Source organism: Jiella sp. M17.18, assembly GCF_041027365.1.
Lineage (GTDB): Bacteria > Pseudomonadota > Alphaproteobacteria > Rhizobiales > Rhizobiaceae > VKMB-3413.
This window is the reverse complement of sequence record NZ_JBFTEH010000008.1, coordinates 112,923-169,273: the sequence shown is the minus strand read 5'-3', so window position 1 is coordinate 169,273 and position 56,351 is coordinate 112,923. Positions and strand designations below refer to the sequence as shown.

General features: G+C 67.9%; 51 protein-coding genes (1 of these 51 only partly in view). 27 read left to right on the top strand and 24 right to left on the bottom strand.

Annotated features, from left to right (window positions below):
* Positions 1-1,047 carry the 3' portion of an acyl-CoA dehydrogenase gene (locus tag AB5S17_RS16055; RefSeq protein WP_369241144.1) on the top strand. The gene continues 174 nt to the left of window position 1, outside the view, so 1,047 of the gene's 1,221 nt are visible here — the last part of the coding sequence; the start codon falls outside the window, past its left edge; it ends in the stop codon at positions 1,045-1,047.
* Positions 1,048-1,170: 123 nt separating this feature from the next.
* Here AB5S17_RS16055 and kynU read toward each other — a convergent pair whose 3' ends face one another.
* Positions 1,171-2,436, bottom strand: coding sequence for a kynureninase (gene kynU / locus AB5S17_RS16050; RefSeq protein ID WP_369241142.1), 1,266 nt, complete (start codon positions 2,434-2,436; stop codon positions 1,171-1,173).
* Positions 2,437-2,999: 563 nt separating this feature from the next.
* On the opposite strand from kynU, the gene AB5S17_RS16045 reads away from it, so the two are divergent.
* Genes AB5S17_RS16045 through AB5S17_RS16025 form a run of 5 tightly spaced genes read left to right on the top strand, consistent with a single transcriptional unit; the run spans position 3,000 to position 8,211 of the window.
* A complete protein-coding gene (locus tag AB5S17_RS16045) occupies positions 3,000-4,154 on the top strand; it encodes an ABC transporter substrate-binding protein (RefSeq protein ID WP_369241140.1) in 1,155 nt (384 codons plus the stop codon).
* 41 nt (positions 4,155-4,195) lie between these two features.
* Positions 4,196-5,239 carry a branched-chain amino acid ABC transporter permease gene (locus AB5S17_RS16040; RefSeq protein ID WP_369241138.1) on the top strand — a complete coding sequence of 348 codons (1,044 nt, stop codon included), beginning with the start codon at positions 4,196-4,198 and terminating at the stop codon, positions 5,237-5,239.
* Positions 5,236-7,005, top strand: a complete 1,770-nt coding sequence (locus tag AB5S17_RS16035; protein WP_369241136.1) for an ATP-binding cassette domain-containing protein — start codon at positions 5,236-5,238, stop codon at positions 7,003-7,005. The genes AB5S17_RS16040 and AB5S17_RS16035 overlap by 4 nt, the downstream gene beginning before the upstream one ends.
* A complete protein-coding gene (locus tag AB5S17_RS16030; RefSeq protein ID WP_369241335.1) occupies positions 7,002-7,745 on the top strand; it encodes an ABC transporter ATP-binding protein in 744 nt (247 codons plus the stop codon). Before AB5S17_RS16035 ends, AB5S17_RS16030 begins: the two co-directional genes overlap by 4 nt.
* 37 nt (positions 7,746-7,782) lie before the next feature.
* The gene (locus AB5S17_RS16025) at positions 7,783-8,211 is read left to right on the top strand and encodes an organic hydroperoxide resistance protein (RefSeq protein WP_369241134.1); all 429 of its coding nucleotides are present in this window, start codon (positions 7,783-7,785) and stop codon (positions 8,209-8,211) included.
* 35 nt (positions 8,212-8,246) lie between these two features.
* Here AB5S17_RS16025 and AB5S17_RS16020 read toward each other — a convergent pair whose 3' ends face one another.
* The 14 genes from AB5S17_RS16020 to AB5S17_RS15955 all read right to left on the bottom strand — a co-directional run bounded on the left by AB5S17_RS16020 (position 8,247) and on the right by AB5S17_RS15955 (position 23,322).
* Positions 8,247-8,651 (bottom strand): DUF2335 domain-containing protein, encoded by a 405-nt coding sequence (locus tag AB5S17_RS16020; RefSeq protein WP_369241132.1) that lies wholly within the window; start codon positions 8,649-8,651, stop codon positions 8,247-8,249.
* On the bottom strand, positions 8,632-8,976 hold the full coding sequence (locus AB5S17_RS16015; protein ID WP_369241130.1) for a hypothetical protein: 345 nt from the start codon (positions 8,974-8,976) through the stop codon (positions 8,632-8,634). Before AB5S17_RS16015 ends, AB5S17_RS16020 begins: the two co-directional genes overlap by 20 nt.
* A gap of 66 nt (positions 8,977-9,042) precedes the next feature.
* Positions 9,043-10,599, bottom strand: coding sequence for an ATP-dependent acyl-CoA ligase (locus AB5S17_RS16010; RefSeq protein ID WP_369241128.1), 1,557 nt, complete (start codon positions 10,597-10,599; stop codon positions 9,043-9,045).
* On the bottom strand, positions 10,592-11,038 hold the full coding sequence (locus AB5S17_RS16005) for an acyl-CoA thioesterase (RefSeq protein ID WP_369241126.1): 447 nt from the start codon (positions 11,036-11,038) through the stop codon (positions 10,592-10,594). Before AB5S17_RS16005 ends, AB5S17_RS16010 begins: the two co-directional genes overlap by 8 nt.
* Positions 11,039-11,051: 13 nt before the next feature.
* Positions 11,052-13,430, bottom strand: a complete 2,379-nt coding sequence (locus tag AB5S17_RS16000) for a bifunctional salicylyl-CoA 5-hydroxylase/oxidoreductase (protein ID WP_369241124.1) — start codon at positions 13,428-13,430, stop codon at positions 11,052-11,054.
* A 200-nt stretch (positions 13,431-13,630) separates the two neighbouring features.
* Positions 13,631-14,362 (bottom strand): SDR family NAD(P)-dependent oxidoreductase, encoded by a 732-nt coding sequence (locus AB5S17_RS15995; protein WP_369241122.1) that lies wholly within the window; start codon positions 14,360-14,362, stop codon positions 13,631-13,633.
* On the bottom strand, positions 14,359-15,183 hold the full coding sequence (locus AB5S17_RS15990; protein ID WP_369241120.1) for a cyclase family protein: 825 nt from the start codon (positions 15,181-15,183) through the stop codon (positions 14,359-14,361). The genes AB5S17_RS15995 and AB5S17_RS15990 overlap by 4 nt, the downstream gene beginning before the upstream one ends.
* On the bottom strand, positions 15,180-16,421 hold the full coding sequence (locus AB5S17_RS15985) for an SDR family NAD(P)-dependent oxidoreductase (protein ID WP_369241118.1): 1,242 nt from the start codon (positions 16,419-16,421) through the stop codon (positions 15,180-15,182). The genes AB5S17_RS15990 and AB5S17_RS15985 overlap by 4 nt, the downstream gene beginning before the upstream one ends.
* Positions 16,418-17,617, bottom strand: a complete 1,200-nt coding sequence (locus AB5S17_RS15980; protein ID WP_369241116.1) for a thiolase family protein — start codon at positions 17,615-17,617, stop codon at positions 16,418-16,420. The genes AB5S17_RS15985 and AB5S17_RS15980 overlap by 4 nt, the downstream gene beginning before the upstream one ends.
* 1 nt (position 17,618) lies before the next feature.
* Positions 17,619-19,256: an AMP-binding protein gene (locus AB5S17_RS15975; RefSeq protein ID WP_369241114.1), complete on the bottom strand. Its 1,638-nt coding sequence runs from the start codon at positions 19,254-19,256 to the stop codon at positions 17,619-17,621.
* Between the two features lie 10 nt (positions 19,257-19,266).
* Positions 19,267-19,749 carry an aromatic-ring-hydroxylating dioxygenase subunit beta gene (locus tag AB5S17_RS15970; RefSeq protein ID WP_369241112.1) on the bottom strand — a complete coding sequence of 161 codons (483 nt, stop codon included), beginning with the start codon at positions 19,747-19,749 and terminating at the stop codon, positions 19,267-19,269.
* The gene (locus AB5S17_RS15965; RefSeq protein ID WP_369241109.1) at positions 19,749-21,101 is read right to left on the bottom strand and encodes an aromatic ring-hydroxylating dioxygenase subunit alpha; all 1,353 of its coding nucleotides are present in this window, start codon (positions 21,099-21,101) and stop codon (positions 19,749-19,751) included. Before AB5S17_RS15965 ends, AB5S17_RS15970 begins: the two co-directional genes overlap by 1 nt.
* 125 nt (positions 21,102-21,226) lie before the next feature.
* The gene (locus AB5S17_RS15960) at positions 21,227-22,243 is read right to left on the bottom strand and encodes a 3-hydroxybutyryl-CoA dehydrogenase (RefSeq protein ID WP_369241107.1); all 1,017 of its coding nucleotides are present in this window, start codon (positions 22,241-22,243) and stop codon (positions 21,227-21,229) included.
* Positions 22,243-23,322 (bottom strand): NAD/NADP octopine/nopaline dehydrogenase family protein, encoded by a 1,080-nt coding sequence (locus AB5S17_RS15955; protein WP_369241105.1) that lies wholly within the window; start codon positions 23,320-23,322, stop codon positions 22,243-22,245. Before AB5S17_RS15955 ends, AB5S17_RS15960 begins: the two co-directional genes overlap by 1 nt.
* A gap of 458 nt (positions 23,323-23,780) precedes the next feature.
* Between AB5S17_RS15955 and AB5S17_RS15950 the strand changes: the two genes are divergently transcribed.
* The 12 genes from AB5S17_RS15950 to AB5S17_RS15895 all read left to right on the top strand — a co-directional run bounded on the left by AB5S17_RS15950 (position 23,781) and on the right by AB5S17_RS15895 (position 34,753).
* Positions 23,781-24,206: a hypothetical protein gene (locus tag AB5S17_RS15950; RefSeq protein WP_369241103.1), complete on the top strand. Its 426-nt coding sequence runs from the start codon at positions 23,781-23,783 to the stop codon at positions 24,204-24,206.
* On the top strand, positions 24,203-24,988 hold the full coding sequence (locus tag AB5S17_RS15945) for an aspartate/glutamate racemase family protein (RefSeq protein ID WP_369241101.1): 786 nt from the start codon (positions 24,203-24,205) through the stop codon (positions 24,986-24,988). The genes AB5S17_RS15950 and AB5S17_RS15945 overlap by 4 nt, the downstream gene beginning before the upstream one ends.
* 260 nt (positions 24,989-25,248) lie before the next feature.
* Positions 25,249-26,784: an ABC transporter substrate-binding protein gene (locus AB5S17_RS15940; RefSeq protein ID WP_369241099.1), complete on the top strand. Its 1,536-nt coding sequence runs from the start codon at positions 25,249-25,251 to the stop codon at positions 26,782-26,784.
* Positions 26,785-26,818: 34 nt separating this feature from the next.
* Positions 26,819-27,838 carry an ABC transporter permease gene (locus tag AB5S17_RS15935; protein ID WP_369241097.1) on the top strand — a complete coding sequence of 340 codons (1,020 nt, stop codon included), beginning with the start codon at positions 26,819-26,821 and terminating at the stop codon, positions 27,836-27,838.
* A gap of 25 nt (positions 27,839-27,863) precedes the next feature.
* Positions 27,864-28,751 (top strand): ABC transporter permease, encoded by an 888-nt coding sequence (locus tag AB5S17_RS15930; protein ID WP_369241333.1) that lies wholly within the window; start codon positions 27,864-27,866, stop codon positions 28,749-28,751.
* Positions 28,751-29,638 (top strand): ABC transporter ATP-binding protein, encoded by an 888-nt coding sequence (locus tag AB5S17_RS15925; protein ID WP_369241331.1) that lies wholly within the window; start codon positions 28,751-28,753, stop codon positions 29,636-29,638. Before AB5S17_RS15930 ends, AB5S17_RS15925 begins: the two co-directional genes overlap by 1 nt.
* Positions 29,639-29,711: 73 nt before the next feature.
* Positions 29,712-30,518, top strand: coding sequence for an ATP-binding cassette domain-containing protein (locus AB5S17_RS15920; RefSeq protein ID WP_369241329.1), 807 nt, complete (start codon positions 29,712-29,714; stop codon positions 30,516-30,518).
* Between the two features lie 69 nt (positions 30,519-30,587).
* On the top strand, positions 30,588-31,571 hold the full coding sequence (gene dctP, locus AB5S17_RS15915; protein WP_369241095.1) for a TRAP transporter substrate-binding protein DctP: 984 nt from the start codon (positions 30,588-30,590) through the stop codon (positions 31,569-31,571).
* A gap of 69 nt (positions 31,572-31,640) precedes the next feature.
* Positions 31,641-32,153, top strand: coding sequence for a TRAP transporter small permease (locus AB5S17_RS15910; RefSeq protein ID WP_369241093.1), 513 nt, complete (start codon positions 31,641-31,643; stop codon positions 32,151-32,153).
* A 3-nt stretch (positions 32,154-32,156) separates the two neighbouring features.
* Positions 32,157-33,467 carry a TRAP transporter large permease subunit gene (locus tag AB5S17_RS15905; protein WP_369241091.1) on the top strand — a complete coding sequence of 437 codons (1,311 nt, stop codon included), beginning with the start codon at positions 32,157-32,159 and terminating at the stop codon, positions 33,465-33,467.
* Positions 33,468-33,477: 10 nt separating this feature from the next.
* Positions 33,478-34,176, top strand: a complete 699-nt coding sequence (locus tag AB5S17_RS15900) for an EthD family reductase (protein ID WP_369241089.1) — start codon at positions 33,478-33,480, stop codon at positions 34,174-34,176.
* Positions 34,177-34,309: 133 nt separating this feature from the next.
* Positions 34,310-34,753 (top strand): hypothetical protein, encoded by a 444-nt coding sequence (locus tag AB5S17_RS15895; protein ID WP_369241087.1) that lies wholly within the window; start codon positions 34,310-34,312, stop codon positions 34,751-34,753.
* A gap of 59 nt (positions 34,754-34,812) precedes the next feature.
* On the opposite strand, the gene AB5S17_RS15890 is transcribed toward AB5S17_RS15895, so the two are convergent.
* Together AB5S17_RS15890 and AB5S17_RS15885 are read right to left on the bottom strand one after the other, a co-directional pair.
* Positions 34,813-35,742 carry an NADP-dependent oxidoreductase gene (locus tag AB5S17_RS15890; RefSeq protein ID WP_369241085.1) on the bottom strand — a complete coding sequence of 310 codons (930 nt, stop codon included), beginning with the start codon at positions 35,740-35,742 and terminating at the stop codon, positions 34,813-34,815.
* Between the two features lie 149 nt (positions 35,743-35,891).
* Positions 35,892-36,653: an HpcH/HpaI aldolase/citrate lyase family protein gene (locus tag AB5S17_RS15885; protein WP_369241083.1), complete on the bottom strand. Its 762-nt coding sequence runs from the start codon at positions 36,651-36,653 to the stop codon at positions 35,892-35,894.
* Between the two features lie 167 nt (positions 36,654-36,820).
* Here AB5S17_RS15885 and AB5S17_RS15880 point away from each other — a divergent pair, with 167 nt between their 5' ends.
* Both AB5S17_RS15880 and AB5S17_RS15875 read left to right on the top strand, forming a co-directional pair.
* Entirely contained in the window at positions 36,821-37,912 is a 1,092-nt protein-coding gene (locus AB5S17_RS15880) for an LLM class flavin-dependent oxidoreductase (protein WP_369241081.1), read from the top strand.
* 302 nt (positions 37,913-38,214) lie between these two features.
* Positions 38,215-38,736: a flavin reductase family protein gene (locus AB5S17_RS15875; RefSeq protein WP_369241079.1), complete on the top strand. Its 522-nt coding sequence runs from the start codon at positions 38,215-38,217 to the stop codon at positions 38,734-38,736.
* Between the two features lie 111 nt (positions 38,737-38,847).
* On the opposite strand, the gene AB5S17_RS15870 is transcribed toward AB5S17_RS15875, so the two are convergent.
* Positions 38,848-40,293, bottom strand: coding sequence for an ATP-binding protein (locus tag AB5S17_RS15870; RefSeq protein ID WP_369241077.1), 1,446 nt, complete (start codon positions 40,291-40,293; stop codon positions 38,848-38,850).
* Entirely contained in the window at positions 40,290-41,018 is a 729-nt protein-coding gene (locus tag AB5S17_RS15865; protein ID WP_369241075.1) for a response regulator, read from the bottom strand. The genes AB5S17_RS15870 and AB5S17_RS15865 overlap by 4 nt, the downstream gene beginning before the upstream one ends.
* A gap of 228 nt (positions 41,019-41,246) precedes the next feature.
* Here AB5S17_RS15865 and AB5S17_RS15860 point away from each other — a divergent pair, with 228 nt between their 5' ends.
* Complete coding sequence (locus AB5S17_RS15860; protein WP_369241073.1) at positions 41,247-41,519, top strand: hypothetical protein; 273 nt, start codon at positions 41,247-41,249, stop codon at positions 41,517-41,519.
* 38 nt (positions 41,520-41,557) lie between these two features.
* Complete coding sequence (locus tag AB5S17_RS15855; RefSeq protein WP_369241071.1) at positions 41,558-41,812, top strand: hypothetical protein; 255 nt, start codon at positions 41,558-41,560, stop codon at positions 41,810-41,812.
* Positions 41,813-41,954: 142 nt separating this feature from the next.
* Here AB5S17_RS15855 and AB5S17_RS15850 read toward each other — a convergent pair whose 3' ends face one another.
* From AB5S17_RS15850 to AB5S17_RS15840, 3 genes are all read right to left on the bottom strand, one after another.
* A complete protein-coding gene (locus tag AB5S17_RS15850; RefSeq protein WP_369241069.1) occupies positions 41,955-42,668 on the bottom strand; it encodes a helix-turn-helix domain-containing protein in 714 nt (237 codons plus the stop codon).
* Between the two features lie 167 nt (positions 42,669-42,835).
* Entirely contained in the window at positions 42,836-44,815 is a 1,980-nt protein-coding gene (locus tag AB5S17_RS15845) for a CHASE2 domain-containing protein (protein ID WP_369241067.1), read from the bottom strand.
* Complete coding sequence (locus tag AB5S17_RS15840; RefSeq protein ID WP_369241065.1) at positions 44,815-48,405, bottom strand: FecR domain-containing protein; 3,591 nt, start codon at positions 48,403-48,405, stop codon at positions 44,815-44,817. The genes AB5S17_RS15845 and AB5S17_RS15840 overlap by 1 nt, the downstream gene beginning before the upstream one ends.
* Positions 48,406-48,613: 208 nt before the next feature.
* Between AB5S17_RS15840 and AB5S17_RS15835 the strand changes: the two genes are divergently transcribed.
* The gene (locus AB5S17_RS15835) at positions 48,614-49,096 is read left to right on the top strand and encodes a Pycsar system effector family protein (protein WP_369241063.1); all 483 of its coding nucleotides are present in this window, start codon (positions 48,614-48,616) and stop codon (positions 49,094-49,096) included.
* Positions 49,097-49,191: 95 nt separating this feature from the next.
* On the opposite strand, the gene AB5S17_RS15830 is transcribed toward AB5S17_RS15835, so the two are convergent.
* Positions 49,192-49,581: a DoxX family protein gene (locus AB5S17_RS15830; RefSeq protein WP_369241061.1), complete on the bottom strand. Its 390-nt coding sequence runs from the start codon at positions 49,579-49,581 to the stop codon at positions 49,192-49,194.
* Positions 49,582-49,782: 201 nt separating this feature from the next.
* Between AB5S17_RS15830 and gpt the strand changes: the two genes are divergently transcribed.
* Complete coding sequence (gene gpt, locus AB5S17_RS15825; protein WP_369241059.1) at positions 49,783-50,280, top strand: xanthine phosphoribosyltransferase; 498 nt, start codon at positions 49,783-49,785, stop codon at positions 50,278-50,280.
* Positions 50,281-50,360: 80 nt separating this feature from the next.
* Here the strand turns inward: gpt and AB5S17_RS15820 are convergent, their stop codons facing one another.
* Positions 50,361-51,881, bottom strand: coding sequence for an NAD(P)H-hydrate dehydratase (locus AB5S17_RS15820; protein ID WP_369241057.1), 1,521 nt, complete (start codon positions 51,879-51,881; stop codon positions 50,361-50,363).
* Positions 51,882-52,168: 287 nt separating this feature from the next.
* Between AB5S17_RS15820 and AB5S17_RS15815 the strand changes: the two genes are divergently transcribed.
* The 3 genes from AB5S17_RS15815 to parE all read left to right on the top strand — a co-directional run bounded on the left by AB5S17_RS15815 (position 52,169) and on the right by parE (position 56,271).
* Entirely contained in the window at positions 52,169-52,507 is a 339-nt protein-coding gene (locus AB5S17_RS15815) for a P-II family nitrogen regulator (RefSeq protein ID WP_369241055.1), read from the top strand.
* Positions 52,508-52,559: 52 nt separating this feature from the next.
* Positions 52,560-53,969 (top strand): type I glutamate--ammonia ligase, encoded by a 1,410-nt coding sequence (gene glnA, locus AB5S17_RS15810; RefSeq protein WP_369241053.1) that lies wholly within the window; start codon positions 52,560-52,562, stop codon positions 53,967-53,969.
* A gap of 277 nt (positions 53,970-54,246) precedes the next feature.
* Positions 54,247-56,271 carry a DNA topoisomerase IV subunit B gene (gene parE / locus AB5S17_RS15805; RefSeq protein WP_369241051.1) on the top strand — a complete coding sequence of 675 codons (2,025 nt, stop codon included), beginning with the start codon at positions 54,247-54,249 and terminating at the stop codon, positions 56,269-56,271.
* The last annotated feature ends 80 nt before the right edge of the window (positions 56,272-56,351 follow it).

The window sequence follows — 56,351 nt, the reverse complement described above, 5'->3', positions numbered from 1 at the left end:
AACGAGACGACCGACCGCGGCATCTTCAACGAGATGGGCGAGCTCGGCCTCCTCGGCATCACCGTTCCCGAGCAATACGGCTGCGCCGGCGCCTCCTATGTCAGCTACGGGCTCGTCGCCCGAGCGGTCGAGGCGGTCGATTCCGGCTATCGCTCGATGATGAGCGTCCAGTCCTCCCTCGTGATGTACCCGATCTACGCCTATGGCGACGAGGCCCAGCGCCGGAAGTACCTGCCGAAGCTCGCGACCGGCGAATGGGTTGGCTGCTTCGGCCTGACCGAGCCCGACGCCGGCTCCGACCCCGCGGGCATGAAGACGAAGGCCGAGAAGATCGACGGCGGCTATCGCCTCTCCGGCGCCAAGATGTGGATCTCCAACTCCCCGATCGCCGACGTCTTCGTGGTCTGGGCGAAGTCGGCCGCGCATGACGGCAAGATCCGCGGCTTCATCCTCGAAAAGGGCATGAAGGGCCTGTCAGCCCCGAAGATCGAGGGCAAGCTGTCGCTCCGCGCCTCGATCACCGGCGAGATCGTCATGGACGGCGTGGAGGTGCCGGAGGAGAACCTCCTGCCCAACGTCTCCGGCCTTCGGGGGCCCTTCGGCTGCCTCAACCGCGCCCGCTACGGCATTTCCTGGGGCGTGATGGGCGCCGCCGAGGACTGCTGGAAGCGCGCCCGCTCCTACACGCTGGAGCGCACCCAGTTCGGCCGCCCGCTGGCCGCAACACAGCTCGTCCAGAAGAAGCTCGCCGACATGCAGACCGAGATCGCGCTCGGCCTGCAGGGAAGCTTGCGCGTCGGTCGCCTGTTCGACGAGGGCAAGATGGCGCCGGAGATGATCAGCCTCGTCAAGCGCAACAACTGCGGCAAGGCGCTCGACATCGCCCGGACCGCGCGCGACATGCACGGCGGCAACGGCATCATGGGCGAGTACCACGTCATGCGCCACGCCCAGAACCTCGAGACGGTCAACACCTATGAGGGCACGCACGACGTCCATGCCCTGATCCTCGGGAAGGCGCAGACGGGTATTCAGGCCTTCTACTGAGCGCCCGGAAATCCGACCGGTCGCGGCGCTGCGGTGGCCGGTCGTCCCGGAGGCCTACGGGCGGACGCCCGAACAGCGGCCTCCCGGACGGGAAACGGCTGCCGCCTACCGCGTTCGACCATATCAGGTCACCGCCCGCCGGACGCTGAACTCCGGTCGCCGCCATTCTCCGGAGGCAAGCACCTCGCCCAGGATCTCCGCCGCGTCGAAGGCGTCGACGAAGCGCGTGTAGAGCGGCGCGAAGCCGAACCGGAGGATGTCCGGCGCCCGGAAGTCGCCGATCACGCCGCGCGCGATCAGCGCCTGCATCACAGCGTAAGCATCCGGATGCGCGAAGGAGACCTGGCTGCCCCGCCGGGCGGCATCGCGCGGGCTGACGAGGCTGACGCCATACCCGCCGCAGAGCGCCTCGACGCGGGTGAGGAACAGCTCGCACAGGGCAACGGACTTTTCGCGCAGCCGCGCCAGATCCATCGTCTCGAACAGATCGAGCGCCGCGTCTAGTGCGCTCATCGAGATGACCGCCGGCGTCCCCGTCAGAAAGCGGTCGATGCCTTGCGCGGGCTCGTAGGAGCTGTCGAAGCGAAAGGGCGCGGCGTGCCCGAACCAGCCGGACAGCGGCTGCACCGCCCGCTCCTGCAGCCGCGGCGCGGCATAGAGGAAGGCCGGCGCTCCGGGGCCGCCGTTCAGATATTTGTAGCCGCAGCCGATTGCGAAATCCGCATCCGCGCCTGAGAGATCGAGCGGCATGGCGCCGGCGGAATGGGCGAGATCCCAGACCGTCAGCGCCCCATGCTCATGCGCCAGGCGGGTCGTCGCCGCCATGTCGTGAACAAGGCCGGTGCGGTAGCTGACATGCGTCAGCATCAGCACCGCGACCGTCTCGTCCAGCGCGGCGGGAATCTCCGCGGGATCGTCCACCAGCCGCAGCTCGTGACCCTGCCCGGCGAGCGCCGCAAGGCCCTCGGCGATGTAGAGGTCGGTCGGAAAATTGCTGCGCTCGGAGACGATCACCCGGCGGGACGGATTGAGGGCGACCGCGGCGGCCAGCACCTTGAACAGGTTGACCGAGGTCGAGTCGGCCGCGACCACGCTCGCCTGCGGCGCGCCGATCAGGCGGGCGATCTTGTCGCCGACCCGGCGCGGCAGATCGACCCAGCCGGCCGCGTTCCACGAGCCGATCAGCCCGTCGCCCCATTCCCGTTCGATGACGTCACGGACGCGGTCGCGGACGCCGTGCGACATCGGTCCGAGAGAGTTGCCGTCGAGATAGATCAGCCCTTCCGGCATGTGGAAGGCGTCGCGCATCGCAGCCAGCGGATCGCGCCGGTCGAACGCCTCCGCTTCTTCCCGCGATCCGATCGCCTCGTCCGTCCCGGTTCTCGTCATGTCGTCACGCTTCTCCTCCCGACCCTGTCCCGCCGCGCCGATCCCACTCCTCCGGCTTCGCCAGAGGCAGATCGGGCAGAGCGCGGCACTTCGGTCATGGGCGCGGACGGTAGCGCGGATCGCCGTAGAAGTCGCGCATGGCTTCGAAAAGGGCGGGATGCGCCGCGGCCTGAGCGCATCCTCCGCTCCAATGGGCTGCCCGGCAAGCCGAGGGCGAGCGTCCCTGCGATGCCGATGTCCGAGACGCCGCGACGGTGCCGGCATAAGCGGCTCCCGACCGCCGCTTTGCAGGCTTGCCGCCCAGCATTCCATCCGCGTCTCCGCAAGTTTGTTGACACCCCCGACGCAATCGCTTTAAGCTTGAAATATCGGTTCAGGGCGGGTCCTCGAAGGCCTTCAGAGACCGCGACGTCCCGGTCTTCCCGGAGGGGAAATGACGCGGAGCGGCGTCCGCCATCCACGTCCGGGCGCCCCTGCCCGAGATCATGCGCTCCCGCCCGGCGGCGGGACGCGAGCCTTCCTCGCCTGCCTTCAGATCTCGCAACGCTTTCGCGGAGGAAATTGTGAAGAGACTGCTCCTGACCCTCACGGCCCTGACCGGCCTCACCTTCGCCGCGACGGCTGCCCGTGCCGACATCAAGGTCGGCTTCGTCACCTCGCTCTCCGGTCCAGGCGCATCGATCGGCACGCTCTACGACAAGGGCATGAAGGCGGCCTACGCCTATCAGAGCGAGGTCGGCGGCCAGAAGATCCAGCTGATCGAGCTCGACGACGGCTCGGATCCGACGGCGGCGACGCAGGATGCCCGCAAGCTGATCCAGCAGGACCACGTCGACATCCTGATCGGCACGGCGACCGCACCCTCGACCAACGCCATGATGGCCGTCGCCAACGAGCTGCACGTGCCGTTCATCGCGGTCTCGCCGGTCAACATCAAGCCGCCGAAGGACGGCCATCTCTGGGGTGTCGCGGTACCCCAGACGCCGTCGCTGATGGTCAAGGTGATCGCCGACCGGATGAAGAAGGAAGGCATCAAGACCGCCGGCTATATCGGCTTCTCCGACGCCTGGGGCGACCTCGTCTACAACGGTGCCAAGGCGGCGGAGGCCGACGGCGATCCGAAGATCACCACCAACGAGCGCTATGCCCGCACCGACTCCTCCGTCACGGCGCAGGCGCTGAAAGTGCTCGCGACGAAGCCGGACGGCGTCCTGATCGGCGGCTCGGCGACGCAGGCGGCGCTGCCGATCCTGGCGCTGAAGAAGCTCGGCTACAAGGGCCCGTTCTACGGCACGCCGGCGATGCTGAACGCCGACTTCGTGCGCGTCGGGGGCAAGGACGTGGAGGGCGTCGAGGTCTCGGCCGGGCCGGTGATCGTGACGAGCCAGCTGCCCGCCGACCACTTCTCCAAAGAGATCGGCACCAAGTTCCATCAGATCTTCCAGAAGGTGAATGGCGGCGACGCCGACGACGGCTTCTCCGGCTATTCCTTCGACGGCTGGCTGATCTTCCTCGACGCGGCGAAGTCGGCACTGAAGACCGCCAAGCCCGGCACCGACCAGTTCCGCCAGGCGCTGATGGACGGGATCTACGCGATCAAGGATCTGAAGGGCGTCCATTCGATCTACAACTTCACGCCCAAATCCGCCTATGGCGTCGACGACCGCAGCCTGGTCGTGGTCAAGCTCGAAGGTGGCAAGTGGGTCTACCAGCCCTGAGCCTCCACCATCTGCTGACCCGCGCGACGGCCTGATTTGCGATGAACTCCCAGATTGCCGCCTTTCTGACGATCGACGGGGTGGCGACCGGCGCGATCTACGTCCTCATCGCGCTCGGCATCGTGCTGATCTTCGCGGTCACGCGGGTCATCTTCGTGCCCTTCGGCGACATCGCGGCCTTTACCGCGCTGACGCTCGCCGGGCTGGAGACCAAGCAGCTGCCCGGCACCGTCGGCCTCGTCGCGGTTTTGGCGGTGCTGGCGACACTGGTAGAGGTCGTCGCCCTCTTACGGGCGGGGAAGGCGCCGCAGATCCCGAAGGCGCTGCTGTTCTACCTCGTCCTGCCGCTGATCCCCGCGGCGGCAGTCTGGGCAACGGCGGGAACGCTCCTGCCCCTGCCCTTGCGCATCGTGCTGGCGCTGGCGCTGATCCTGCCGATCGCGCCACTGCTCGACCGGCTGATCTTCCGGCCGATCGCCGACGCGACGGTGCTCCTGCTCCTGACGGTCTCGGTGGCGCTGCATTTCGCCCTGGTCGGCCTCGGCCTCCTGTTCTTCGGCCCGGAGGGCGTGCGCACCGAGGCGCTCACCGACTACACGCTGATCCTCGGCAACATTCCCATCTCCGGCCAGTCCATGCTGATCGTCGCCGCCGCCATCGTCTTCAGCGGCCTGCTCTTCCTGTTCTTCGAGTTCACCCTCGCCGGCAAGTCGCTGCACGCGACCGCCGTCAACCGGACCGGCGCACGGCTGATGGGCATTCGGCCAGAGCGGACCGGCACGATCGCCTATCTCCTCGGATCGCTGCTCGCCGGCGTGTCGGGCGTGCTGATCTCGCCGGTCAACACGATCTTCTACGATTCCGGCTTCCTTCTCGGCCTCAAGGCCTTCGTCGGGGCGATCATCGGCGGCCTCGTCAGCTTCCCCGTCACCGCGATCGGATCGCTGTTCGTCGGCGTGCTCGAAAGCTTCGCCGCCTTCCAGAGCTCGTCCTTCAAGGAGGTGATCGTCTTCTCGATCCTGATCCCGGTCCTTCTGTGGCGCTCCTACACCGTCGCCCATTCGGAAGAGGACATCGACGAATGAGCGGACGGACGGCACGCATCGCGACTGTCGTGGCGGTCCTGCTGGTCGCCACGGCGCCCTTCACGCTCGCGCCCTTCACCATCACCCTGTTCGACTACATCGGCATCTACGCCCTGGTCGCGCTCGGCCTGGTGCTTCTGACCGGCGTCGGCGGCATGGTCTCCTTCGGCCAGGCCGCCTTCATGGGCATTGCCGCCTACGCGACCGCCTGGTCCTCGGCGCTGATGGGCTGGTCGCCCTGGCTCGGTCTCGTGATCGCCCTGGTCCTGACGGGGCTGGTCGCCGCCATCCTCGGGGCGGTGACGCTCCGGCTGCACGGGCACTTCCTGTCACTTTCCACGATCGCCTGGGGCCTGGCGATCTACTTCACCTTCGGCAACTTCCCCGGCCTCGGCGGCTTCAACGGCATTCCGGGCGTGCCGCCGATCGCGATCGGCTCGCACCCGCTGCTCGGCAGCGGCGAGATCTACTACCTGATCTGGGCGATCCTGATCGCGGCGATGATCCTGTCGCACAACCTCCTGAACTCGCGCGTCGGCCGCGCGATGCGGGCGCTGCGCGGCGGCAAGGCGATGGTGGAGTCGCTCGGGGTCGACGCCTTCCGCATCAAGCTCGTCACCTTCGTCATCGCAGCCCTCCTCGCCGCGCTCGCGGGCTGGCTCTATGCCCATATGAGCCGCTTCGTCAGTCCGACGCCCTTCGACGCCACGAAGGGCATCGAGTTCCTGATGATGGCGATGGTCGGCGGCTCCGGCTATCTCCTCGGCGCGGTCGTCGGCGCAGCGCTCATCACGCTCCTGAAGAACGCCGTCCAAGACTACCTGCCGCTGATCGCGCCGAGCTCGGCCGGGCAGCTGGAGATCGTCGTCTTCTCGCTGCTCTTCATCCTGTTCCTGCAATATGCCCGCGAGGGCATCGTGCCCTTCGTCGCGCACCGCCTGCCCGAACGAAAGCGGAAAGCGCCGGAGCCGGCGGAACCGCTGCCGCGTCGCGTCCAGCCGGCGCCGGGCGAGACGCTTCTGACCGCGGAAGGCTGCGTACGCCGCTTCGGCGGGCTGGTCGCGGTGAACGACGTCAGCTTCGAATTGAAGTCCGGCGAGATCCTCGGCCTCATCGGCCCGAACGGCGCCGGCAAGAGCACGATGTTCAACCTCCTGACCGGCGCCCTGCCCGTCTCGGCCGGCAGGATCACCTTCGAGGGCAAGGACATCACCCGCGCCGCGCAGCGCAAGATCGCGCAGGCCGGCATCGCCCGCACCTTCCAGCACGTGAAGCTGCGGCCGAAGATGTCGCTCCTCGACAACGTCCTGCTCGGCACCTACACGCGCACGAATGCCGGCTTCCTCGCCGGCGCGCTGACGCTCGGCCGCGAAGAGGAGCGCCGCGCCCGCGCCGAGGCGCTGCGGCAGCTGGAGCGCGTCGGCCTCGGCGAAAAGCCGTACGAACTCGCCGGCAACCTGCCGCTCGGCAACCAGCGCATCCTGGAGATCGCCCGCGCGCTCGCCGCCGATCCGGTGCTGCTCGTCCTCGACGAGCCGGCGGCGGGCCTGCGGCGCCAGGAGAAGCTGGAGTTGGCCGGTCTGCTGCGATCGCTGCGGGAAGAAGGGCTGACCATCCTGATCGTCGAGCACGACATGGAGTTCGTCATGGGTCTCGTCGACCGGATCGTCGTCATGGAGTTCGGGGCCAAGCTGATCGAGGACGTGCCGGCCGTGGTGCGGGCCGATCCGCGCGTCCAGGAAGCCTATCTCGGAGGCGTCGCCTGATGGCCCTCCTGTCGCTCGAAGACGTCTCCGTCTCCTACGGCAAGGCGGAAGCCGTGCGGGGCGTTTCGCTGTCGGTCGAGGCGGGCCAGATCGTCACCGTGATCGGGCCGAACGGCGCGGGCAAGACCAGCCTCCTCACTGCCGCGATCGGCCTCCTGAAGGCCGGCGGCACGATCCGCTTCGAGGGCGTCGACGTCTCGCGGCTGGAGACGGAACGTCGCGTCGAGATGGGCCTCTGCCTCGTGCCGGAAAAGCGCGAGCTCTTCGCCGACATGTCGGTCTACGACAACCTCTTGCTCGGCGCCTTCGCGCGCCGCGGCGACGGCGCGGCGATCAAGCGGGACATGAGTGACATCTTCGAGCGTTTTCCACGTCTTGCGGAGCGACGTTCGCAAAGAGCTGGAACCCTGTCGGGCGGCGAGCGGCAGATGCTGGCGCTCGGCCGCGCGCTGATGGGCAAGCCGAAGCTGCTAATGCTCGACGAGCCGAGCCTCGGCCTCGCGCCGCTGATCATCCGCGAGATCTTTCGGATCATCGCCTCGCTGCGCGATCTCGGCGTCTCGATCCTCCTCGTCGAACAGAACGCCCGCGCGGCGCTGGAGACCGCCGATTTCGGCCATGTCATGGAGACCGGCGAGATCAATCATTCCGGCCCCGCCAAGGAGCTGATCCACGATCCGCGGCTGATCTCGACCTATCTCGGCGGCGGCGAAGCTGACGCGGTCGCTGCCGGGCCTTGAGCCGCCCACTTTCCAACCGACGCCAGGAGCCTCGACGATGACGACGCCCGAGAAGATCCTCTACCAGGCCGAGATGACCGCCACCGGTGGCCGCGACGGGCGCGCCGTCAGCCCGGACGGCCGCTTCGCCCTCGACCTCTCCGTGCCGAAGGGCCTCGGCGGCCCGGGCGGCGACGGCACCAATCCGGAGCAGCTCTTCGCGGCCGGCTATGCCGCCTGCTTCCTCGGCGCCCTTGGGCTCGTCGCGCGGCAGGGCAAGGTGGCGCTGCCGAAGGAGACGACGATCACCGCCAAGGTCGGCATAGGCCCCGTCGCCACGGGCTACGGCCTCGCCGTCGAACTCGCCGCGACGATCCCCGGCATGGACCGCGCGGCGGCGGAAGACCTGATGGCGAAGGCGCACGAGCGCTGCCCCTATTCCAACGCCACGCGCGGCAACATCGACGTGAAGCTCAGCGTCGCCTGACGAAGGTCTTCGTCTGCAGCACCGGCGGCGAGCCGCTACTCCCCGCGGCGAGAAATCCTGATAAAGGCCATGACGACGCCGAGGATCGTCGCGCCGCTGAGGATCGAGGCGAACCATTGCGCGCCAAGCGTTGCCGCATAGGCCGCGACGCCGAGTGCCGCGAGGACGAAGATGAGGGCGAACACGCGTCCCAGGATCGTGTTCAGTCCGAATATCTTCAATTCAGCACGCTCGATCGCATGCCGATGCGCCGTCTCCCCCTCCCAAGCGGCGAGGATCCGCTCGGCACTACCTGGAACGACCTCGTCGAAAGCTTTCAGAGTGTCCGGAGGAGGAAGCGGGCCAATCCAGCCCTTCATCTCAAGGCGCGGCTCAGCGCGCGCATGAGGTTCGGACGACTCAGACAGGTCTGTAGAGCGCTCAGTCGCGGGCGTCGTCACGCCACGCCCGCCGCTCGCGCCTGATCGCCCGCTCCATGTCGCTGCCGATCCGCTGGAAATCGCCCGCGAGAGCATAGATCGGCGAGGCCGTGCGGCCGGAGATCGGCGATCGATCGACGGGAGCACAGACTTCCAGCAGCATACCGAATCCGTTCATCAGCGCCGCGCTGAATCCCGTCGAGCGACCTGCGCGCTCCGGCTCGGCACTTATGGAACGTTGACCGATAATCGACATCACATTGTACCGCATGGAGGACGACGAGGACGACAGAACTCGGCCACGACAGCTGACGTGACCTTCGCAGTGAAGATAGGCGATCGTCAACAGGTCTGCCAACGGCCACACGGTTCGCTCGCCAGGCAGGCAGCGCAGGGGGCCGTCTGTGTTCCGCTATCGAACGGCGATGCCGTGTGCTTCCCGGTCCCACGTCCCGGCCGTCACGCCGCGCTCGGTGAGCGCATATTTCTTCACCTTGCCGTTCTCGGTCACCGGCAGGCTGTCGACGATCTCGATAAAGCGGGGAATGGCGAAGTAGGAAAGACGCGGGCGGCAGAAGGCGATCAGCTCCGCCAGATCGATCCGCGCGCCCTCTTCTGCAACGATCGCCGCCGCGACCTCGTCCTCTGCCATCTCGGCGCGAACGGGAAAGACCGCGGCCGAGGCGACGGCGGGAAAAGCGAGGAGCACCTGCTCGACTTCGTAGGAGGAGATGTTCTCGCCGCGCCTGCGGATCGCGTCCTTCATCCGGTCGATGAAGCGGAAGCGGCCGTCCGCGTCCTGCACCACGCGGTCGCCGGTGTGGAACCAGAGGTTCCGCCAGGCTTCGACGGTCTTCTCCGGCATGCCGAAATAGCCGCTGGAAAAGGCGAAGGGCGCATCTGCCCGCAGCACCAGCTCGCCGGCCGTGCCCGTCGGCACCGGCTCGTCCTCGGTGTCGACCACGCGCGCGTCGAAGCCGGGCCGGATCCGTCCCATCGTGCCGGAGATGCCCTCGCCCGGCCCGCCCGCGATGACGAAGTTCGTCTCGGTCGATCCGTAGCCCTCGACGAGCGACAAGCCGAAACGGTCGGCGAAAGGCTCGTGGAAGCGCAGCGGGACGCCGGGTCCGAGAGCGATGCGGACCCGATGCGCGCGGTCAAGTTCGGTTTCCCGCCGCGACAGCAGGATCGGCACCATGGCGCCGAGGAGGTAGGTGACGGTGGCGCGATGTTCGGCGAGGGCCGGCCAGAGACCGGAGGCGGAGAAGCGCTTGCCGACGATGACCGTCGAGCCGGTGATCAGCGCCTGGTAGACGGTGTTCAGCGCGTTGACGTGAAAGAGCGGCAGGGTCGTGTAGAGGCGCTCCCCTTCGCGAAGGCCGAGGATGTCGGCGGTGTTCGCGCCCCACCAGTAGAGCTGGCCATGCGGACAGCAGACGCCCTTGGATGGACCGGTCGTGCCCGAGGTGTAGATGATCGCGGCGAGATCGCCGGCGGTCTGCGAAACCGGCGGCAGGGGCTCGCCCGGGTCGGGCAGCGGGCGGGTGAGCGAATGCGCCACCACGGCCGGGTCGCCGATGACCCAGATCGCCTCCAGCGCCAGCGTGCCGGTGTCGATCGTTCCGAGGCACTCAGCGAGCCCGTCTTCGATCACCAGGAGCCGGGCACCGGAATTGCCGAGGATGTGTTGGAGTTGGGTCCCGCGCGAGGCGATGTTGATCGGCACGGCGACGGCGCCCAGCCAGGCGCAGCCAAAGAACACGTCGAGGAATTCGGCCCGGTTGGAGCAGATGATCGCGACGCGATCGCCCCGCCGAATGCCCGCCGCATCGAGCGCCGAGGCACGGCGCGCCGCGATGTCGGCGGCATCGGCGAAGCTCCAGCGGACGGTCTCGACGACCATTAGTTCCCGGTCGCCGTAGCGCTCCGCCTGCATCGTCAGGAGATTGGCGAGAACGCGCCTATCCATTCGCAGCGGTCTCCTCGACGAGGTACCGCTCGAGTGCCCTGCGCAGATCGTCCGGTAACGGCAGCGACTTCGGCGCCTCGCCGGAGAGGTCGCAGTGGACGATGGTGTGGCGGGCGGCGAGGATCGGGCGGCCGTCCTCGTGCGCGGCCCGGATGTCGAGCGTGATCGAACTGCGGCCGATCGCCGTGACCGCAAGGCGGTAGACCGCAACGTCTCCCAGCCGCACCGGTCCGAGGAAGTCGACGGCGACCGAGACCGCCGGCACGCCGCGCTTCTCGTCCATGTGGATCTGGCGGAAGCTGTCGCCGAGGGCGATGTCGAACCAGTCCTCGACGGTCCAGTTCACCATTTCGACCAGCCGCGGAAAGAAGGCGATGCCGGCCGGATCGCACTGGCCGAAGCGCAGCTTGTAGCGGGCCTCGAAAACCTCGCCCACCATCACGCGCCCCCCGTCACTCGGCAGCCTCGCGGGCGTCGGGCAGGTCCTCCTGCAGCTCGTGCGGACGCGGCCGCGCCTTGCGCCTGAGCTCCATCTCCTGCTCGCGCTTCTTCGTCAGCTCGCGGTGCGCCTGGTCGCGCCCGGCGAGATACTGCTTCGGCCAATGCTGGTTGCGGGCGTCGTACCAGGCGGACGCCTCGCGCGTGAAATACGGGTTCCACATATGCGGTCGGCCGAGCGCCACGAGATCGGCCCGCCGGGTGTGGAGGATGGTGTTGACCTGCGCCGGCTCGGTGATCGCGCCGACGGCCATGACCGCCAGCTTCGGAACATTGCGGATGCTTTCGGCGAACTGCACCTGGAACATGCGGCCATAGACCGGCTTCTGCTCGGCGATCGTCTGCCCGGCGGACACGTCGATGAGGTCGCAGCCGGCCTCGGCGAAGGCCTGCGAGATCGCGATCGTGTCTTCCTCGCTGATGCCGCCCTCGGCCCAATCGGTTGCCGAGACGCGCACCGACATGGGCTTGTGCGCCGGCCAGACCTCGCGCATCGCCTGGAAGACCTCCAGCGGATAGCGCAGCCGGTTCTCGATCGAGCCGCCGTAGTCATCGGTCCGACGATTCGTGAGCGGCGAGAGGAAGGACGCCAGCAGATAGCCGTGGGCGCAGTGGAGTTCGACCATGTCGAAGCCGGCGCGCTCCGCCCGCTCGGTCGCCTGGACGAAGTCGGCCTTGATCCGGTCCATGTCCGCCCGGTCGAGCGCTTTCGGGGTGTCGCTGACGCCCTCCATGTAGGGAATGTCGGAGGCCGAGAAGAGCGGCCAGTTCTTCGCCTTGTCCTCGAGCGGGGCGTCCATCTTCTCCCAGCCGAGCTGGGTCGAGCCCTTTCGGCCGGCATGGCCGAGCTGCATCACCATCTTGGTCTTCGAGTTCGCATGGACGAAGTCGACGATGCGCTTGAACTGCGCCTCGTGCGCGTCGGTCCAAAGACCCGGACAGCCCCGCGTGATCCGGGCGTCGGCCGAGGGACAGGTCATCTCGACGAACACCATGCCGGCGCCGCCGAGGGCGTGGCTCGTATAGTGGACGAAGTGCCAGTCGGTGAGGTTGCCGTCCTCGTCGGCCGAATACTGCGCCATCGGAGACATGACGACGCGGTTCTCGACCACCATGTCGCGCAGCTTGAACTTCGTGAACATCGGCGTCGGCCGGGTCTTGCGGTAGTCCTCGCCGGTCTCGCGGAAAAGCCGCTCGTAGAAGGCGGTGTCGACCTTCTCGACGAAGCCCGGATCGCGGACCATCAGGTTATCGTAGGTGATCGATTTCGCCCGGCACATCACCACCATGGCGAACTGCTCGGGCTCCATGTCCCAGGAACGGTTCATGTGCTCGAACCAGGCGAGCGAGACGTCGGCATTGTGCTGGATGATCTGGCAGGGCGTGCGCCGCTCGTCCTCATAGGCGTGGAAGGCCGTCTCGACGCTCGCCTCGCCGTGTTCGACGACCGCGTCGGACAAGGAGATGGCGCATTCCATCGCGAGCTTGGTGCCCGAGCCGATGGAGTAGTGCGCCGAGGCCTTGGCATCGCCGAGGAGGACGATGTTCTCGTGGCTCCAGCGGTTGCAGAAGATGCGCGGGAACTGGCGCCAGTTCGAGCGGTTGAGCAGCAGCGGATGGCCCTGCAGCTCCTCGGCATAAAGCTGCTCCAGGACCGCCTTCGACTGTTCCTCGTCCATGCCGTCGAAGCCGTGGCCGCGCCAGCAGGCGTCGTCCATCTCGAAGATCCAGGTCGAGCGGCCCTTCTCATACTGGTAGGTATGCGCGCAGATGATGCCGTGCTTGGTCTCGCGGAAGAAGTAGTTGAACTCGTCCATCGGGCGGGTCGATCCCATCCAGCAGAAGCGGTTCGACTTGATCGCCACCTCCGGCTGGAAGCTGTCGCGGAAGTGCTCGCGGATACGCGAGTTGACGCCGTCGGAGGCAATGATCACGTCGCTGTCGGCGAAACGCGTGGCGATCTCCTCCGGCGGGATCGAGACGCCGAAGTGCATCTCGACGCCCTCCTCCCGGCAGCGCTGCTGCAGGATCGCGAGGAGCTTCATGCGCGAAATGCCGGCAAAGCCGTTGCCGGCGCAGCGCATCTCAGTGCCCTGCTTGTGGATCGCGACGTCGTCCCAATAGGCGAACTCGCCGCGGATACGGTCGAAGCTCTTGCGGTCGCGCGACAGGAATTCGTGCAGCGTCTCGTCCGAGAAGACGACGCCGAAGCCGAATGTATCGTCGGCCTGGTTCTGCTCGTAGACGGCGATCTGCCAGTCCGGCCGCCGCTTCTTGGTCAGGAGCGCGAAATACAGCCCGCCCGGGCCGCCGCCGATCACGGTGATGCGCATGGCAGTCTCCTCTCGGATCTCGTCGAATTAGTTTAGGATTAAAATATCTGGATTTCAATGCGCGTGAGGTGCGGCGGATGGCACGACCGTTCGGCTGTGTTTTTCGCCCCGATGCGAGAGAAGATGGCGCGGTCGACCTTTCTGCCTCCGTCGAAGACGCGGAAGAGGCCGCCGCCGGATGACCCTCCGGGCCCTCAGCCCTAAAGCGACAGCCCGCCGAGGCTCGACCCGCCGCAGACGAAGAGCACCTGTCCGGTGACATAGCCGGCGTCGGGCTCGGCGAAGAACATCACCGCGCGCGAGACGTCCTCAACGGTGCCGAGGCGGCGGACCGGGAGCTGCTCGGCGAGCTTTTGCTGGCGCTCGGAATCCTTCGGGATGATGCCCCAGAAATTGTCGGTGAGGATCGGGCCGGGCGCGACGACGTTGACGGTGATGCCGTCGGGCCCCAGCTCGTGCGCCCAGGTCCGTGCCATGCCGTGGACAGCCGCCTTGGTGGCGGAATAGGCGGTGCGCGAGGCGACGCCCATCGCCGCGCGCGAGGAGATGAAGACGATACGGCCGAACCCGGCCGCGCGCATCTTCGGCAGCATCGCCTGGCTGAGGATCATCGGCGAGGTGACGTGCAGCCGGGTCAGGCCGTCGATCTCTTCCGGCTTCACGTCGCCGAGGAGGTTCGGCCAGATCAGGCCGGCGCAGTGGACGACGTGGCTGACGGCATGACGCGCGGCGATGTCGTCGGCCGCGCGCCTGGTGGCCGCCTCGTCGAGGAGATCGATCGTCATCGGCTCGAAGTTCTCGTGCTCGAAGTCGTGCGCCTGCCAGGAGAGGCCGACGACGCGCCAGCCGCGCTCCAGCATGCGCCGGGCGATGCCGCGGCCGATGCCGGAACTCGTGCCGGTGACGACGGCGGTGAACGGCGTCTCGTTCATGCGCTGGTCCTTTCCTCGTGCCGCGGCACCAGCGCGAACACCCGGAGCGGGCTGCCGGAGCCGTTGCGGATCTTCAGCGGCGCGGCGAAGAGGACGGCCCCGCGGGTCGGCAGACGGTCGAGGCCCGTGAGGCACTGCAGGCCGTAGCGGCCATTGCCGTGCAGGATGAAGTGCGCGGGGTATGGCGGCGAGAGATGGCTGCCCTGCCCGGCGTCGGTTCCGATCGTCTCGGTGCCGAAGCCGGTGATGGCGCGCTCCTTGACCAGGAACTCCATCGCGTCTGGCGCCGGGCCCGGCGAATGCGGCCCATCCTCGCGCAGATTGAGGTATCTCGCGCTGCCGAGATGCTTCGACCAGTCGGTGCGGAAGAGCACCCAGGCGCCCTCTTCGATCGCCCCGTTGGCGTCTTCCCAGGCTTCCAGATGGGCGCGGGTCAGGAGGAAATCCGCGTCCTCCGCGCTCTCCCGGGAAAAGTCGAGCACCACTGCCGGCCGGGCGAGCTTTTCCAGAGGGATCGCGTCGACGGTTCCCTGCGGCAGGTTGCGGCCGGAGATCCAGTGTGCGGGCGCGTCGAAGTGCGTGCCGGCATGCTCGGACATCGAAATATTGTTCCAGTACCAGCCGGGGCCGCGGCGGTCGTATCGCGACACCTCCTCGATGCGGAAAGGCTGGCACTGGCCGAATTCCGGCGGCAGCACCATGACCGGGAAGTCCGGCGACAGCGTGTGCGTGAGATCGACGATCTCGACGCCGCCGGAGACGATACCGGCGGCGAGCGCCTGCAGAAGCTCGGCGCCGGAGGGTGCAACGCCTGTCGTCATTGTCCGAGCTCCCGTTCCAGAACCTTCGGATCGGCGGCAAACCGCGCCGCGACGTCCTTCGCGATGTCGCCGACGAAGCTCTCCTCGATCCCCTCGGCGAGTGCGGTGACCACGGCCTTGGCGATCTGCGCCGGCGCGACCTTTGGCGGCGGCACGTTCTGGCGCCATTCGTCCTCGACCGGCCCGGTGAAGACGCTCATCACCCGCACGCCGCCCGGCCGCATTTCGGCACGGAGGCACTGCAGCAGCGAGTGGCGGGCCGCGGCGCTTGCCGAGTAGAAGCCGAAGTCCGGCGCATTCGCCAGTGCCTGGACCGGCAGAACGTCGACAATCGCGGCCGCAGAGTTGACGCCGTCGGCACCGCGCGCGCGCATGCCCGCCCCGAAGGCCTGCGCAAGACGCTGCAGGCCGAAGACATTGACCTCGAAGGCCTCGCGGGCGGTGACGAGGCTGTCCGCCCCGACCACGCCACCAGGGCGGACATGGTCGGCGGTATTGACGATGATGTCGGTCTTGCCGCCGATCTCGCCGGCGAGTTCCGTGACGGAGGACGTGTCGGTAAGGTCGAGCGGCATGATCTGCACGTTGGGGATCGCCTTCAGCTGCGCCTCGCCGGCAAAAGGCTTCCAGGGCTCGGCGATGCCGACGAAGACGATCGATGCACCCGCCTTCGACAGCGCTGCCGCGACCGCCTGCCCCACCGGCTCGCGACCACTCGTCACCAGCACGCGGCGGAATTTCGGATGCGCGGTGAGTTCGCGCCATTCCGGATCGTCGGCCATCGCCTCGCTCCATCTCTCGGGCCGTGCCACCAGGACCGCATTGCCGCCCTTGTCGAGCTTTGCCACCATCCGGCAGCGCCCGGGCACCGCGACGTCACCATGGAGATGCGCGACGATGGACGGGCCGCAGTCCATCTTGACCATGCCGACGCGCCAGGGCGTCCTCTCCCGGAAATAGAGGTCGGTGCTGGTGCGGATCACCGTCTCGGCGATGACCTCGCCGCCGTCCGCAACGGGCTGAAAGCGCAGATGCGGGGAGAGGCATTTCCCGCAGGCGTCGCGCGGCGGATAGGCGACCGTGCCGCATTCGTCGCAGACCTGCAGCGCGAAGAAGCCGCGCGCGGCGGCGGCGGTGAGGCCGAGCGCGGCGCGGCTGCGCTGCACCGGCGGCAGTTCCGGCGGCCGCGTGACGCGCTGCGGGTCCTTCTTCGGCGGGGGGCCGAGCGGATGCGTCATGCGCCATTCCCCCGCAGGATCGCCGCGCCGGAGCAGAGGCCCCGATCGTAATTGATCATGCCGAAGCCGGAAACGAGCGCCATCCTCGCGCCCTCGACCTGCTTCGACAGCGACTGCCCGGTCACCTGGCGCAGCGCCTCGACGAGGCCGAGATAGCCGCCTGCCGCGCCCGCCTGCCCGGCCGAAAGCTGGCCGCCGGAGGTGTTCTGCGGGAAGCTGCCGCCGTTCGTCAGGTCGTGCGCGCGCACGAAGTCAGGCCCCTCGCCCTTGCCGCAGAAGCCGAGATCCTCGAACTGCATCATCACGATCACGGGGTAGTCGTCATAGGTCTCGAGCACGTCGATGTCGTCCGGCTTCACGCCGGCCATGGCGTAGAGCTCGCCGACATCCATCGCCCAGCCGCCGCGCATCTGGATGGGATCGTCGGGGAAGGCGTTGTGCCGCTCGATGGTGGAGAGGAGCGTCGCGTGCTTCAGGGCGAGGTCGCGAGCGATGTCCGCCGTCGTGACCAGGAAGGCCTCGGCTCCGGCGCAGGGCATGACGCAGTCGAAGAGGTGGATCGGGTCGGCGATCGGCCGGGCGTTCATGTACGCGTCGAGCGTCAGGGGCCTCTGCATGATCGCCTGCGGGTATGTCAGCGCGTTGTCGCGCTGCGCGACGCAGATCTTGCCGAAGTCCTCGCGCGTCGCGCCATAGGTCCGCATGTAGTGGTCGGTGAGAAGCGCGAAGGAACCGTTCGGCCCGCCATAGCCGTAGGGGTAGCTCGCATCCTGGGCGAAGCGCGAGAAGGAGGAGAGGAGCTTGCGGAAGGAGTCGACCTCGTTGGCGTCGCCGCCGACGCAGGCGACGATCGAGGCGTCCCCTGCTTCCACCGCCCGTGCGGCGCGGCGGAGCGCGACGACGGCGCTGGCGCCGCCCATCGGGATGTTGTCCAGCCAGCGCGGCGAGAGGCCGAGATGCTGGGTGAGGCCGACGGCGGTGTCCGGCGCCAGGGTGAAGCTCGAGACGGAGAGGCCGTCGAGGTCGGTCGGGCGGATGCCGGCGCGCTGCGTCAGCTCCTTGAGCGCCCGGGCGATCCAGGCGTGAGCGGTGTCGGTGGAATAACGGACATAGGGAATGCTCACCGGCACCGCGACCGCGACGTCACGATAGGGCCGGCGCGGATTGCCGCGGGAGGGCGTGGTCGCCGCCGCCACCTCAGGCCGTCCGCTTCTTGAGGGCCGTCGTGTCGATCGCCTTGCCCTCGCCCAGCGCCGCCGCCACCGCCGTTTTCAGCGCGCCGCGCTGGATCTTCTCGGTGGAGGTCAACGGGATCGACGGCACGAAGGCGACGAAGCCCGGCGCCTTGTAATAGGCGAGCCGCGTCAGGCACCAGCGCGTGATCTCCTCCGCGAGATCGCGCCCGGCCCTCGCCGGCTCCTTCGGCACGATCAGCGCGACGACCTCCTCGCCGCGTACGGGGTCCGGCGTCGGCGCGACGGCGACCTGCGCGACGGCCGGATGGCGTCCGAGCACGCTTTCCACCTCGACGGCCGCGATGTTCTCGCCGGAACGGCGGATGACGTTCTTCTTGCGGTCGACGAAGTGCAGCTGGCCTTCTGCGTCGCGCGAGACGACATCGCCGGTGTGAAACCAGCCGCCCTCCCAGGCCGCGGCGGTCGCCGCCTCGTCCTTCAGATATTCGCGGAAGAAGCCGCGGCGCGGATCCGCGCCCGCCGCGCGCACCAGGAGTTCGCCCGGTTCTCCGGTGCCGGCCTCCGCTCCCGCATCGGTGCGGATCGAGACCTCGACCGCCGGCTGCGGCCGGCCAAAGCAGCTCGTGCCGATCTGGCGCGGCTCCTCGCTCGCGATGATCACGGCACCGGCGCCGGTCTCTGTCATCGCCCAGGCCTCAAGAAGCGGAAAGCCGAAGCGCGCTTCGAACGGGGCGTGAAGACCCTTGTCGACGCCCGCGCCGAAGCCGAAGCGGACGCTGTGCGCCCGGTCCGCGGCGCTCTCCGGCGCCGACATCAGCATGGCCGGCATAACGCCGAGGTAATGGACGACGGTCGCGTCGAAGCGCTTCACGCTGTCCCACCAGCTCTTCGGGTGGAAACGGTCGAGGACGGCGATCGCGCCACCGACGGTCACCGTCGCAATCAGCGAATAGGCCATGGCGTTCATATGGAAGAGCGGCAGCGGCGTCAGCATGCGCTCGGGCGCAGCGGCGCGAAGGTCGCAGAGGCCGCCGACCGTCGCGTACCACTCGCCGGCGATCAGGAAGTAGGCATTGGTCAGCACGCAGCCCTTGGGCTTGCCGGTGGTGCCCGAGGTGTAGAGCAGCGCGCATTCGGTGTCGCGCGTGAGGTCGTCTCCTGAAGCCGCCGGACGGCTGGCGATGGGCGGCGCATCGTCCGGCGTGATCACGGCGAGTTCGGCACCCGCCGCCGCCGCGGATGTCAGATCGGCGACGCGCTCGGGGATGGCGACGGCGAGGCCCATCTCCGAGTGTGCGATCAGATATTCCAGCTCGGCGGCGCGAAGGTCCGGATTGATCGGCACGACGGAAGCGCCGAGCGCGTTCAGCGCGAACCAGTGGAAGACGAAGTCCGGCCGGTTCTGCAGGAGCAGGCCGACGCGTTGGCCCGGCCCATAGCCGGCCTCGCGATAGGCTTCGGCGAGGTTGCGCACGCGGTTCAGCGCCTCGCCAAAGGTGATCGTGCCGGAGGCGATGCCGTAGGCGCCGGCGGTCTCCGGCAGCACGGCGAGGAACGGCCGTTCCGGAAAGCGCTCGGCCGTGCGGGCGAAGCGGGCATGGACCGTGGCGTCCTCGGTGACGCCGGGAAGAAGGCTCATTCTCGCTCGCTCACATGAACAGCTGGATATTGCCGAAGGGCGCGTCGAAATTGACGAGGTCGACGCGCTTCAGGACGATCTTCAGTTCGCCCTCCTCGACCCTGAGCTCGTGCCGCGCCCAGCCGGCATAGGTGGCGAACTCGTCGCCCCGGGTCTCCGCATAATGGAAGCTCGTCCAGGTGCGATAGCGGTTCTCGGCGGGGTTCATCTCGTCGATCTGCGGCGCCTGCAACAGGTGCTGCGCCCGGCTCTTCGGCTTCTGGCTGTAGGTCCGGTTGCCCGACAGCCGCTCGACCCGGATCCTGAGAAGGAGCAGGTCTTCGTACATCAGCGAGGCCTGCAGCTTCGGATCGGTCTGCTGCCATTCCGCCGGCATCCAGTAATGCGCGTCCTCGGCATAGAGCGACAGCCATTCCTCGTAGCGCAGCTCGTCGAGGAGCCGCGCCTCGCGGTAGACGAAGTCGGCAAGGTCCTTCTCGGTGATTTCGGTCATCACTCGGCCGCCTCCTGCAGGTCGGCGCCCTCCGGCGTCATCGACATCGTCATGTACTTCACCCAGGCGTGGAACTGGTTGCGCATCTGCCGCTCGCTCGTGCCGCCGGCGGTATCGGTGACGTCCTCCGCCTCGCCCGGCTTGTAGAGCCGCTGGATGTTGACCCACTCGTAGCCGTCGGAGTGGAGGCCGAGCTGGGCGCGCTCGTACATTTCGAGGTCGTCGTGGCCGACGATCGAGGTCGGTGCGTTGATCAGCCGGTTGTACATCAACGTGCGCTCGAACAGCATGTCCGGCGCGTCGACGAGGCGGAAGGTGTAGCTCTCGACCAGCGTCCTGTCGGCGGCGATCGGCTTGAAGACGCGCAGCGTCTGGATCGGGCCCTTCACCATGATGTTCGGGAAGTAGCAGGTGTTGTGGCGGTTCTCGCCGAGGATCGCCTTCGCCCGCTCCTCGCCATAGGCGGCGACCATCTGATCGAAATAGCCGGGCACGGCGGAATAGTCGGCGTGGATCGAGGTGGTGACGCCGGTATGGCCGTGGCCGTTCGGCCAGACCCTGAGACCCATCTTCTCGAAGAAGTCGTAGGGCGCCATGAACGGCGCGTAGACCTCGACGGCCATCGGCTTCTTCCCGCCCTTGGCCTGTTCGCGCTCCCAGACCGAGACCGCGGTGCCGGCGGAGGATTCGTGCGCGACCATCGGGTGGCAGGTGTCGGTCTGGTTCTCGACCAGCATCTTCCAGTTGCACGGGTGCATGTAGCGCAGCGGCGCGCCTTCGAGGACGAGCTTCCCGGCGGGCGAGCGGTCGACCATGTTGTCGATCGAGGAGAGGCTGTCGCCGAAGAAGGTCTCGAAGTCGACGCCCTCCTTGGCGAGCCTGGCGAAGATGAAGTCGCGATAGACCTTGAAGGCGCCGACCCGCGGCAGGCCCGTCGCCGCCTCGCTCGTCATCAGGTCGGTGTCCTGGTAGCCGCGGTGATAGGGGATCGCGTGCAGCGCCCCGTCGGTCTTGAACAGCCAGGCGTGATAGGGGCAGCGGAAGACGAAGCCGGTATTGCCGCAGGCCTCGGACACGATCTTGGTGCCCTTGTGCGGGCAGCGGTTGTGGAGGACGTGGATCGAGCCGTCCTTGTGCCGCGACGCCAGCACCGGCTGATTGCCGACCTCCGTGGAGAGATAGTCCCCGGGATTGGGGATCTGGCTGGCATGGCCGACATAGACCCAGGTATTGGCGAAGAGATGCTCCATCTCCAGCCGAAAGATCTCCGGGCTGGTATAGACGTCGCGGTGCACGCGCTCGGGCGTGACGAGCGCCTTCACCGCAGCGGGATCGGCCTCATATCGGGACATGGCATGGACCTCCTCGGCTGGTTCACGGACTTCGGCGGAAGCCGCCGACACTGCTTTTCCTCATCATGCATCGCCAGGGGACGGCGGCAACGCGCCGCGACCTGATCGGCAAAGGTTGCGGCCGTTCACGGGGCGGACCTCTCACCCACCATGCCGGCCGGCGGCCGGTGCAGGCCGGAGCGCTTCAGCATGCCGAGAAATTCCGCCATCCGCTCCCGCCGGTAGGCCGGAACGTCCATCGCGGCATAGTCGTAGAAGCCGGCGCCATCGCGCAGGCCGTTGCGGCCCTCCGCCATGTTCGCCGCGACGATCGCCGGCGCCGCGAAGCGCTTGTCGCCCATCGCGTCGGTCATGTAGCGGCTGGCATGGTAGAGGATGTCGCCGCCGCCCCAGTCGATGAATTCGAGAAGGCCGAGGACGGCGAAGCGGAAGCCGAAGCCGTATTTCACCGCCTTGTCGATGTCCTCCGCCGAGGCGACGCCCTCCTCGACGAGACGCGCGGCCTCGTTCATCGCCAGCGCCTGGATGCGCGGCACGATGTAGCCAGGCGAGGCCTTGCAGACGACGGGCACCTTGCCGATCGCCTCGAACAGCCGGTTGAGTTCGGCGGTCACGGCGGGATCGGTGTCGCCGGTCGGGCTCACCTCGATCAGCGGCACGATGAAGGCCGGGTTCAGCCAGTGTGCGTTCAGGAAGCGGGCCGGACGGCCGCTCCAGGCGGCGAGCTGGGTCGAGAGATAGGTGGAGGTGGTCGAGGCGACGATCGCGTCCGCATCGGCGAAGCGGTCGATCAGTTCGAGGCCGGTCCGCTTGGCCTCATCGGTTTCCGGCACCGCCTCGAAGACGAAGCGGGCTCCCGCGATCGCCGCCTCCGCCTGGTCGAGCGAGAAGACCGACACGCGCTGCATGATAGCGCCGATCGCTGCGGCCTCGAAGCCGCCGAGGTCGGCGACCATGGCGAGGCTTGCGCGCACCTCCGCCCGCGCCGCGTCCGCCATCGCGGCGAAGGCCCCGGGCTCGCGCGGCTTGGCGTCGATCAGCCGGACGTCGATCCCGGCATAGGCGAAGGCATGGGCGATGCCGCGGCCCATGCGGCCGGCACCGACACAGGCGATGATCGGCCGGGCGCTCGCTCCTGCCATCACAACCCGTCCTTCAGGAGCGCCTGCATGTCGGCGCGGCTCGTGCCTGCGAGACCCAGCCCCTCCAGTGTCCGGCCGCTCGCGCGAAAATCGTTGCCGGTGGCCGCGCCGGCGATCGCCAGAAGGCCCGCCGCGACCGGCACCGGCACGCCGGCCCATTCGCCGACCGAGACGAGGAAGGCGAGGCCGCAGGCGACGTCCTCCAGCATGTAGCGGTGGGTCGCAAGGTCCAGATGCTCGTGCCAGTCGCCCGAGCCGACCAGCTTGTCGTGGGCGAGATTGCCGTACATCCAGTTCGACGTCTCGTAGTGGTCGGCGAGCGGGAAGTGCGGGGCGCCGTATCCAAGCGCCTCGCGCACGGCAATCCGCTCTCCGTCGAGCGCGGTATGGACGCGGCGGATCGAGCCTTGCGTGCCCTCGTTGTGGATGTCCCAGCGGTCGAAATGCTCGATCGGCCCGGCATTCATCAGGATCAGCGGCGGGTGGATGATCGGCCCGGCATTCATCAGCGCGCCGGACAGCGCGTCCTCGACCGGCTCGATCGCATCTGGAAAGGCTTCCGCGATGATCGCCAGGGCGCGTTCGGAGTGGCGGGCGGGAAAGACGCCGGTCGGCAGGCGCGTCGCGCGGGTGGTGATGGCGATCTCGCCGGCGCCGTGCTTGCGGGTCAGCCAGGGCAGCGTGCCGGTCTCGGCGATGGCGACATCGGCGGTCGAGCCGGCCTCGCGCAGGACCTTCGTCATGAGATAGGAGCCGAAGGTGCCGGGTGGCAGGTAGATCACCTGGCCGTCGGACAGATGCGGGGCCAGCCGCTGCGCGAGATCCGCCTGCGCAAAGGCCGGCACCGGCGCGACGATCAGGTCGGCGCCCGCGACGGCCTCGCCGAGATCGTCGGTGACGAACGGGATCGTGACGTCGCGCACGCCCTGGAAGTCCCGCAGCGCGATCGTCCGGCTCTCCAGCATCGGGCCGAAGGCGGCGCGGTCGCGACGCCAGAAGCGGACGGCGTGGCCGGCCTCGGAGAAATCCGCCGCCGCCGCATGCGAGCCGTTGCCGCCGCCGAGTACCGCAATCTTCATGAGCCGCCTTCCTCCGATCCGACGGCTCGCAGTAAATGCTTTAGGCTTAAAGTTTTCAACCCCGGTCGGTGGCGATTTTTCCGCACGGCTCCCCACCAGGACGCGGAAATGAGGCACCGCCCTCACCGCTTCGTCATCCTCGGGCCTCGTCCTGAGGACACAGAGCAACGGATCAGGCAGCAGTCCATCCCGAGGACATCGAGCGGACGCGGGACGGTCGCCGTTGATCTGCGGCCGGCACTCCTGGATCCTCGGGACGGGGCCCGAGGATGACGACGCACAGAGGGATGCGCCCCGTCCTCACAGCATCCGGGCAAGCCTCGCCGCTACCTCCGACGCGACGGGGCGCGTTGACAGTCCCGCCCAGCGCGATCAGTTTAAGCTTAAACTTTTGCAGGCTCGCGGTCGGATCGATTGCTCCGACCGCGCCCCTCCCCCCGATCCTTCCGGAGCCGCCCATGCACGACCCGCATTGCCATTCCAGCAGCATCGCGGTCGACCGGCCGGCCGAGACCGTGTTCGAGATCATGGCGGAGGGCCTCAGCCAGGGCCGCTGGACGCTCGGCAGCTATGATCGGCGCGAGCTGGAGCCCGGCCTCTTCGTCGGCACCTCGCTTTTTTCCGGCAAGGAGACCTATGTCCGCCTGCATGTCGACCGGCCGCGCCTCATGGTCGATTACGACGTCGGCCCCAGCCTGGAGACCATGCGCTTCCGCAACATGTCGCGGGTGATCCCCGGCCCGGTCCTGAACATGGAAGCCGACCGCTGCGTCGTGACGCTGCTCTCCTGGCGCATGGCGGATCAGAGCGAGGCCGCCTGGCTGCAGACCGCGACCTCGCACGAGGCGGAGATGTTCCTGATCAAGGGGCTCGTGGAGCGATGAGGATCTTCTGGCAGAGCTTCATCGACGAGACCGCCAGCCGGCCGTACATGCAGCGGCTGTCGGCCTATCTGAACGAGATCGCGGCGCCCGGCACGACCGTCGAGGTCGCCGGCATTTCGCCGCCCGACCGCGACTTCGGCCGCCTCGCCGAAATGCGCTGCGCGGTGCTGGCGATCGACAACGGGATCGCTGCCGAGGCTGACGGCTACGACGCCGTCGTCATGGGGCATTTCCAGGACCCCGGCCTCTACGAGCTGCGTTCCGCCCTGCGCATTCCCGTGGTCGGCGTCGGCGAGGCGACACTGTTTGCCGCGGCCCAGCTCGGCCGCCGGCTCGGGCTCGTGACGCTCGACCCCGTCTTCGAGGTCTGGCACCGCGAGCAGGCCGAGCGCTACGGGCTCGGCGACCGCGTCCGCCACGTCACCGGCATGGCCTGCCGGCCGGAAGACTTTTCCGACGCTTTCGCCGGAAATGACGAGGCGCGGCGGCGGATGCTCGCCGACTTCACCCGATGCGCCCTGCCGCTGGTCGATGCCGGCGCAGACGTCATCGTGCCGGCCGGCGTCCTGCCAGGGCTCCTGTGCGGCGGCGAGCACGGCTTCACCGTCGGCCACGCGCCGGTCGTCAACTGCGCCGCGGTCGGGCTGAAGAGCGCCGAGATGTGGGTGCAGCTGCACCGGCTGAACGGGCTGGAGCCCTCGCGCGGCCCGAGCTTCGCGCTCGCGCCGGAGCGGGCGAAGGCCGACTTCCAAGCGCTCGCCGCCAGGGGCCGCGCCGGCTGAGGGCCGTCCGCCGCAGAGCGGCAGGCGAGTTAGCGCTCCGTCGGATCCTCCCGCGCTGCCGCAAATCATCCCGCTCTGCACAAATTTTTGGCGATATCGAAAATGCCCAAGAAGCCCCCTTGGCAAGCGGCGGGACTTCGGACTTAATGCTGGAAGAATTTTAAGCCTAAAGCAGTCTGGCTGACGAAGCCGCTGCTGGGCGCGACCGGCTGGCGGCAGCCTCGCCGCACCGAACCCATCTGCGAAGCGGAGCGATCGGCATGACCAGCACCACGAGACGCGATTTCCTCAAGGTCGCCGGCGCGGGCGTCGTCCTGGCGAGTTTCCTGAAGGGCGGCGGGGCGTTCGCCGCCGACACCGATACGGTGACGATCGCCTACAACGTCAACCTGCCGGCCTTCGACCCGACGGTCGGCCCCTCGGCGGTCAACCCGACGATCCAGGCGATCTATCGCGCGTTGTTCGATCAGTATGTCGGGCAGAAGCCCGACCTCTCCTTCGAGCCGGGCCTCCTCACCGACTGGGGCTGGAACGCCGACAAGACCAAGGTCCACATGACGGTGCGCGACGGCGTGAAGTGGCACGACGGCTCCGCCATGACGCCCGAGGACGTCGTCTGGTCGCTGCAGCGCGCGGGCGACCCGAAGACCGGCAACCCCATCCAGTTCGTCTGGTCGACGATCGACAACTTCCAGGTCGCCGGCAACAAGATCACAGCGGACGTGAAGTCCTACGACCCGACCCTGTTCAAGTGGATGGCCTTCCTCACCGGCTACGTCATGCCGAAGGCCTATTACCAGAAGGTCGGCGCGCAGGGCTTCGAGCAGAAGCCGGTCGGCACCGGGCCCTACATGGTCGACGAATTCCAGTCGAACGGCTTCGTGCGGCTGAAGCGCAACCCGCACTACTGGGGCGACAAACCGGCCTTCGAGACGGTGATCTTCAAGTTCGTCACCGACCCGACGAGCCGCGTCGCCGAGGTCGAGAGCGGCGGCTCGGACGTCACGCTGCAGATCCCCTACGAGGAATACGACCGGCTGACCAAGGGCGGCAAGTTCGACGGCACCTGCGAGCCGGTCTCCGACATCGGCATGATCTTCATCAACAACGTGCCGCCGCTGCTCGACAAGAACGTCCGCCTCGCCGCGACCCATGCGATCGACAAGCAGGCGATCATCAAGCGGCTGCTGCGCGGCTACGGCACGCCGATCGATACGCTGGAGGCGCCGGGCTACCTCGCCTACGACGCCTCGATCAAGGTGCCATACGACCCGAAGCTGGCGAAGAAGCTCCTCGCCGCCAGCGGCTTCTCGCCGGAGAAGCCGGTCAAGATGACGATCCAGACGACCCGCGGCTACATGCCCAAAGACTACGAGATGATCCAGGCGATCGTCGGCATGTGGCGCAAGGTCGGCATCGAGGCGACGATCGAGGTCTACGAGATCGCCAAGCACTACGAGCTGCGCGCCGCCGACCAGTTGGCACCCTTCGCCTTCTACAACTGGGGCAATGCGATCGGCGACCCCGCGACGTCGACGGGCTTTGCCATGTTCGGCCCCTCCCCGCACTCGGTCTGGAACACCGACGACCTCGATTCCAAGATCGCGCCGCTGTGGGGCGAGAAGGACGAGGAGAAGCGCATCGCCGGCTGGAAGGCGGTCGACAAGTACATCGCCGAACAGGCCTACGTCCTGCCGCTCCTGCAATACGCCCAGCCGATCGTCTTCCGGAAGGGGCTGAAGGTCACGCCCAACCAGTCCGAGGCGCTGCAGCCGACGCTGATCGCCAAGGCTTGAGGCGAAGGGCCGGGCCGTTCGACGGAGCCGAGGAATGCGCAAACTGCCCCTCGCCTTCCTGCCCTGGCGGTCGCTGCTCCTGGCGCTCGTCACGCTGTTCGGCGTCGCGGTGATCTCCTTCGTGCTCCTGCGCGTCGTGCCCGGCGACCCGATCGCGATGATGATCGCGCCGGGCGCCAGCCAGGCCGACATCGCGCAGCTGCGGGCATCCTACGGGCTCGACCGCAGCATTCCCGTGCAGTTCGTCATCTGGCTCGGCCATGCGCTGACCGGCGACTTCGGCACCTCGATCTCGATGCGCCAGGACGTCACCCACCTGATCGCCGAGCGGCTGCCGGCGACGATCGAGCTGACGCTGCTCGCGCTCCTCATCGCGCTCGTCCTCGGCATCGGTACCGCGGTGCTCTCGACGCTCTCCCGCCGTCGCCTGGTGGGCGGCACGATCGACAACGCCAACGGCATTCTCCTCGCCGTGCCCGATTTCGTCTGGGCGCTCGCCTTCGTCGTCCTGTTCGGCGTCGCGCTGCCGATCCTGCCGATCTCCGGCCGGGTGGACCCACGGCTGTCGATCGATTTCGCGACGCCCTTCACCCTCTTCGAAAGCCTGCTGCGCCTGCGCCTCGACATCACTTTCGACGTCCTGTCGCATATGATCATGCCGGCGCTCGCCTTGGCGCTGCCGCTGGCCGCGGTGATCCTGCGGGTCCTGAAGGGCGCACTGGAGGTCGAAGCCCGACAGGACTACGCGCTGCTCGCCCGCATCCGCGGCAAGTCGCGGCTGCGCGTCACGCTGGAGGAGACGCTGCGCAACGCGCTGATCCCGACGCTGGCGCTGACCGGGGTGCAGTTCACCTTCCTGTTCGGCGGCACGGTCATCGTCGAGCGGATCTTCGCCTATCCCGGCATCGGCAACCTCGCTATTGATGCGGTGATCAACCGCGACCTGCCGCTGATCCAGGGGCTGATCCTGACCTTCGGCCTGATCTTCATCCTGATCAACCTCGCCGTCGAGGCGAGCTTCGGCCTGCTCAATCCGAGGCTTCGGCATGGTTGAGCGGGCGCTCCCCGAGGCCGCCGTCATGGCGACGCCGCTGGCCGAACCGGCCATCGCCCGCCGCCGCTTCGCCGGCCTGTTGGCGGTCTTCAGGGAGCCGCGCGTCGTCTTCGCGGGCGGCTTCCTGCTCGTCCTGCTGCTGGCGGCGATCTTCGCCCCACTCGTCGCCCCGCACGATCCGCTGGAGCAGGACCTGATGCTGAACACGCTGCCGCCGGCCTGGTCGGCGGACGCAGAGCCCGGCTATGTCCTCGGCACCGACAGCCTCGGGCGTGACGTCCTCTCACGGCTGATCTACGGCACTCGCGTCGCCTTCACCGTCGCGATCGTCGCGGCGCTCGCCGCAGGCTTGATCGGCACGCTGCTCGGCCTTCTCTCCGGCTATTTCGGCGGCTGGGTGGACGCGGTCGTCTCGCGCCTCATCGACATCTGGATGGCGTTTCCGCCGGTGCTCCTGTCGATCCTCCTCGTCGCGGTGATCGGCACCGGCGTGACCTCTGTGATCCTCGCCATCGTCGTCATCGACTGGACCAGGTTCTGCCGCGTCGTGCGCTCGGAGACGCTGCAGCAGGCGAAGATGGAGTATGTCGACGCCGCCGTGACGCTCGGCACCGGCCGCGGGAAGATCCTCCTGAAGGAGGTGCTGCCGAACGTCCTGCCGGTGGTCGTGGTGCTGCTCAGCCTGGAGATGGGCATCGCCGTCATCGTCGAGGCGGTGCTCTCCTTCGTCGGCCTGTCGGTCTCCTCGGACACGCCGACCTGGGGTGGGATGATCGCCGAGGGGCGGCAGATCATCTATCAGGCCTGGTGGGTGCTGGTGTTCCCGCTGGTGCTGCTCACCGCCACCGTCCTCGCCTTCAACCAGCTCGGCGACGGCGTGCGCCGGCTGACCGACCCGGTGCTGCGGCGATGATGGTGCCGGCGCCGCTCCTCGCGATCGACGGCCTGTCCGCGCGGCTGAGGGCCCCGCCGCATCGCCCGCTGCTGCGCTCGGTCTGCCTCGACGTCCGCGAAGGCGAGGTGCACGGCCTCGTCGGCGAGAGCGGCGCCGGCAAGTCGACCATCGGCAAGGCGGTGCTCGGCATCCTGCCGCGTGCGATCGAGCCTTGCGGCGGCACGATCCGCCTTAGCGGCACCGACCTCCTCGGCCTTTCGCCGGCGCGCCTCGACGCCGTCCTCGGCACCGAGATCGCGCTGATCCCGCAGGACCCGATGACGGCGCTGAACCCGTCGCGGCGGATTTTCGACCAGCTGACCGACGGACTGCGGCTGAAGCGCCGGCTGCGAGGGCAGGCGCTGCGGGACAAGGCGGTGGCGCTGCTTCAGGACGTGCAGATCCCGGACCCGGAAGCCGTGCTCCGGCGCTACCCGCACGAGATCTCCGGCGGAATGCGCCAGCGCATCCTGATCGCCGCCGCCTTCTCGCTCGATCCGAAGCTGATCATCGCCGACGAGCCGACGACGGCGCTCGACGTCACCGTCCAGAAGGAGGTGCTGCGGCTGATCCGGAAGATGCAGCGCAGCCACGGCACCGGCGTCGTCTTCGTCACCCACGATCTCGGCGTCGTCGCGCAGGTCTGCGACCGCCTGACCGTGCTCTACGGCGGGATGGTCGTCGAGCAGGGCGAGACGGCGGCGATCCTCGCCGCGCCGTCCCATCCCTACACCCGGGCGCTGCTCGACGCGACGCCGCGCCACGACCGGACGGGAAGCGGCATGCGGCCGATCCCGCCGCAGGTCGCGGCGGCGCTGCAGGCGGAACTCGCCCGCTATGGCATGGGGCCGGGCGCCCATGTCTGAGACGATCTTGCCAGAACGGTCAGCGTCACCCGTCCTCGTCGAGGCGCGCGATCTCGAGCTGGAACTGCCGGACATGAACGCCCGCAAGAGTTTCGGCTCCCGGCCCCGCGCCCGCATCCTCCATCCGGTTTCGCTCACCGTGCGGCGCGGCGAGATCCTCGGCATCGTCGGCGAATCCGGCTCCGGGAAGTCCTCGCTCGGACGGGCGCTGCTGCGCCTCCACGAGCCGACCGGGGGGCGGCTCAGCTTCGACGGTATCGACATCACCCATTCGGGCGAAGCGGCGCTTCGGCCGTTCCGGCGGCGCATGCAGATGATCTTCCAGGACCCGCAGTCCTCGCTGAACCCGCGCCATCGCATCCGCACCATCCTCGGCTCCGGGCTCGACCTTGCGCCGCAGACGCCGGGCGAGAGCCGCAGCGAGGCGCTCGCCCGGACGCTCGCAGCCGTCGGCCTCGACTCGGCGCTCGCCGACCGCTTCCCGCACGAGCTCTCCGGCGGCCAGCGCCAGCGCGTCGGCATCGCCCGGGCGATCGCGACGCGGCCGGAATTCGTGCTCGCCGACGAGATCGTCTCCGGCCTCGACGTCTCGACGCAGGCGCAGGTGCTGGCGCTCCTGAAGCAGCTGGCGCGGGAGCTGTCGCTCTCGCTCGCCTTCATCAGCCACGATCTCTCGGTGATCCGCACGCTCTGCGACCGCGTCGTCGTCATGCGTGCCGGGCGGATCGTGGAAGCCCGCCCGGTCGCCGACCTCTTCGATGCCCCGCGGACCGCCTATACGCGGCAGCTCCTCGACGCGATCCCATCCCCTGTGCCCGATCCCGGCTGGCTGGAGCGCGGCCCCATCGACCGAGACCTTGCCGCGACGCCTGCCGGCTGACCGTCCGGCGCCGGGCCCGCCCCGCCGCCCTCTGACCGATCCTGTTCAACGAGCCGAAAGGAACCCTTCATGCGAACCGCCCTCAAATTCGCCCTCGCCTGCGGACTGCTCGCTCTGTCCGCCGCAGGCGCACAGGCCAAGGAAGTGACGCTCAACGCCGCGCATTTCACCCCGGCGCAGAACTCCTACGCCCAGAGCTTCCTGAAGTTCGTCGACGAGGTGAACAAGGCCGGGAAGGGCGTCGTGCAGATCAAGGTGCGCGGCGGCCCGGAGGTCATCCCGCCGCTGCAGCTCGGCCTTGCCCAGAAGAACGGGCTGATCGACGTGATCGACAACCCCGCCGGCCAATATCTGGAGCTGGTGCCGGAGGGCGAGGCCTTCTCCGCCTCGACCAAATCGCCAGAAGAAATCCGCAAGAACGGCGGCTGGGATCTGATGCAGACGATCTTCGCCAAGAAGGCGAACGCGCATCTCCTCGCCCATGTCGATTCCGGCACCGGCTTCAACATCTTCACCGTCGACGAGCCGAAGCGCAGCGCCGACGGCGGCATCGAGTGGTCGACGCTGAAGATCCGCTCCTCGCCACTCTACCGCCAGTTCTTCGAGTCGCTCGGCATGACGGTGATCGTGATGCCGCCGGGCGAGGTCTACACGGCGCTGGAGCGCGGCGTCATCAATGCCAACGCCTATCCGGTCTTCGGCTACAAGTCCTTCGGCTGGGACAAGTTCACCAAATGGCGGGTCGAGCCGACCTTCTTCCAGACCGACGTCCTGATCTCGATGAACAAGGACAAGTGGGACTCGCTCTCGCCGGAGGCGCAGAAGATCCTCACCGACGTCGGCCGGAAGTACGAGGAGGAGAGCCGCAAGGCGATCCAGGCCGAGAACGCCCGCCAGGCGAAGGTGATGGAGGACGAGGGCCAGAAGATCTTCGAGCTGAAGGGCAAGGGCCGCGAGGAATTCCTCGCCAAGGCCGCGAAGGCGAGCTGGGACCGCATGGAGAAGCGCGACCCGACCTACGTGCCGCAGCTGCGCAAGTTTTTCCAGAACTGACCCCCTTCAACGAACGCAGCCGGCGCTCCTCACGAGGCGCCGGCTGCCGAGCGGAGCGCATCGCCTTCCATGGAAACCTTCTTCAAGCTGGTCGGCTGGCTGAGCCTCGCGCTGGCGTCGCTGGTCAAGCTGATCCTCGCCGCCATCGTGATCGAGGTCGTCTCCGACGTCGTCCTGCGCAACCTGAACTTCCGGCCGATCTCCTGGGGCGTCTCGGCGACCGAATACGGCCTGCTCTACTCGGCCTTCCTGCCGGTGCCCTGGCTGGTGCGCACCAAGGGGCACGTCTTCGTCGAGTTCCTGCGCCGCGCCCTGCCGCAGGGCGGCCGGCTGGTGCTGGAGAAGGCGGTCTACGCGCTCTGCATCGGCCTCTGTCTCTACCTCACCTTCTACGCCTTCGCGGCCTTCCTCGACGCGCTTGCCACCGGCGCCTACGAGACCAAGACCTTCGACATGCCGAAATGGCTGATCTTCCTCCCGATCTCGCTCGGCTTCTTCCTCTCCGCGCTGGAATGGTGCCGCTACATCGTCGGCCATGACAGCCTCTACGACATCGACGTGCTCGATCGCGAAGGTCTCTGATCCATGGATTGGCTGTTTCCCTTCGCCCTGATGGTCGGACTGATCCTGTTCTTCATGGGCGTCGGCCTGCCCGTCGCCTTCGCCTTCTTCATCACCAACATCGTCGGCCTCTACCTGTTCTTCGGCGGCTCGGCCGGTGTCACCCAGATGATCTCGAACTTCTCGGACGCGATCGCCACCTATTCGCTGGCGCCGCTGCCGCTGTTCCTGATCATGGGCAGCCTGTTCTTCCGCTCCGGCCTCGGCGACGGCGTGATGCACGCGCTCGACCTGTGCATCGGAAACCTCAGGGCCCGGCTCTCCTATGTCGTGCTGGCGGCCGGCGCGGTGTTCTCGGCGCTGTCCGGCTCGAGTCTTGCCAACACCGGCATGATGGGATCGCTGATGGTCCCGGAGATGCTGAAGCGCGGCTACAAGCCGAAGATGGCCTACGGCCCGATCCTCGGCGCCGGCAGTCTCGCCGTCATCATCCCACCCTCCTCGCTCGGCGTCCTCCTCGGCTCGCTCGCCAATATCAATGTCGGCGCGCTGCTGATCGCCGGCGCGCTGCCGGGCCTCCTGCTCTGCCTGATCTTCGCCGGGCTGATCTACGTGCAGACGCTTCTCGACCCGGACTGCGCGCCGCTCTATCCGGTCGAGGAGATCTCGCTCGGCCGAAAGCTGCAGGCGGTCGCGATCAACGTCGTGCCGATGGGCGTCATCATCTTCCTCGTCGTCGGCACCATTCTGCTCGGCATCGCGACGCCGACGGAATCGGCCGCGCTCGGCTGCGCCGGTGTCTTCTGCCTGCTCTTCGCCTACCGCCGCTTCTCGTGGAAGTCGGTCTGGGCGGCGCTCGACGACGCGATGAAGGTCACCGGCATGACCTTCCTCATCATCTCCGCCTCGACGACCTTCTCCCAGGTCTTCGCCTTCTCCGGCGCCTCCAGCGGCTTCATCGACTTCGTCACCGGCTTCGATCCCGGCCCCTACACCTTCCTCTTCCTGATGGTGCTGGTGATCCTGATCCTCGGCATGTTCATGGACCAGGTGTCGATGATGCTGATCACGCTGCCGATCTTCCTGCCGATCGCCAACCATTTCGGCTTCGACCTCGTCTGGTTCGCGCTGATCCTGCTGCTCGCCTATGAGGTGGGCTTCACGACGCCGCCCTTCGGCCTCCTGCTCTTCGTGATGATCGGCGTCGCGCCGCCGGGAACATCCCTGAAAACGGTTGCCTTCGCCGCCGCGCCCTTCATCGCCTGCACGCTGCTGCTGATCGTGCTGATCGTCGCGTTCCCGCAGATCGCCCTCTTCCTGCCGCACCTTTTATGAGACCGCTCCGATGACGTTTTCCTACATCGTGTTCTTCACCGGCGACGACCCGGCCGCGCGCATCTCGGACAGTGACCGCGCCAGCGTCCGCTCGGCGATCGGCGGCCTTTCCGGCATGACCAAGGGGCGGCTCTACACGCCGGAGACCGCCTCCGACCTCTACAACGACGACGGCCATTCGCCGCTCTTCGGCTTCCAGCTCTACTTCGAAACGGTGGAAGCCCTCGAGGCTGCGGTGTCGGCAGGCGGCCCGCTCCAGGCGCTCGCGGCGCCAGGCGCCCTGCCGAGCCTTGCCGCCACGCAGGCAACGCAGCAGGCGATGCTGACCCGCAGCTTCCATGTTCCGGAACCCGCCCCGCTCTCGCCCGAGGCCTGCAGCTATGTCGTCCACTATCCGGGCCCGGCGGCGGACACCAATGCCTGGCTCTCGCACTACATCCACCACCACCCGCCGATCATGCAGCGCTTTCCCGGCGTGCGGGAGCTGGAGATCCTCACCCGGATCGACTGGATCGACGCGCTCCCCTGGCGCCGCGTGAACCACCTCCAGCGCAACCGCATCCTGTTCGATTCCGCCAAGGCCCTGGAAGACGCGCTTCACTCGCCGGTCCGCCACGAGATGCGCGCCGACTTCGGCGACTTCCCGCCCTACGAGGGCGGGAACTTCCATTATCCGGTGGCGACGGAGGAGGTGGCACCTGAGGTGTGAGGGTTCGGCGTGGCTATGAAACAGAATCGGCAATTCTGTTCCATATCAAGGGAGCCGCAGAATCGGTCTTCTGGTAATCATGAAGGCTCAAATACCGCCTAATGCGAAAGAAGAAGGTTGGGGAGGAATGAGTATGATGCTTCTTTTGCGCGGGCTGCTAGCCGCTTCATTGGTCGCTCTTTCGGCACAAGCCACGGCCGTCGAAGGCCGTGATATCTCCGGCCCCCTGGAAGCTTTGAAAGCCCGTGTAGATGCAATGTTATTAACACCTCTTAATCACAATGGAGTGGATCGTAGACTTTCGCTCGAAATCGTACTCCTGACAGGTCTGCCGGTTCCTCCGTCGGTAGAGAAAATAAAGTCAATGCCGGCGCATGAGCAACAAGCAATTTTGGCGATCTGCTCGCAGATGATGATGCCAATGGTCGAGAGCCTTAACAGTGTTGGTGGATTCCCCCATGTAAGCGGCGTTCGCATCACGCTCCGGAGTAAACCTACGAAGATCGGACCGGCTGGCGTCGGCACTTACCAGACTCTCGTTTTTCCGCAGGATCGAGGGTGTAAATTTGGCTGGTAAACATGCCCGCCTCACTGCTAACGGACGTTCTTTCTGAAACGGAATCATTGAATTCTGTTTCATCCCGTCGCGAGCAGCAGCCGCCCCCGCGTCACCTCCCCCGCCTCCATCCGCCGATGCGCTTCGGCCGCCTCGGCGAGCGACAGGATGCCGGCGATCTGCGGGACGATCTCGCCCTTGGCCACCATCGTCAGGATCGCCTCGACCGGCTCGCGCCGATCGGCGATCATCGCGCGGGTGACCTCCACGCCATACTCGGCGCCCCGATCGACGACTGGCGCGGCGACGAGCCAGACGAGTTGGCCGCCCTTCTTCAGGACCGGATAGGACCGGGCATGGGTCTCGCCGCCGACGAGATCGAAGACCACGTCCTGGTCGCGCAGCGTGGCGAAATCCTCGGTGTCGTAGGCGATCGCGCGGGCCGCGCCGAGCGCGCGGACATAATCACGATTGGCGGCGCGGCAGGTCGCGGTCACGTCCGCCCCGAGATGGCGGCAGAGCTGGACGATCAGCCCGCCGACGGCGCCGGCGCCGGCGTGGACGAGAACCTTCATGCCCGCCTCGATCCGCGCGGTCTCGAAGACCGAGACCTGGGCGCTGAGGCCGGCATTCACGAGGCTCGCCGCGGCCTCGTCGGACAGGCCGCCGGGGATGGGGACGAGGTCGTCAGCGTACGAAACCCGCTCGCTCGCATAGCTTCCCTGCGTGCCGTGCCGGGCGAGGAGGCAGACCCGGTCGCCGACGGCGAAATCCGTCACAGCCGGGCCGACTTCGGACACCACGCCCGCGCCGTCCCGGCCGGGGACTTTCGGAAAATCCACGGTGAAATGCGCTTTCAGAAGGCCGGCCCGCAGCTTGCAGTCGAGCGGTGTGACGCTGGCATGGCTGAGCGCCACGCGGATCTCGTCCGGCGCCAGGGGCGCCTGCGGCAGATCGACAAGCTGCAGCACTTCGGGGCCGCCATAGCGGTCGTATCGGATGGCACGCATGATGAAGATACTCCGGTGTGGGAAGAGGCGGAACGAGGTGGCCGGCTTGGGCCCGTCCGTTGGCGCAGCGCCGCGGGCCGGTCGGGCTCTCGCGGCTTATGAGGGGCAGTGCCGCCGGGGCGCCGGACGCGCTTCGGGCCTGCCCGGTCTCAGCTCTCGCCGGCCGTGCCGAACGACGCCGCGGCCGCCGCGCCGAGGAACATCGTGTCCGAGGCAACGATGAAGAAGCTGGCGCCGGCGGCCTGCCATCGCGCGAGATCCGAGGCGTCGGGGCGAAACAGCCCGACAGCCTTCCTGGCCGCACGGCAGGCGCTCAGCACTCGCTCCATCGCCGCCTCGAGTTTGGCGGCGCCGTCGCTGCCGAAGGCGCCGAGCGAGACGGCGAGGTCGCCCGGGCCGATGAAGACGACGTCGACCTCCTCCACCGCGACGATCTCGTCGATCGCCTCGACCGCTCGGCCCGTCTCGACCTGGACGGCGAGGAGAAGCCTGCCATTCGCCTTCTCGATATAGCGGGAAATGTCGTAGCCATAGGCCGACGCCCGGCCCGGCCCGGCGCCGCGCTCGCCCACGGGCGGATAGCGCATGGCACGGGCAGCCGCGATCGCCTCCGCCGCGCTCGACACGCGCGGCACGAGGACGCCCTCCGCCCCCGCATCCAGCGCTGCGGCGATGGCCTCGGCATTGTTGCCCGGGACACGGACCATCGGCACCGCGCCGCCCGTCTCGATCGCCCGGACGAGGTTCTCGATGTCGCTCCGGTCGATCTGCGCATGCTCCCAGTCGATGCAGACGAAGTCGGCCCCCGAACGCGCCGTGACCTCGGCGGCGACCGGATGCGGGATCGCGGCAAAGGTGCCCCGCAGGAGCGCGCCGGACCGTCCCTTTTTCCTGAACCCGCTGTGAGCCATGACCGTCCCCCCGCGCCTGCCGCAATCTATTTCACTCTTAAACTATTTTTGCCGGCGGGTCTTCAACATCCCGCCGGCATCGTCGAAGATGCCGCCGTCGGCTCCGGCGCCGTCGGTCGGCGCGCTCGCCGGCCGCGACCGCAGCGCCGCGAAATCGGGGGTTTTCGATGATCAAGCGACATCCGCTGAAGGGTGCCAACCGGCTGAAGCTCGGCGTCTTCTCCACCAATGCCGATGGCGGGCTGGCCATCACCACGGTGGAGGAACGCTGGAAGGCCCGCTGGGACGACAATCTCAACGCCGCGCAGATCGCCGACCGAGCGGGGCTCGAATTCATGCTGCCGATCGCCCGCTGGAAGGGCTTCGGGGGCGAGACGCATGCGCGGGAGTGGTCCTTCGAGACCTTCACCTGGGCGGCGGCGCTCGCCGCATCGACCGAGCGGATCGGCCTGTTCATGACGGTCCACGTGCCGGTCATGCATCCGCTCTATGCGGCGAAGGCTCTGGCGACCGTCGACCACATCTCCGGCGGGCGCGCCGGCCTCAACATCGTCTGCGGCTGGAACCCCTCGGAATTCGCCATGTTCGGCGTGAAGCTCGGCGAGAAGGGATACGACCAGGCCGGCGAGTGGCTGGAGATCCTGGAGCGGGCCTATGCCTCGAACGAGCCCTTCGACTATGACGGCACCTACTACCAGCTGAAGCAGGTCGTCAGCCGGCCGGCCAGCCTGCAGGTCCCGCGGCCGGTGACGATGAACGCCGCTTTCGGCGGCCCCGGCCGGGATTTCGCCGCCAAGCACTGCGAATACATCTTCACCACCTTCAGCGAGATCGAGGACGCCGGCAAGCACGTCGCCGACGTCCACGAGCGGGCGGCGAAGAACAACCGGCATGTCGGTCTCTATACGGTGTGCCACGTCGTCTGCCGCGAAACGCAGGCCGAGGCCGACGCCTACTATGAGCGTTATGCGCTGAAGGAGGCGGATCACGCGGCGGTCGAGACCCACATGGCCGGCAAGAAGGAGTTCTCCTCCTCGCACGACCGGGAGGCCTACGACCGCTATCGCCAGCGTTTCGCGGGCGGCGCGGGCAGCTACCCGCTGGTCGGCACGCCGGAGAAGATCGCTGCGGAGATGATCAGGATCTCCGAACTCGGCTATGCCGGCATCGCGCTCTCCTTCGTGAACTACACCTACGAGCTGCCGTTCTTCTGCGACCGGGTGCTGCCGATCCTGCGCCAGGCGGGCATGCGGTCCTAGGAAACGCACGCGGCCGCCGCGACGCGAGGGGTGATCCGCCTCTGCAACAGCCGCAACGCGTATGCCGGACACCCCTCTTCTCCCGTTTTGGAAGAAGGTGCCCCGAAGAGGCGGACGAGGGCGCCTCGCGCGAACGTCTCTGATCAGCGACGATCGCTCTGCGGGCAGGCCTCATCCCCCTGCCGCCCCCTTCTCCGGTGGAGCGGCGGCGGCGTCACCGGGCGATATTCAGGGGCGCCTTGATGCTGTAGGAGCGAAGAGTGTTCGTCGCGGCGCCGCAGCACCGCTTCAGGAGTTTCCGGATGTCCGCCACGCCTTCCCCCGCCCATCACGGCGCGACCGGCCCGGCGCGCTTCAAGCAGGGCATGCGGTGCCTCGCCGGTTCGGTCACCGTCGTCGCGCTGCAGGGCGTCGGCGGCACGCTCCTCGGCGTCACCGCGACGGCGGTGTGCTCGCTGTCGGCCGAGCCGCCCTCGCTGATCGCCTGCATCAACAAGGGCTCGCTGCTCGCGAGCGGCCTCGTCGAGAACGCCCGCTTCAGCGTGAGCATCCTGTCGGAGGGCCAGGAGGACATCGCCAAGGCCTTCGGCGGGCAGAAGGGCGTCGCGGGGCGCGACCGCTTCGCCTATGGCGAGTGGTATCGCAGCGAGCACGACGTGCCGCTCCTCGCCGGCGCCAGGGCCACCTTCGAATGCCGCGTCGCCGGGTTCTTCGACTACGGCACCCACCGCGCCGCCATCGGCCTCGTCACCGACGTCCACATGAGCGAAGACGCGGAGCGCACCCTCGTCTTCGCCGACGGGCGCTTCGGCACGGTCGGCTGAGGCTCGGGATCGGCGGCAGGCCGAAGTGCGCCATTGTCATCCCAAGGATGCCAAGACCACGCCGCCCGAATGCATCAACTTGCCGCCATCTGCAGCCCGCCCGCCTTTCGATCAGGCGGCGACGGATCCGCCGGGCTGCCCGGCCATCTTCGCCAGCGGAAGCGTCAAGGTGGTGCACAGACCGCCCTCGGCGCGGTTGCGCAAGGTGACCTCCCCTCCGGCGTGGCGGGCGAAGTTCTGGGCGATCGTGAGGCCGAGCCCCGATCCGCCGGTCTCGCGATTGCGCGAGGTCTCGACCCGCACGAAGGGGCGGAACACCGTTGCCAGCTTGTCCTCGGGAATGCCCGGCCCCTCGTCGAGGATGGTCATCGTCATGTGCGTCTCGGAGCGCGACAGCGTCACCCGCGCCCTTTCCCCGTAGATCGCCGCGTTCTCGATCAGATTGACGAGGCAGCGGCGCAGGGCGGTCGGCTTGGCGTGGCAGACCAGCTTCGGGCTGAAATGGTCGGGTCCCTCGTAGGAGATCTGGTCGTAGCGATCGACGATGCTGTCGAGCATCGACCAGACGTCGACCATCTCGCTCGGTTCCTCGTTGAACTCCAGCTTGGCGTAGTCGATGACCGAGCGGGCGATCAGCTCGATGTCTTCCAGGTCGTGCGACAGCATGCGCTTGGGCTCGGGATCGTGCAGCATTTCCAGACGCAGCCGCATGCGGGTGATCGGGGTGCGCAGATCGTGGGCGAGAGCGGCGGCCAGATGCTCGCGGTCCTCGACATATTCCCGCAGCCGCGCCCGCATCGCGTTGATCGCGCGCGCGGCGGACCGGTATTCGGAACTGCCGGTCTCCGGCAGCGCCGGGCCGCGCAGGTCGTCGCCGACCAGCTTTACCGCGTTCTCGATGGTCCGGTAGGGCGCCGTCAGCCGGCGGAGCGCCCACAGGGACAGGCCGACGACGATGGCCGCCGTCGCGCCGTACCACGGCAGCGTGCTGGGGGTGAGAACCGGGCTCGCCGGGGTCATCGGGAGCGCGATGTTCAGCCACTGGCCGTCCTTGAACTGGATCGAGGCGATCAGCCGGTCGGTCCTCGAGAAGTCCGACGAAAGCGACTGGAGGCCCCGTTCGACGGCGCCGGCATCGGGATCGGCCTGCGGCGGACCGCCGGTCGAAATGTCCGACCCGTCGGCTCCCTCGCGTTTGACGCGGGCGTCCGTCACGCCGTAGCTGGCGAGCCGCCCGACGAGGAGGTCCTCGAATTCCGCCAGCGCCTCGTCGGCCGGAATCGGATGGGCGATCTGCGGCGTGTCGGACACGTCGAGCGCGTAGGCGGAATTGGAGAGACTCGCGGCCATCTCCTTTCGCTCGGCGGGCGAGGCGCCGGACATGAGCTTGACGAAGGAGGTGGCGCGATCGTCGAGGCGGAAGAACTCGACGATCTTCTCCGAAGCCAGCCGCTCGCGCGAAGCGATCAGCAGCGTCGCCGCCTGGCTGGCGAGAAGCCCGGAAATCAGGATGAGAAGCACCCAGCCCGGCAGCGATCGCGGCAGCAACCGTCTCATTCGGCAGTGATCTCCGGTCCGAACTGATAGCCGCCGCCGCGAACGGTCAGGATGAGCTTGGGCGCGCGCGGATTGTCCTCCATCTTGCGCCGCAGGCGGCTGATCAGGATGTCGACGCTCCGGTCGAAGCTGCGGGCGGGATCGCCGCCGGACATCTCGATCACCTGCTCGCGGCTGAGAACGCGCTGGGCGCTCTGGATCAGCGTGAGAAGCAGGTTGAATTCGGCGGTCGTCAGCTCGACGCGCACGCCATCCGGCGCGCTCAGTCGCCTGCGCCCGACATCGAGCGTCCAGCCGGCGAAGCGGTAGAGCTGCGCCTGCTGGCGCCGGGCGGGTGGCCGAGCGCTGCCGTCCGGCTCCAGCCGGCGCAGCACAGCCCTGATCCGGGCCAGGAGCTCGCGCGGATCGAAGGGCTTGGCGACATAGTCGTCGGCTCCCATCTCCAGTCCGACGACGCGGTCCGTCGTCTCGGTCACCGCGGTCAGCATGATGATCGGCGTGCGTGAGCGGGCCCGGATATCCTGGCAGAGCTGCAGCCCGTTGCGGCCCGGGAGCATGACGTCGAGGATGATCAGATCGAAGCTCGAGCGACGGAGGATCGCCTGCATCTCTTCGCCGTCGCGCGCGACGCTGACCGCCAGGCCGTGGCGGTGGAGAAAGTCCTGGAGGAGCGAGCGGGTTTCCTGATCGTCGTCCACGACGAGGATGCTTGGCTGCGGCTTCACGTCATTCCTTCCGGCGCGGCTTCAGACACGACGTCCGCTCAGGCAATAGCGAACCGGCCCTGCCCCGCCCAGTCTCCCGCTGTGAATTGCAGTGCCAGAAACAATCCAGAAACGAAAAAGCCCGCTTCGGACATATCGCAGAGAAATGCGGCCGTCATAACGGTCGGCGTTGGCTCACCCGAAAGGGCCGCCCGTCCGGGATTTCGAAGCATGCAGGGAGCGAGGCTTTTGACGGTGGTACTGATCGGGACGTTGTCCGTCGTTCTGCAGGCATCGCCCTCCACGGCCCGCCCGGCGGTTTCCCGGTACGAGCGCTGCAACCGGTTCAGTCAGCAACTCGATAAGGCCATCAAGTCCAAGAAACCGTCCCACCGGACCGAAGAGGCGAAGGCTCTTCTGACCAAGGCGAAGCGGCTCTGTGCCACCAAGAGGGAAGCCCAGGGCATGCGTGCGATCGCCGACGGAATGAAGCTGCTGAACGCCAAGCTCGTCGACCCCTGATCGGGCTACGGCCGGTCCACCCATCTGGAGATACGATCATGAAGAAGTCCCTGCTCACCGCCCTCGGCCTCGCCGTCGCTCTCGCCGGTTCGGTCGCCATGACCGACGCTTCGAGCGCCGCGACCACCACCGCGACCAAGCCGGCCGCAACCCACACGATGGCGACCAAGCACCACACCACGAAGAAGGTCACGAAGGCCTGCAAGCCGACCAAGAAGCACGCCTGCAAGACCGTCAAGCACCACGCTTCGAAGAAGATGGTCGCCAAGAAGCCGGTCGCCAAGAAGTCCTGATCTTCCGCTCCCGCGGACACCGTCGAAGGGCTCCGGCTGAAAAGCCGGGGCCCTTCGCTTTTTCGTGCGCGGGCCCCCGCAGCAGGGACGGCGCGGCGGCGCCGGAAGCGGCCGCCGCGTGCGACGGCCGCCGCCCGGCCTCTCAGTCGCCGAGGTCTTCGAGCGCGCTGCGGTTCTTCAGGACGATCCGCCGCGCCGCGGGCAGCGCGATCAACCGGTCGCGCTCGAACTGCGACAGCGTGCGCGACACCGTCTCGATCGTGAGGCCGAGATAGTCCGCGATGTCCTGGCGGGTCATGGCGAGCTCGACGCTGCCGTCGTTCGCCGAGCGGCGGCCAGCCATGTCGATCAGGAAGGCGGCGAGCTTCTGGGCGGCGCTGCGCCGGCCGAGCAGCAGCGAATGATGCTGTGCCCGCATCAGGCACTGCATCGCCAGGGAGAACACGGTGCGTGCCGTCTCGCCGTCGTCGGCAAGCGCCGCCTGGCCGCGCCAGCGATAGGCGATCACGGTGCAGTCGGTCACCGCTTCGGCCGACAGGCCGTGCACGCCGCCGATCTCAAGGCCGAAGATCTCGCCCTCGGCGTGGAAGCCGTCGATCTGGCGGCGGCCGTCGCTGAGGAACTTGCAGGTCCGCACCGTCCCGCTAACGACCTTGTAGAAGGAGCGGACGTCGTCGCCCTCGGCATAGATCTCGCTGCCTTCGGAAAAGCTGAGAACCTGCCCGGCCAGCGGCAGACCGGCAACGTCGCCGCGGGCATCCGCCTGGCGGGCGAAGCCGGACGGGCCGACATTTGTCGCCAGATGCCGAGCGGCGGGGACGGCGGCTTCGGGGAAGGCGGCAATGGCGGTCTGCATCGGAAGGTTCCTCTCGGGTTCCGTGTCGTTCGATGCATGGAGGTGTAGCTGCCGCCCGGGCCGGCCGAAATTCGGTTTGCTCCTAAGTAATTCTACGTAGCGGCTCGAAGCCGGTCTTGCCCGGCGGGGCGCCGGCCCGGCGAAGCCGCCCTCGCCTGATGCCGCCGTCAGACCGCGGACGCCGACGCCGACGCCGCAAGCACGCGAGCCTTGGCCGCCTCGCGTGCGGCGATCGCCGACAGAAGCTCCGCCATCGCGGGCGGCCCCGGCGGGGACGCCGCCTCGCGCTCGCCTGCGAGCAGCGCCTCGACCGCGGTATCGAACCGCTCCGCCGCCGCCTGAGGCACCGGATCGTCGGGCAGGACCGTGTAGACCGGGGCGATGCCGCTGCGTCCCTTGACGGCGATCCGGTCGACGAGGAGCGGCGTCAGCGCCGGGCGGATCCGCTCGGCAGTCGCCGCACCGATCAGCAACGGGACACCGCAGGGCTTGGAGGACGATTCCAGCCGCGACGCGTAGTTCACCGCGTCGCCCAGAACCGAATAGTCGAAGCGCCTGGCCGATCCCATATTGCCGACGACGCACGTCCCGGTGTTGATCCCGACGCCGATCTTCAAGGTCGGCGCCGCCTCCCCCAGTTCGGCGCGGAGTTCCGCATTCAACTGCTCGACCGCAGCCAGCATGCCGAGTCCCGCCGTCACCGCATGGACGGCATGGTCGGCATCGTCGAGCGGCGCGTTCCAGAACGCCATGATGCAGTCGCCGATGAACTTGTCGATGGTGCCGCCCTGCTCGAGCACGGCCTCCGAGAGCGGTGTCAGCAGACGGTTGATCAGGCGCGTCAGGCGCTCCGGCTCGTCCTTCATCGATTCCGCGAGCGCGGTGAAGTTGCGGATGTCGCTGAAGAGGATCGTCAGCTCCCGCTTTTCGCCGCCGAGCTTCAGCGCCGACGGATCCTGCGCCAGGCGCTCGACGAGTGCCGGTGCGAGGTAATGACCGAAGGCCCGCGTCACCTCGCGCCGCATGCGCCGCTCCTCGGTGACGTCCCGCGCGGCGAGCGGAACGAGGACGGCCGCGACCGCGACCGACGGCGCCAGCGGCGGCAGGAAGACCCGCAGGAACTCCAGGCAGAGGAGGCTGATCAGGAAGACGGCGAGCACAAGGGCGAAGCCGCCCGCCAGCGTCCAGAGATCGGCCGACCGATAGGCGAGGAGACCCGCGAGCGCGGCGAACAGGACGGTGACGAGCACGGTTTCCAGCGGTCCCGTCCAGCCGATCGCGAGATTCCGGCGCAGATTGTCGAGGATGGTCGCCTGCATCTCGACGCCGGGAACCAGCATGCCGGTCCGGGCGGTATAGGACGTGGCGAAGGTGTCGGCGCCGCCCGTTTCCGCGGCCACCGACATCTGCAGACTGCGCCCCACGAGGACGATCTTGTCCTTGAACGTGCCCGGCGGCAGGAACTGCGCCGGTTGCAGCGCCTGATAGTAGGAGACGGTGGGATAGGTGCGGCCCGGCCCCATGGGCTGGATCAGGCGGCCGGGAACGACGCTCGGCGGCGCGCTCTCCGGTTCGGAGGCACGCAGCAGCGTCGCCGCAAAACCGTCGGCACGGGCCGGAATGCGACGCATGACGTTGTCGCCGTCGAGCGGCACGGAGGCGAGCCCGACGCGCGCGCCCGCGGCGATGAACTGCGGCAGCGGCTCGGTGCGCACCAGTTGCACCATCTGCGGCGTTTCGACGACGCTCTCGTCGGCCGCCAGCACCACGTCGGGCCCGAGCGCGGCCGCGAGCGCCGCATCGGCGGCCGGCTGCGAGGATTCGGCGAAGACGAGGTCGAGGCCGATCGCCTTCGCCCCCGCCTTCCGCAGCGCCTCGACCAGCCGGGCGTGAAGATCGCGCGGCCAGGGCCATTGCAGGCTGAGTTCGGCGAAGGAAGGTTCGTCGATGGCGACGATGACGATGCTGTCCGGCTTGGCCGCCAGGCGGCTCATGGCCGGGGGCGAGAGAGTGACGAAGGCGTCGAACACCCGCGCCTCGACGAGGCGGAACGCCGGCCAGAGCGACAGTGCGAGGCCGAGGCAGGCGGCAAGGGCGACCAGGCCCGAGGTCTGCACCACCCGCCGGCGGCGCTGCTGCATGGCCATCAGAAGCGCGCCGTGATCTTGGCGCGAATGGTGCGCATGGCGGTCGGCACGGAGGGCGCAACTTCGACAGCCTCGTCGAAGACGTTGTAGACGCCGAACTCCGTCGCGAAATGCCGGTCCGGCGTCTCCCAGCTGCCGAAGACGTCGGTGACGAAGGCGTGGTCGAGCGTGTCGCCGGCGACGTTCGACGGCCGGTCTCCGATATAGGTCTCGACGGCAGTCAGCTTCAGCCGGTGCGGATTGACATAGGTCAGCGCCAGGCGGCCGCTCGTTTCCGGAACGAAGGGCAGCTGATCCTCCGTCCCCGTCACGTTGCCGCTCGACCAGGTCCGCGCCACCGTGGCGGACGCGCCGATCCCGCCACCGAACCAGATATTCGCGGTGGCGCCCAGCCGGTCGATCCGAGCCTGCGGAATATCGACGCTGTTGACATAGCTCGGCGGGCTCAGCGTCAGGCCGGTGATCTCCTGGTGCTGGTAGTCGATCGCCGAGAACAGCCAGGGGGTCCATTCGCTGTCCCAGTGGACGATGGAGGAGTCCACCCGGTCCGTGCTGTCGGGCAGGACGTTGGAGCGAAGGCCGAGAATCCCGATCGGCGCCAGCGTGTCGTCGTCCTCGCCGGGCCGCTCGCGCAGGAAGGCGGCGCGGATCCACTGGCCGTCGAGCGGCATAAGGGCAACGCCGACGCGCGGATCGACCGACGTGGAGTCGTCCCCGGTGGTCGACCTGTCGGTGGCGAACAATACGCCCTCGAACTTCAGCCAGTCGGAGGCTTCGACGACACCGTCGACGAAGGCCCGACCGACATCGGTGCGGATCGTCGCCTGGCTGTCGCGGACGACCACCGGTCGGCCGAACACGTCGGCAACGATGTGCTGGGTCGCGTTCTGGTCGGTCCGCGAGAACTCGCCGCCGTACTTCACCGTCAGCCAGTCGAACCCGATCGCGTGAGACACGCTGACCTTGGCGCGGTCGATGCTGCCGTCACTGGAGTAGCTGGCGGGAAAAATGCCGTAGATCGGGTCGAAGCGGTTGTAGTCGTAGGCGGCGGTGTCGTGCGAGCCGAAGACCGCCACGTTGAGCACGTTGTGGTAGCCGAGGGTGTGGCTCCATCCGAGAAAGCCGGTGGCGCCGCGCCCCGTCGACGCGTCGTCATAGGTCGTCGTCTGGGTCGGCAGCGCCAGCCCCCCGGAACTCCAGGCGGCCGTCCCGAAGCCGACGATCCGGTCGTACGGCGTCGGCTGGACGCCGAAGCCGAGCGTCAGGCTCGTCGAGCGTTCCGGCTGACGGGCGAAGGACGGATCGAGGATATCGGTGTCGACGGAGGCGAGCAGCGTGTAGGGCAGCGGCTCGTATCCCAAGGACTGGAAGCTCGCACCGCCGAGCCCGCCCCAGTCGCCATCGGTAAAGGTGGCGCCGCCGGACACGTCGAGCTCGGTGAAGGGTGCGGGAATGAAGGCCGGGCGAAGTTTCGAGCTCGCCAGCGCCATCGGGTCGAGCAGCAGGCCCTGCGCCAGAAGGGAGTAGGCGCGGTAGCCGCTCTCGGCCTCGACGTTCGGGACATCGCGGGCCCGGCCGAGCAGGACCGGCGAGGATCCGCCGGAGATCACCTGATCGAAATAGCCGCTGGAGTCGAACGGGTCGAAGACGACGTCGCCCCAGTAGCGGCCCCAGGCATCCAATGACAGGAGCCGGTAGGCGCTGCCGAGCACGGAACCCGAATCGCGCGTCGACTGGATCGATGCATAGTCGCCGCCGCGCGCCCGGGTGCGCTTGACCGACTCCTCGGCGAAGCGGATCGCTTCATCCGCCTGGTACTGGTCGATCGCCAGCGCCGCCCGGTACTCCGCGGTGATCGGATCGTTCTTGTCGAGCCGGTCGGCGTTCTCGAAGGCCTGCTCCGCCAGTTCGATCTCGCCACGCGCCGCATGCGCGGCACCGAGCGCCAGAAGGCCGTTGGCGAGCGCCGGATTGGCCGTCGTCGCGCGCAGGAAGCTGTCGAGTGCCCCGTCTTCGTCGCCGGTCATCAGCTGCTGGCGGCCGCGCACGAACTGGCCGACTTCGAAGGAGGGATCGTCGGCGATCGCGGCGTCGATCTGCGCCCTCGCCTCCTTGACCCGCCCCTGGTCGAGAAGCGCAATGGCGTAGTTCGCCTTGGGGGTCGGGTCGCGAGGCGCAAGCGCGATCGCCCGGCGGAAGGCCTCCTCCGCCTCCCGATCGGCGCCGCGATCGCTCTGGATCAGGCCGAGGTCGTTCCACAGATCGGAATTGCCGGGCGCCTCCTTCAGGCCGGCCTCGATGTCGGCGAGCGCGCCCTTCCGGTCCCACTCGACATTGGCGCGATAGTTGGCGCGCGCCGACAGCACCTCCGGATTATCCGGCTCCAGAGCGACGGCCCGGAGCATGGCGGATTTCGCCGTGTCGAAGTCGCTCGCCGCATAGGCGATGCGCGACAGCAGCGATTGATACAGCGCGTCGTCGTGAAAGCGCGGCTCGGCGCGCTTCATGATGGCGTTCGCCTCGCGCGGGGACTGGAGGAAGGCCGCGGTGACCGCCTCGCCGACCACCGACATCCGATCGTTCGGATCGGGCCGTGGCGGCGGGACCGCGTGCTGGGGCTCGGCCAGCGACCGCGCGAAATAGAGCTGGTAGGTCGTCGCCACCCGCCGTTCGCCCCGAAGATGCGGCAGCGCCCGCTTGAACAGCCGGACCGCCTCGCCGGTGCGGCCGGAAGCGATCGCGATCATTGCCTCGATCCGCATCAGGCGCGCGTCTTGTTCCGGCGTCAGCCGAACCTTGCGCGCCTGCACGGCCGCCGCAGCGGCAGCGGCATAGCCGTCCCGGTCGAGGGCGATCTCCGCGGCCAGCACGCGGTCGGCCGGGCTGCGCGCCGACGGCGGCACGGCGGCGAGACGCTGCCGCTCGCGGCGAACCTCGGCGTTCTTCAACAGCAGCGTCGGGAACTCTGCGACCACCTCCCGGAGCGACAGGTTGATCAGCATCTGCTCGTGGACGTCGCTCGAAACGATCAGGACCTTCGTCGGCGCCGAACCGAGAGTCGCCGCCGCCGCCTCGCCCTGGCGCACCCGGACGGACCCTTGCGGATTGCTGAAGTCGACGACGCCGTCGAGAACGTTCAGGGACGTGTGGTCGCCGTCGACCCGCATCGTCCAGTCGGTGCCGCGAATCGCCGCGGTCGCCGCGGCGGTTTCGACGAAGACGCCGGTCCCGCCGCGCGCGGCCCGGGCGAAGATCTGGCCGGATTGCAGGACGAGCCGCGTGTCCCCGTTCGGAACCTGCTCCTTGACGATCAGGGTGGAGTTGCGCCCGACGCGGACCTGCGTCTGGTCGGAAAACAGGATGGCGATCTGGCCGCTGGCATTGGTGCGGATGACGTCGCCGGACTTGACGTTCTGGAGGACCTCGAGGCCGCGCCACGACGGCTTGTCGACGAACTCGATTTCCTCGCCCACCCGGGTCGCGATCACCGAGCCGGCCGCCGGCGCGCTTCGAGGAACGGGATCTGCCGCCGCGATCGATGAACTCAAGGCGGCCGCGGCGGCCGCGAGGAGACGCAACTTCCAATGCATCGAGACGCGTGTCTTCCGAAACGTTTCGCCATGCATTCAGTGGGGCGGGGGAAGAGTCAAGAAGCTGACCCTAGGTGACGAACACCCGCAGTGCCGGCACGCGCGATTGCGCGTATGACGTAGCCGCGGCGCCACAGACGAGGCCGCCGCTTTACGGCAGAAGAGCGCGCCCGGCCGAGATGTCCGGCCCATCCCAGCGGAGACCAGAATGTCCGACCGGCACTTCGATCACCTCGTCGAGGCGAACCGCATCTTCGCCGACCAGATCAAGACGGCGGACCAGAAGGCGGCCTACATCTTCACCTTCGTCCTCGCTCTGGTCGTCTGGTCGGCCGAGACGCGCCGGGCGTTCAGCTGGGAGCACCTGGCGTCGGCGCATCTGCTGTCCCTCGCCGCGACCATGCTGCTGCTCGGCTCGATCGCCGTGGCGCTGATCGCGGCGATCTGCGTCGTGCTGCCGCGCTCGCGCCCCGGCCGCAGCGTGCTCTTCTGGGGCGCCTGGCCGGCAGCCGGCGAGCGGCTCGAAGCGGCGCGCGAGCGCGGCGATTCGAGCTTCGTCTACGACGACTATCTGCAGAACACGACGACGCTCGCCGCGATCTGCCAGGCGAAGTACCGGCTCGTCAGGCTCGCCTTCCGCTCGATGATCTTCGTCGTGACGAGCTACGGACTGCTGCTTGTGATCGGTTGATTGATCGGCTGACCGCGGCCGGCATGGAATGACACCGGCCGTGCCGCGCCGCGAAGCGTTGGGGCACGGCTCGGAGTTGCGCCCTTAGCGGCCGTTCAGCGCGCGCGGCCGGCAGCGGCGTCGAGGCTGACGAGGCCGGGGCCCGCGAAGACGATGAAGAGAAAGACGAAGCAGTAGAGGATCGCAGCGTCGCCGCCGTTGTTGACCGGGAAGGGCCCGTGCTGCGCATGGACCATCCAGTAGGCGAAGGCCATCTCGCCCGAGCAGATGAAGGCGGCGACGCGGGTGAACAGGCCGAGCACGATCAGCGCGCCGCCGACGAGCTCGATGATGCCGGCCGCTCCGCCGAGCGACATCAACGCCGGCGCGGCATGATCGCCGAGGGGGAACCCGAGCAGCTTCTGCGTCCCGTGCTCCATGAAGATCAGCCCCGCGATGACGCGCAACAGGCTGAGGGCGTAGGGGGAATATCGTGAAAGCGTCATGCCTCGTCTCCGCGTCCGGCGTTGGACGCGGATGCTTAGGCGGCTGCCGAGACGGATGTCACGCCGCTCCGCGTTGACTGATCGTCCAGCGCGATATGCCGTTGCGTCGCCTCTTGCCGCTGGCCGCGCGCTTGCCAGCTCCCTACGTTTCGATCTATCCGGGCCGTTCCTGAAAATCTGGCTGAGCCTGAGGCTTCTCGGATGTCGACTGCCGAAAAATCCTTCCCCGTGTCGTGGGATCAATTCCATCGCGACGCCAGGGCGCTCGCCTGGCGCCTCGCCGGCGTCCGCTCCGACTGGAAGGCGATCGTCTGCATCACCCGCGGCGGCCTTGTGCCGGCGGCGATCATCGCCCGCGAACTCGGCACCCGGCTGATCGAAACGGTCTGCGTCGCGTCCTATCACGACTATGCCGAACAGGGCGACCTGAAGGTCCTGAAGGAGATCTCGCCCGCGCTTCTGCAGGACGAGGGCGACGGCATCCTGATCGTCGACGACCTGACCGACACCGGCAAGACCGCCGGGATCGTGCGGGCCATGCTGCCGAAGGCGCATTTCGCCACCGTCTACGCCAAGCCGAAGGGCCGGCCGCTGGTCGACACCTTCATCACCGAGGTCAGCCAGGACACCTGGATCTTCTTCCCCTGGGACCTCGGCCTGACCTTCCAGGCGCCGATCGGCAAGGGGACGGCGGGCTGAGAGGGGACAACCGGCTGGCCAGTCGGATGCTGAAGTCACCTGGACGACGCCGCTGACGGAATGCGGCGCCTGACCGGTTTTCAGCCCTGCAGTTCGGCGAAAACTCGCGGCAGCATCGCCGCCAGGTCCTCCGAGATCAGGCCGGGCCCGAACAGCTCGGCCGCCCGGCCATGCATCCACGCCGCCGCCGCCGCGGCTTCGAAGCTCGGCGAGCCCTGCGCCAGCTGCGCGGCGACGATCCCGGTGAGGACATCGCCGGTGCCGGCGGTGGCGAGCCAGGGCGTGCCGGTGGCATTGATCGCCGCGCGTCCATCCGGCGCCGCGATGACCGTGTCCCGCCCCTTCAGGACGACGACCGCCCCGGACCGCTCGGCCGCCTTGCGCGCCCGGTGGAGCTTCGAGAGAGCCTCGTCGCCGGAAAGGTCCGGAAACAGCCGCTTGAATTCCCCCGCATGCGGGGTCAGCACCAGGGCCGGCTCGCCGGAAGCGCGCGCCGAGGCCTTCTGGGCGGCCTCGAACAGCGTCTCCGGCTCGTCCTGGAACGCGGTGATGCCGTCGGCATCGAGAACCAGCCGCCGGTCCGCGGAAAGGATCGCCCCGGCATAGCGACGGGCGCCCTCGCCGGCGCCAAAGCCCGGCCCGAGCACGAAGGCGTTGAAGCGGGCGTCCTCCAGATGTCCGGCGAGTTCCTCTGCGTCCTCGCAGCGACGCAGCATGACGGCGGTCAACTGCGCCGCATTGATGAGAAGCGCCGCGCCCGGGCAGAACACCGTTACCAGCCCCGCCCCCGCTCGCAATGCCGCCACCGCCGCCAGCCGCGCGGCGCCGGTCTTCGACGCCGGACCGGAGAAGACGACGGCATGGCCGCGGTCGTATTTGTGACCGGCCGCGGTCGGAAAACTGAGGCGGTGCCGCCACAGCGCCGGCTCGTTGGCGAAGGCGCGCGGCGCGATCTCGCCAAGCACCGACGGCGATATTCCGATGTCGGCGACGACGGTCTCGCCGCAGAGGCTTCTCCCAGGCTCGAGAAGATGCCCCGGCTTGCGGCGGAAGAAGGTCACCGTCAGGTCTGCCCGCACGGCCGGCCCGAGCGCCTGCCCGCTGGCGCCGGCGAGGCCGGAGGGAAGGTCGATGGCGACCACCGGCGTTGCGGACGCGTTGACCATCTCGATCGCTGCCGCCGCCGCTCCCTCCACGGCGCGCGAGAGGCCGGCGCCGAAGAGGCCGTCGACGACCACATCGAAGTCGGCCGGTTCGAACGCGTCGAGCGGCGCGGTCTCGCCGTGAAAGCCGCCGGCCGCGATGGCGGCGTCGCCGGTGAGGCTTTCGCGGGACGCCAGCGCGAAGACCGTCACCGCCCTTCCCCGCTCCTGCAGCAGCCGGGCAGCGGCCCATGCGTCGCCGCCGTTGTTGCCGGGACCGGCGAGCAGCGCCACCCGCCGCGCCTGCGGGAACCGGCTGAGAAGCGCGTCCGCCACCGCACCGGCGGCCCGCTCCATTAGCACGATTCCGGGCACGCCCCGCTCGATCGTCCGTCGGTCGGCCGCCCCCATCTCGTCGGGGGTCAACAAGACACAGGCAGATGCATCATCTTTCGGCATGGAGACTGCTCACTTCGCGATCATTCTGCATTTATTCCGGGCGGCAGGTGACAGGCTTTCGGCTCTCATGTAGCTCTCGTCGCAGTCGCATACAGGCGCCGCCTGCTGCTGGATTGGCTTTCCTGCGCCGGTTTGGCATCATGCGCCCGGGAGTTCTCGCCTGCCAGTCACCTGCGGACTGTTCCGAACCCGTCGCGAATGCGGACACGTCTTGGCACGGCACGTGCTTGAGCGCGTCTGACGGGCCGGCGGTCCGTGACGGGGACAAGACCAACAAAGGAATGTCGATGAAGAAGGTCGAGGCAATCATCAAGCCGTTCAAGCTGGATGAGGTGAAGGAGGCGCTGCAGGAAGTCGGCCTGCAGGGCATCACCGTCACCGAAGCCAAGGGTTTCGGCCGCCAGAAGGGCCATACCGAGCTCTATCGCGGCGCCGAATACGTCGTCGACTTCCTGCCCAAGGTGAAGGTCGAGGTGGTCCTCGGGGACGACGCGGTCGCAGCGGCCGTCGAGGCGATCCGCAAGGCGGCGCAGACCGGGCGCATCGGCGACGGCAAGATCTTCGTCTCCAACATCGAGGAAGCGATCCGCATCCGCACCGGCGAATCCGGTACGGACGCGATCTGATCGCGATCCGCCTCTCTCCATCGTAACTGACGCCACAACAGGAAGGGTTGCCATGACGACCGCCAACGAGATTCTGAAGCAGATCAAGGACAACGACGTGAAATTCGTCGACCTGCGCTTCACCGATCCGAAGGGCAAGACGCAGCACGTCACGATGGACGCCTCCGTCGTCGACGAGGACATGTTCTCGGAAGGCTCGATGTTCGACGGCTCGTCCATCGCCGGCTGGAAGGCGATCAACGAATCCGACATGGTGCTGATGCCGGATCCCGAGACCGCCTACATGGATCCGTTCTTCGCGCAGTCGACCATGGCCGTCGTCTGCGACATCCTCGACCCGATCTCCGGCGAGGCCTACAACCGCGACCCGCGCTCGACCGCCAAGAAGGCCGAGGCCTACCTCACCCAGTCCGGCACCGGCGACACCGCCTATTTCGGCCCCGAGGCCGAGTTCTTCATCTTCGACGACGTCCGCTTCAAGGCCGATCCGTACAACACCGGCTTCAAGCTCGACTCGACCGAGCTGCCGTCGAACGACGACACCGAATACGAGACCGGCAATCTCGGCCATCGCCCGCGCATCAAGGGCGGCTACTTCCCGGTCCCGCCGGTCGACTCGTGCCAGGACATGCGCTCGGAAATGCTGACGGTGATGGCCGAGATGGGCGTCTCGGTCGAGAAGCACCATCACGAGGTGGCTGCCGCCCAGCACGAGCTCGGCATCAAGTTCGACACGCTGACGCGCAACGCCGACAAGATGCAGATCTACAAGTACGTGATCCACCAGGTCGCCAACGCCTACGGCAAGACCGCGACCTTCATGCCGAAGCCGGTCTATGGCGACAACGGCTCGGGCATGCACGTCCACCAGTCGATCTGGAAGGGCGGCAAGCCGACCTTCGCGGGCAACGAATATGCCGGCCTGTCGGAGAACTGCCTGTTCTACATCGGCGGCATCATCAAGCACGCCAAGGCGCTGAACGCCTTCACCAACCCATCGACCAACTCGTTCAAGCGCCTGGTCCCGGGCTTCGAGGCGCCGGTGCTGCTCGCCTATTCGGCCCGCAACCGCTCGGCCTCCTGCCGCATCCCATTCGGCCAGTCGCCGAAGGCCAAGCGCGTCGAGGTCCGCTTCCCCGACCCGACGGCGAACCCCTACCTCGCCTTCTCCGCCATGCTGATGGCCGGCCTCGACGGCATCAAGAACAAGATCCATCCGGGCTCGGCCATGGACAAGGATCTCTACGACCTGCCGCCGGAGGAGCTGAAGGAGATCCCGACGGTCTGCCGGTCGCTGCGCGAGGCGATGGAGTCGCTCGACGCCGACCGCGAATTCCTGAAGGCCGGCGGCGTCTTCGACGACGACCAGATCGACGCCTTCATTGACCTGAAGATGGCCGAGGTGCTGCGCTACGAGATGACGCCGCATCCGATCGAGTTCGACATGTACTACTCGATCTGAGGCTTCGGTCGGCTCGTCCGGCCGGCAGTGCTATCCTCGAGGGGCGTCCGGCAACGGGCGCCCCTTTTTTCGGTTGGACCGGCGGCGGGCACTCCGGCAGACGGCGGCATGACGACGACCCGATGCAGCAGATTTTCGTGGAAAACGGCTCAAATCGTCCGGGTTGCGGTCCCCGGCAAGCCGGGCGGCTTGAAGAACATTTCGTGAAAGTATAGCAAGGGGCCATGATCGCGGCGCAGCATGAGACCGGTTCGAGGACACGAGGAACGTTGATTCGATGAGCGACGACCTGTTTTCGGGCAACGCCGCGCGTCAGTCCCGCACGCCGAAGGCCGCCTCTCCCGTCCGCAAGCCTGCCGCCTTCGAGCCGGGCGCCGACTACACCGCCGCCGACATCGAGGTGCTGGAGGGGCTGGAGCCGGTCCGGCGCCGCCCCGGCATGTATATCGGCGGCACCGACGAGAAGGCCGTCCACCACCTCTTCGCCGAAGTCATCGACAATGCGATGGACGAGGCGACGGCCGGACATGCCAACTTCATCGAGGTATCGCTGGAGGCCGACGGGACGCTTTCCGTCTCCGACAACGGCCGCGGCATCCCGATCGACCCGCATCCGAAATATAAGAACCGCTCGGCGCTCGAAGTCATCATGACGACGCTGCACGCCGGCGGAAAGTTCGATTCCAAGGTCTACGAGACCTCCGGCGGCCTGCATGGCGTCGGTGTATCGGTCGTCAACGCGCTCTCCGAGCACCTCGAGGTCGAGGTCGCGCGCAATCGCAAGCTCTACCGTCAGACCTATTCGCGCGGGATCGCCACCAGCGAACTGCGGGAAGTCGGCGAAATCCAGAACCGCCGCGGCACCCGCGTTCGGTTCCGGCCCGACCCGCAGATCTTCGGCGCCGGCGTTTCCTTCCGCCCGGAGCGGCTGTTCGCCATGGCCCGCTCCAAGGCGTATCTCTTCGGCGGAGTCGAGATCCGCTGGTCCTGCGACCAGAGCCTGATCGACCCGGCGGGTCCCGTGCCGGCGCGCGAGACGTTCCACTTCCCGGGCGGGCTGAAGGACTATCTGGATTCCACGCTCGGCGCAGAGCACCGGGTGACCTCGCAGATCTTTGCCGGACGCACCGAGAAGGTCTCGGGCCACGGCGCCGTCGAATGGGCGGTGAGCTGGACGCCGGAGGACGGGTTCGTCCGTTCCTACTGCAACACCATCCCGACGCCGGAGGGCGGCACGCACGAGGCGGGCCTCCGCGCCGTCTTGCTGCGCGGCATCAAGGCTTTCGCGGAAGTCTCTGGAAACAAACGCGCTTCGATCGTCACCGGCGACGACGTTATGCAGACGGCCTCGGCCATGCTGTCGGTGTTCATCCGCGAGCCGGAATTCGTCGGACAGACCAAGGACCGGCTGGCGACGGTCGAGGCGCAGCGCATCGTCGAGCAGTCGATGCGCGACAGCTTCGACATCTGGCTCGCCTCCTCGCCGCAGGACGCCGCCCGGCTGATCGACTGGGTGGTGGAGCGCGCCGACGAGCGGCTGCGCCGCCGCCAGGAGAAGGAAGTCAGCCGCAAGACCGCGACGCGTAAGCTGCGGCTTCCCGGCAAGCTGGCGGACTGCTCGCAGACCGGGGCCGCCGGCGCCGAACTCTTCATCGTCGAGGGCGATTCGGCAGGCGGCTCGGCGAAGCAGGCGCGCGACCGAAAGGTCCAGGCGATCCTGCCCTTGCGCGGCAAGATCCTCAACGTCGCCAGCGCCGGGCGCGACAAGCTGACGGCGAACCAGCAGCTCGCCGACCTCATCCAGGCGCTCGGCTGCGGCACGCGCTCGAAGTACCGGGACGAGGACCTGCGATACGAGCGGGTCATCGTCATGACGGACGCCGACGTCGACGGCGCCCACATCGCCTCGCTGCTCATCACCTTCTTCTACCAGGAGATGCCCGAGTTGATCCGCAAGGGTCACCTCTTCCTCGCCGTGCCGCCGCTCTACAGGCTGACGCAGGGCGGCAAGACCGCCTATGCCCGCGACGACCGCCACCGCGAGCAGCTGATCGCGCGCGAGTTCAAGGGCAAGGGCAAGATCGAGGTCTCGCGCTTCAAGGGTCTCGGCGAGATGCTGCCCGGGCAGCTCAAGGAAACCACGATGGACCCGAAGAAGCGCACGCTGCTTCGCGTCGTCATGGACGAGGCGCCGGAAGCCGGCACGTCCGGCGCGGTCGACGCGCTGATGGGCAACAAGCCGGACCTGCGCTTTCGCTTCATCCAAGAGCGGGCGGCCTTCGCCGAAGACCTCGACATCTGAGGAGCGCTGCGCTTCGGTCACTTCGCGGTCTGACCGCCCGTTCTGCGGTGCGTGTCGGCGTCTCGGCAGGCGCGAAGCAG

Excerpts from the sequence above, each read along its gene's own strand:
- AB5S17_RS16005 (WP_369241126.1), bottom strand. The coding sequence starts at position 11,038 with ATGGTGGGCGAGGTTTTCGAGGCCCGCTACAAGCTGCGCTTCGGCCAG.
- AB5S17_RS15845 (WP_369241067.1), bottom strand. The coding sequence starts at position 44,815 with ATGGCCATGCAGCAGCGCCGCCGGCGGGTGGTGCAGACCTCGGGCCTG.
- AB5S17_RS15990 (WP_369241120.1), bottom strand. The coding sequence starts at position 15,183 with ATGACGACAGGCGTTGCACCCTCCGGCGCCGAGCTTCTGCAGGCGCTC.
- AB5S17_RS15835 (WP_369241063.1), top strand. The coding sequence starts at position 48,614 with ATGTCCGACCGGCACTTCGATCACCTCGTCGAGGCGAACCGCATCTTC.
- AB5S17_RS15870 (WP_369241077.1), bottom strand. The coding sequence starts at position 40,293 with ATGAGACGGTTGCTGCCGCGATCGCTGCCGGGCTGGGTGCTTCTCATC.
- AB5S17_RS15875 (WP_369241079.1), top strand. The coding sequence starts at position 38,215 with ATGTCCGCCACGCCTTCCCCCGCCCATCACGGCGCGACCGGCCCGGCG.
- AB5S17_RS16040 (WP_369241138.1), top strand. The coding sequence starts at position 4,196 with ATGAACTCCCAGATTGCCGCCTTTCTGACGATCGACGGGGTGGCGACC.
- AB5S17_RS15985 (WP_369241118.1), bottom strand. The coding sequence starts at position 16,421 with ATGACGCATCCGCTCGGCCCCCCGCCGAAGAAGGACCCGCAGCGCGTC.
- AB5S17_RS15895 (WP_369241087.1), top strand. The coding sequence starts at position 34,310 with ATGATGCTTCTTTTGCGCGGGCTGCTAGCCGCTTCATTGGTCGCTCTT.
- AB5S17_RS15855 (WP_369241071.1), top strand. The coding sequence starts at position 41,558 with ATGAAGAAGTCCCTGCTCACCGCCCTCGGCCTCGCCGTCGCTCTCGCC.
- AB5S17_RS15840 (WP_369241065.1), bottom strand. The coding sequence starts at position 48,405 with ATGCATTGGAAGTTGCGTCTCCTCGCGGCCGCCGCGGCCGCCTTGAGT.
- AB5S17_RS15925 (WP_369241331.1), top strand. The coding sequence starts at position 28,751 with ATGGTGCCGGCGCCGCTCCTCGCGATCGACGGCCTGTCCGCGCGGCTG.
- gpt (WP_369241059.1), top strand. The coding sequence starts at position 49,783 with ATGTCGACTGCCGAAAAATCCTTCCCCGTGTCGTGGGATCAATTCCAT.
- AB5S17_RS15920 (WP_369241329.1), top strand. The coding sequence starts at position 29,712 with ATGAACGCCCGCAAGAGTTTCGGCTCCCGGCCCCGCGCCCGCATCCTC.
- AB5S17_RS15940 (WP_369241099.1), top strand. The coding sequence starts at position 25,249 with ATGACCAGCACCACGAGACGCGATTTCCTCAAGGTCGCCGGCGCGGGC.
- AB5S17_RS16025 (WP_369241134.1), top strand. The coding sequence starts at position 7,783 with ATGACGACGCCCGAGAAGATCCTCTACCAGGCCGAGATGACCGCCACC.
- AB5S17_RS15885 (WP_369241083.1), bottom strand. The coding sequence starts at position 36,653 with ATGGCTCACAGCGGGTTCAGGAAAAAGGGACGGTCCGGCGCGCTCCTG.
- AB5S17_RS15930 (WP_369241333.1), top strand. The coding sequence starts at position 27,864 with ATGGCGACGCCGCTGGCCGAACCGGCCATCGCCCGCCGCCGCTTCGCC.
- AB5S17_RS15945 (WP_369241101.1), top strand. The coding sequence starts at position 24,203 with ATGAGGATCTTCTGGCAGAGCTTCATCGACGAGACCGCCAGCCGGCCG.
- AB5S17_RS15905 (WP_369241091.1), top strand. The coding sequence starts at position 32,157 with ATGGATTGGCTGTTTCCCTTCGCCCTGATGGTCGGACTGATCCTGTTC.
- dctP (WP_369241095.1), top strand. The coding sequence starts at position 30,588 with ATGCGAACCGCCCTCAAATTCGCCCTCGCCTGCGGACTGCTCGCTCTG.
- AB5S17_RS15995 (WP_369241122.1), bottom strand. The coding sequence starts at position 14,362 with ATGAACGAGACGCCGTTCACCGCCGTCGTCACCGGCACGAGTTCCGGC.
- kynU (WP_369241142.1), bottom strand. The coding sequence starts at position 2,436 with ATGACGAGAACCGGGACGGACGAGGCGATCGGATCGCGGGAAGAAGCG.
- parE (WP_369241051.1), top strand. The coding sequence starts at position 54,247 with ATGAGCGACGACCTGTTTTCGGGCAACGCCGCGCGTCAGTCCCGCACG.
- AB5S17_RS16000 (WP_369241124.1), bottom strand. The coding sequence starts at position 13,430 with ATGCGCATCACCGTGATCGGCGGCGGCCCGGGCGGGCTGTATTTCGCG.
- AB5S17_RS16010 (WP_369241128.1), bottom strand. The coding sequence starts at position 10,599 with ATGGATAGGCGCGTTCTCGCCAATCTCCTGACGATGCAGGCGGAGCGC.
- glnA (WP_369241053.1), top strand. The coding sequence starts at position 52,560 with ATGACGACCGCCAACGAGATTCTGAAGCAGATCAAGGACAACGACGTG.
- AB5S17_RS15910 (WP_369241093.1), top strand. The coding sequence starts at position 31,641 with ATGGAAACCTTCTTCAAGCTGGTCGGCTGGCTGAGCCTCGCGCTGGCG.
- AB5S17_RS15955 (WP_369241105.1), bottom strand. The coding sequence starts at position 23,322 with ATGAAGATTGCGGTACTCGGCGGCGGCAACGGCTCGCATGCGGCGGCG.
- AB5S17_RS15900 (WP_369241089.1), top strand. The coding sequence starts at position 33,478 with ATGACGTTTTCCTACATCGTGTTCTTCACCGGCGACGACCCGGCCGCG.
- AB5S17_RS15975 (WP_369241114.1), bottom strand. The coding sequence starts at position 19,256 with ATGAGCCTTCTTCCCGGCGTCACCGAGGACGCCACGGTCCATGCCCGC.
- AB5S17_RS15960 (WP_369241107.1), bottom strand. The coding sequence starts at position 22,243 with ATGGCAGGAGCGAGCGCCCGGCCGATCATCGCCTGTGTCGGTGCCGGC.
- AB5S17_RS16035 (WP_369241136.1), top strand. The coding sequence starts at position 5,236 with ATGAGCGGACGGACGGCACGCATCGCGACTGTCGTGGCGGTCCTGCTG.
- AB5S17_RS15820 (WP_369241057.1), bottom strand. The coding sequence starts at position 51,881 with ATGCCGAAAGATGATGCATCTGCCTGTGTCTTGTTGACCCCCGACGAG.
- AB5S17_RS15815 (WP_369241055.1), top strand. The coding sequence starts at position 52,169 with ATGAAGAAGGTCGAGGCAATCATCAAGCCGTTCAAGCTGGATGAGGTG.
- AB5S17_RS15850 (WP_369241069.1), bottom strand. The coding sequence starts at position 42,668 with ATGCAGACCGCCATTGCCGCCTTCCCCGAAGCCGCCGTCCCCGCCGCT.
- AB5S17_RS15935 (WP_369241097.1), top strand. The coding sequence starts at position 26,819 with ATGCGCAAACTGCCCCTCGCCTTCCTGCCCTGGCGGTCGCTGCTCCTG.
- AB5S17_RS15970 (WP_369241112.1), bottom strand. The coding sequence starts at position 19,749 with ATGACCGAAATCACCGAGAAGGACCTTGCCGACTTCGTCTACCGCGAG.
- AB5S17_RS15965 (WP_369241109.1), bottom strand. The coding sequence starts at position 21,101 with ATGTCCCGATATGAGGCCGATCCCGCTGCGGTGAAGGCGCTCGTCACG.
- AB5S17_RS15890 (WP_369241085.1), bottom strand. The coding sequence starts at position 35,742 with ATGCGTGCCATCCGATACGACCGCTATGGCGGCCCCGAAGTGCTGCAG.
- AB5S17_RS15830 (WP_369241061.1), bottom strand. The coding sequence starts at position 49,581 with ATGACGCTTTCACGATATTCCCCCTACGCCCTCAGCCTGTTGCGCGTC.
- AB5S17_RS15950 (WP_369241103.1), top strand. The coding sequence starts at position 23,781 with ATGCACGACCCGCATTGCCATTCCAGCAGCATCGCGGTCGACCGGCCG.
- AB5S17_RS15880 (WP_369241081.1), top strand. The coding sequence starts at position 36,821 with ATGATCAAGCGACATCCGCTGAAGGGTGCCAACCGGCTGAAGCTCGGC.